This is a genomic window from Ochrobactrum quorumnocens, from assembly GCF_002278035.1.
GTDB classification, from domain to species: Bacteria; Pseudomonadota; Alphaproteobacteria; order Rhizobiales; family Rhizobiaceae; genus Brucella; species Brucella quorumnocens.
Genome location: NZ_CP022605.1, coordinates 403,700 through 459,408 on the forward strand (window position 1 = coordinate 403,700; position 55,709 = coordinate 459,408).

Below are 55,709 nucleotides of genomic sequence, written 5' to 3' on the forward strand. Positions count from 1 at the left end.
CATCGTCATGCATCTCAAGAATTGAGCCGCTATGAACACAACCCGCACAATTAAACAAAACATCAACACTGCCGATCTGGCTTACGAGCGACGAAATATCGACATCGCTCAAAACGTTAAGTTTTCGGGTTAAAATACGCCCGTCATGCTCAACGTGCTTAAGAGCCTCCACGTTGATATCAGTCGCATATACCGTTGCGCCAGCAGCAGCAAATGCGATAGTACTTGCATGTCCTATGCCTTGCGCGGCTGCGGTAATGAGAACGGTTTTTCCGTTAAGGTTGTTTGACACGTCGATATCCCAATCAGTGTTCTATGTGATAACGAATATCTCAATAAGTTGTCCTGCCACCACTGAGATCGAATGTGGCAGCGGTGGTGTATGAGTTTTCTTCCGACAACATCCAGACAACCATGGACGCAACTTCGTTGAGTTCAACAAAGCGGTCCCGTGGAATACGCACTCGCATATATTCAATGAATTCTGGCGTTAATCCGTCGAGTATGGGCGTCTTGGCCGTGGTCGGCGTGATGCAATTCACCGCAATGCCCGTTTTTGCCAGCTCTTTTCCGAGCGATTTTGTCAGGCCAATCACACCTGCTTTTGCGGCACTATAAGCAGCCAGATTGGGGTTTCCCTCTTTGCCCGCAACCGACGCAATATTGACGATGCGCCCATAATTGTTCTCAGACATCAAAGGGACAATCGCGCGACAGCAATTGAATGTACCACTCAGATTAACTGCGACTACTTTGTTCCACTCGTGCAGATCATAATCAACCAGCGGCTTAACTGGTCCTGTAATACCCGCACTGTTGACCAGTCCTTCCACAGTTGAAAACGCTTTATGAGTCCGCGCTGTCGCCTTCGCAACGCTCTCCGCGTCCGCCACGTCAACACCAAAGGCGATGCATTCAGGGGAAAGTTTGCTGGCGGCCTTTTCAGCCTCAGCAACATTCAAATCCCAAATCGCGACAGCAGCCCCCGACTGCACCAATCGATCCGCAATCGCATAGCCAATCCCTTGCGCGCCACCCGTTATGATGACGCGCTTCCCGTTCATATCAATCTGGTTCATTGCTATTCCCTAAACCTGAATCACACATTCAGGCCGCAGCGGTGACTTGGTTCTGGACACCCAATCCCTCGATCTCCACGCGCATCGTGTCACCGGCCTTCAAGTAACGTGGAGGCTTCATGCCCATTCCAACGCCGGGAGGTGTCCCGGTCGTGATGACATCGCCCGGCTCCAGCTTCATGAATTGGGAAATGTAGGAAACAATGAAAGGCACTTTGAAAACCATGGTGCTGGTCGAGCCATTTTGAACACGCTCACCATTGATGTCGAGCGTCATCGCGAGTGCATCAACATCAGCAATCTCGTCCGGTGTCACCAGCCATGGCCCCAAGGGACCGAATGTCGGGCAGCCCTTGCCTTTCATCCAGTTGCCTCCGCGCTCAAGCTGATACGACCGCTCCGAGACATCGTTGCAGATACAATAACCAGCAATGTAATCGGCAGCTTCATCTTCAGTTACATAGGATGCGGCTTTACCAATCACGATTGCAAGTTCCACTTCCCAATCTGTCTTCTGCGATCCACGCGGGACAAGCACAGTATCATTTGGGCCAACAATGCAGGAGGGTGCCTTATTAAACAAAACCGGCTCTTCCGGCACAGCCATTCCACTCTCCGCCGCATGGTCTGCGTAGTTGAGACCAACAGCGATGAAATTGCCAACGCCAGTAACGCATGAGCCCAGTCGCGCCCCCTCTGGGACCAGAGGCAAATTCTGAACGTCAATGCCCGCGAGCTTCGTTCCGATTGTCGGAAGTTCCTTGCCGGAAATATCGCTTAGAACAGACGAAAGATCGCGAATGGAGCCTTTCTCATCAACTATACCTGGCTTTTCAGAACCAGCTTCTCCAAACCTCACAAGTTTCATTTCTCTCTCCCTATCGTATCAAAAGATTTGTTATTCTGCTTGGCAGCCTACCCACCCACCAGGTAGAATGCGATTTCAGTTGCTCGTCAAAGCAGCCCCCGCCCCGCCAGATTTCGCATCAAGTGTGACGCGCCAAAAACCCACGGCGAGCATTGCGTTGAGAGCCTTACTCTATTGCGCAACGTGCCCAGTTTACTGTTGGAAATCGATACCACATCACCAACATGATGGGTGAACCCCTGCCCTTGCTCACCCCGATCTTCCATTGGAGCAAACAGTGTTCCCATGAACAAAATCAAACCGTCAGGATATTGATGATGCGCGCCGATAGTCTGTTCGACGAGTTCGAGCGGGTCGCGGCTGATCTCTTTCATTGAGCTATGCCCACGAAGCATAAAACCGTCATCGCCCTCAACGCTCAGTGTCAATTCGGCCGAGCGAACATCATCAAGATCATACGTCTCATCAAACAAACGCAGCAACGGGCCAACTGCACATGAGGCATTGTTGTCTTTCGCCTTACCCAATAACAGCGCTGACCGCCCTTCTATGTCGCGAAGGTTCACGTCATTCCCCAGGGTTGCTCCTACAATCCGCCCCTGACTGTTGACCGCAAGAACCACTTCGGGTTCTGGGTTGTTCCACTTGGACGCTGGATGCAGGCCTACGTCAGCGCAGTGCCCTACGGAGGATAAAACCTGCGCTTTCGAGAATACCTCGGCATCTGGTCCAATACCTACTTCGAGATATTGAGACCATACGCCCTCATCAATCAGAGCCGTCTTGACCTGCTCTGCCGCAACCGAACCCGCTTTAAGGTCACGCAAGCTTTCCCCAATAACGGAAGCAATGCGGCCGCGAATGCGCGATGCCAATTCCGGATTGCCAGCGGCACGTTCCTCAATCACACGCTCCACCATCGAACGAGCAAATGTAACCCCGCAAGCCTTCACAGCTTGAAGATCAATGGGTGCAAGCAGATGGACACGCCCATCAAACCCATCAGTGAGAAGGTTTGAAATATCGGAAATTGGTTCGCCCATGGATTGAGCGACATAGGCTGCCGGATCTCCCATTTCTAAAAGATCGCGCATTGTTGGTACAACAGTGCTTGTGATGTCGAGCACCTGACCGTTGCGTATAGCCACAACGGATGGCCCCTGAACATCCTCACGCCAAACACGCCCGACAAATGTTCCGCTGTCTAAAAAGTCCTGAGCAGACATAGATTTCTTTCAGAGCTAAGTCAGTCTAAGAGATGGAAAACGTGCCAAATGGCTGCCTTCAACGCTTAACGCTGGACAAATTTTGCAAGTCGACTGACCCCGTCCATAAGGCGGGTGTCATCAGAAACTGCATGGCACCAACGCAACCATCCATTGCCCTCTGGCCCAAAGGCTGACCCCGGTGCGAGGCCAAGCCCGGCTTCCGAAACAAGCCGCTTTGCTATTTCAACAGAGTCTGACTGTCCTGCAATGCGGAAGAACACATACATGGCTCCGCCAGCTTCAGGGACATCGACGCCGGGGATATCAAGCAAACCGGACACGAGGAGATTACGCGTTCGTGCCAATCGAGAGCGAAGATTGGCAATCTCCGTTTCGCCCTGCTGAAGTGCGACCGTGGCCGCGCGCTGGATCGGCTCGAAAACACAAGAGAAGTTATATTCGATCAACTTCGCCAGATCGTCAGCCATCGTAACCGGTGCCGTTATCCAACCAGCACGCCAACCAGTCATCGACCAGGCTTTGGAGAAACTATTTACCGATATAAACCGTTCATCAGCATTCATATGCCGCAGAAAACTTGGAGCAGAGCGAACAGCCGGATCGTAGATCAAGCGCTCGTAAACCTCATCAGCAACCACCCAAATTCCCATCCTTCTGCAATGCGCCGTGATTGCCTCGATTTGCTCTTCCGTAATCGTCCATCCTGTCGGATTGTTGGGCGAATTCACGATTAGCATTTTCGTGTCTGGCGTTAGTGCAGACAACAAACGATCAAGATCAAGCGACCATTTTCCGCCGCTTACATTCAATGATACGCGCTCGACATAAGCACCCGCAATACGCGGAATTTCCGTAATATTGGGCCAAAGCGGTGTGATGGCCACGACCCGATCACCCGGAGACAGCATCAATTGCGATACGACACCAAGACCCGTGACGCCAGAGCCAACCACACTAATGCGATCCGTCTCAATTTTGCGTCCATGAAGGTCAGTTATATATTCGGCAATCGCCTTGCGCAAATAAGGGCGACCGAGATTTTGAGCATAAAAAGTCTCGCCTGCTGAAAGCGACTTCATCGCCGCATCTCGTATAAACGCTGCTGTCGGTTGGTCGGTTTCGCCAAACCAGAATGGAAGAACATCTTCCCGACCCATGGCACTATTGGCCACTTCTCTGATTTGTGAGCTGGAAAGCGAGCGGACTGCGTCACGCGCTTGCGTTGGGAACATTTGTTTCTGCAACATTAGTTGTCCTTTCTTGTATCAGGACAGAAAACACTCAGGCATGGACGATCGAGTTCAGGAAGAACCGGGCACGCTCGGTCTGCGGGTTATCGAAGAAGGCATCGGGTGCATTCTGTTCAATGATCTCGCCTTTTTCCATGAAGATGATGCGGTCCGAGATACGGCGCGCAAATGACATTTCATGGGTCACAACCAGCATTGTCACGCCAGTGCGCGCAAGGCTCTGGATCACGTCAAGAACTTCCCCAACCATTTCAGGATCAAGTGCCGATGTTGGTTCATCAAACAGCAACACTTCCGGTTCCATAGCCAATGCGCGTGCGATTGCGACACGTTGCTGCTGTCCGCCGGACAACTGATCTGGGTATTTGTTAACATGCTCGCTCAAGCCAACGCGTTGCAGGAGCTGGTGCGCTTTTTCTTCGGCCTCCGCCCAACTGCGGCCACGCACCCGAACAGGCGCAATAGCGACATTGCGCAAGGCGGTCATATGCGGAAACAGATTGAACTGCTGAAAGACCATTCCGACTTCAGCGCGAACTTTTTCGAGCTCTTTGCCTTCACGAACTGGAACACCATCAACGACAATCGAGCCAGATGTAAACGTCTCAAGAAGATTGATACACCTGATGAGCGTTGATTTACCCGAGCCGGATGAACCAATGACTCCAATAACCTCCCCTCGGCGTACCGAGAGGTTCACATTCTTCAATGCATGGAATTTTCCGTAGTATTTTTCCAGAGTCGAGATTTCGATCAGCGTCTCAGACCTCTGCGCGTTCGGATTTTCGTTACTCATTATGTTCTTCCTCCCACGCAACCGCTATCGGCGCTTTTTTTGCCGCTGCTCAAGCATACTGACAACGCGAACCATCGGGATCAGCATCAATAGGTAGAGAATGGCAGCACCAACAAGCGGTGAGGGATTTGCATAGTAAGCCTGTGCCTGTGTTGCCTGTTTAAGCAAATCGGGCAGCGCTACAACCGAGGCGAGTGCGGTGTCTTTTATCAGACCAACCGCGACACCCGTTACCGGCGGAATAACAAGGCGCATCGCCTGTGGCAAAACGATATCCACCATCAACCGTGCCCAGGAAAACCCCAGCGCATGTGCTGCTTCAAACTGCCCACGAGGAACTGCTTCAATACCAGCTCGGAAGGTTTCAGCCATATATGCTGACGCAACCAGCGAAATTGCTGTTGTCGCAGCCCAGAAAGCAGACAGCCGAAGTCCGACAAAAGGAAGCGCATAATAGACGAGGACGAGCAACACCAACAACGGAATCGCACGAAAAACATCGATGTAAGCGATCGCAAAAATCCGCATGGGTTTCGGTGCATACATCCGGATTAGCACCAGCACGAGCCCAAGAATCACTGATGCAATCAAGCTCGTTATACCCAGCAACGCTGTTAATCCGAAGCCCTGCAACATCAGCGGGGCGGCGTTCTTGAGAACCTCAAAGTTCAGAAACGTTGAGTAAAAATCCATAGGCGAGACCAACTATCCCAATAGTGGAAGACGAGTTATCCGTCGGGCAAAATTGCCGGAGATTTCTCCGGCAACTTACTGATCAAAAGGCGATCATTTACCGGGGATTGGACGCACTTCAACAGTGCTCGAATCTTTGGCGGGTGCGGTGCCGAACCATTTTTCATGAATGCGGGCAATTTCACCGTCTTTCTTGAGCTTGCTGATCACTGCATCGAGTTCTGGAAGCAGCGGGCTGTCTTTCGCCAACATAATCGCGAACTGTTCGTTCGTTGGGATCGTGTCAACAATCGCATATTGCGGCTTGTCTTTGATGTAATATGCGTCGATTGGGCAATCATGGACAAAGGCTGCCACGCGTCCGGTCGCGATATCGAGCATAGGCTCGCTCACACCATCATAGCGATTGATTTCGGTAATGCGGTATTTGTCTTTGTTTTCTGTCGCCCACATCTCGCCGGTCGTTCCGGTGACAACAGCCAGCACTTTGCCATTCAAATCTTTGAGGCTTTTTACATCGCCGTTTGAACTCGTTGTGAGGCAGGCGTCCGCGTCGTAATGAGGTTGGGTGAAAGCCACTGACTCCAGACGTTTATCTGTAATCGTAACCGTACCAATCGCAATATCAGCGCGGCCGGATTGCACCGTCGCGAAAATGCTGTTGAATGGCATCTGAGTATAATTGATCTTCTTTCCGGTTCGCTCACCAATGAGGTTAACCAGATCAACCTCAAAACCAACGAGATTACCGGAGCCATCTTCAAACTCAAATGGCACATTGGCCGCGACCGAAGCCACGTTCAGGTCGCTTGCATGTGCTGCACCCGCGAACATCGAAATGACACTGGCAAATAGAATTGCACGCTTAATCATGTTTGGAACCTCCCGTTTCCTACAACAGCCTTGAGTACTGCTGGCAAACGGGTACACTGACGTAATTCGCGCTGGTATCACCCCTAGGGGGGACAGAACATCGGCGGGCAGTGAGCATAAATATAATGATGAAAATGCAGCACAGTGGCACGAACAAAACCCAAGATTCTGTAGTCGCTGAAATGATCTCTGCGATCGACAATCCAGAATATCCACGCATTGCAATGAGAGCACTCAACCGCCTGGTTCAGGCGGATGCGTCAGCGATGTACGTCTATTCAGGTGATGAGTTAGTTTACATTCTCGACGACGACATCGGGCATCTGGTGGATAGCCGATTCCTCGATAGCTACCGCAAGACAACCTATCGTCTCAACCCATTCTATCAACACCATCGGATTGGCATCGAGAGTGGTGCTTACACGATGGGGCAACTGGCACGCAGCCAGTCCTTCAGAAAGCCGATCGCTGAATTCACCGGTATTGAAATCGATGATGCTGAGGAAATCGGCTATCGTACGCATGGTTTTCCCAAGCGCTGTTCAGAACTTGCTATTGCTGTAAAATTATCACCGCTGCAAACAGTGCAGATCGCTCTTTACCGCTCTGGCTATAATGCGTTTCAGACGCATGAACTCTCAACGCTTAAAGGGCTGAACCAGACATTCAGCGCACTTTACAGCCGATTTTGGCAGTATCACCAACTGAGCCATGTCAGCGATGACAATATATTGCAAAGTGCGCTTCATGGATTGTCTCGCGGCGAGCTTTCGAACCGTGAACAGGAAGTGCTTCTACTTGATTTGAATGGCAGTGATGCGCGCCAAATCGCTAGAAAGCTTAATATCTCAGAAGAGACAGTAAAAACCCATCGCAAACGGGCTTTCATTAAACTCGGCTTGAACACCAAGTCACAGTTATTTCAAACCATCTTGCGTAGAATTATAAGCAGGCGACATATAGACTGAATAACTTCCATGAAATATTATTCTATCACGATTTTAGAATGAAATTTATAGAAGCTATAAACTTTCTTTACAAAGACTGAACGTTAGGTCGGCTTTGATATTCAGCGTAATGCGCTGAAAGGTCCCACAAACCATACAGTCAAATTATTGATTGAATGAGAATTTATGAACAAAACTCCTCGTTCTCAGCAGATGCATTGCTGTTGCGAGCGAATTGGCAACCCGCTGATCCCAGGCACAAAGTTCGAAGCCTAGCTGGCAGGAATAATGTCTGGTTTCTGTGCGCCATGAAGTACGCGGAGGATACAAACCGCCGATTGCGTTACGTCATAAGCCGCTACGTATGGGGTACCGTTTATCACCAGTTCCCGCGTCTCGGCAATTCTGCCAACACGGCCACTCGCCGGAAAATCAACCAAGCGACGAGCAGCCGCGGCGATTCGTTCTTCGACCATTGATTGCAGACGAGGGATTATCCGCCTCGATAATGGTGAGGATGGCGTCTCGATCTGATAACGCAAACGCCGACCAGGTGAGGTTCACGATTTGCGCGCCGCTGCTTTAAGGCGCGCTGCCGTTCGCCGTTTCTCGAAATGAGCCATGACTTCATCATCCGGGACGGATGGTCGCGTGTCGTTCAGCGCTTCAAGAATCTTGCTGCGGAACCAAGCATCATGCGTTTCGCAACCTGATATAAGTTCGAGCGGTAATGCCTCCTCGTTCGCCGTCCGGATGAGTGAGATACGAACTCCGTTCGATACCGTAAGTCCCATACTTTCAAGCACCGCAGCGGCACGACCTCGAACTTGAGTATCAATGCGAGTTTGAACGAGTGCGTTCGAAGCCATAGGCATCTCCAACTGAAAGAACAATCGTAATGCATATGAATTACACAGTCAGTAAAAGATTTCCGTGCGCGCCAGGCTGCTGCGTTCTTCGCGTTTGAAGGATATGAACCATTCCCCTGTCATTGGGCGATGTGTTGATTACCAATCAACACGATGATGATCGCCACTAAGCCAGACGCGCACCGATGGCCTTGAACCTGCTCACACAATTTGAAAGGTGTCGCAGCTTGGACACAGCTTAAAAACTGGAGTTATTCCGAACGTGTTATGGACCTGAATATGTCAATGGCAAATTGATGAGATGAGCCGAAACGCACGGAATTGACTTGAGCCACATCCAGGCCGGAAAGCCGCAACAGAATGCCTATGTCGAGCGCTACAACCGCACCGTCCTGAATGGCTCGACCAATACATCTTTGAAGGCTGTGTCGCAAATTTTCCGCTGGCTAAAGGCGGCCTTATCTCCGGATGCAATTATGCTGCGAGTTCAGCAAAGACTTGGAATGGGGAGCGGTTGCCATTTGCGAATTGCTTCTTGCGGATCATGTGCGCGACTTCAATATCCGCAATGGTGGCTGAGGCTGAATGAAATGCTTTGAAGCCTAACATGGGTTTGGTGATCCGCTCAATGAACCGATGATCCTGCTCAAGTATATTGTTTAGATATTTGAGCAGGATTTCAATCACTTTACCGATCTCGGTGATTTTCAGGATGTTGTTTGCAGCTTGCGCTCCGGCCAGATTGGCCCCGCTTTTATCAATGACAGTCTTCTTCGGAACACCATTGCTTGCTATGGTTTTTTGAAGAAACGCCGTGCAGCGCCGATATTTCGGCGTTCGGAGAGCATGAAGTCAAGAGTTTGGCCATCACGATCAACAGCCCGGTATAGATAAGTCCATTTTCCTTTGACCTTTAAGTAGGTTTTATCAACACGCCACGAGGCAAGTGTTGGACGTTTACGTTTTTGTGCGTGCTCTGCTATCTACGGCGCATAACGAACCACCCACGGTTCAATGTTGCATGGTCAACGTCTACACTAGGTTCAGCCATAACTTCCTGCAGATCGCGATAGGAACCGGGATAGCGGACATAGAAGAAAACGGCATAGAGGATGGCGCCTTTAGGAAAGTGGATCCCTTTGAAATCAACAGCCATCCGCGTTGTCTTCATTCAATTATGCTCAATGTCCATGAGTAGGAGAACATAAGTAAATTTTTTGCGACAAAACCCGCGAGATGAAGTGCCGCAAATACCCAGAACCTGATTGCCGCCTTCACGCAACCCGACGCAACCAAGCGCCAGTCTTGAACGGACACTTAATGCAACGGGTAACGGTGCCGAGATGGGTTTAGCCTCGTTCTGACTTGAGATTGGGACGAAGGTTTAGCTGTCGGCTTGTCCCAGGCGTGTGTCCGGTGACGCGCTTGAAGGCGCGGCTGAAAGCAGCCTGAGACGTATAGCCGAGCCTGCGCGCGACAGTATCGATCGCCAGCCTGTCTCGGGTCAGCCATTGACTGGCAAGCCGCATCCGAAGTTCCGCAGCGTAACGCAGGGGCGGGATGCCGATCGTGGATTGAAAACGCCCCGCAAAGACCGACCGGGAAATATTGCATTCCGCCGCCAGATTTTCCACTGTCCACTCACGGCCGGGGTGTCGATGCAACGCCAGTATGGCGCGCGCCAGACGGGGATCGCGCAAGGCAGCCACAAGGCCGGAAGTGTTGTCGCAGCCGCATTCGACCCAGCCCCGAACGATCATGGCAGCCATCACCTCGGCCAGTCGAGAGAGTATGCCTGCAAACCCGATCCGGCCCGAGCAGATTTCATTCTTCATGCTGGTAAAAATCGGCGCTAGCCCGGGATAACGGCCATTATGGGCATCGGCGAACATGAAGAGCGGCATCAGCGGACCAAGAGCCTGCATCCCGCCAAGATCGAATTCCATGCAACCGTAAAACAGTATGGCGCTTGGTATCGTGCTGGCGCTAGGACAAGTGTCCACCCCACTGACAGTGTCGCCAAGGGCTGCTGTGGCAAAGCTGTCGATAGGCTGCACAGAGACGCCATTGTCCGACAGAAACGCATGCTCCTCGCCTTGAGGGACGAGAACTGCGCTGCCTGCCGATAGCGTGTGCACAGTGCCGTCCGCGCTCCGCAAGAGCGCTTTTCCAACGGCGAGGTAGTGGAAATAGGCATGGCCGGGTCTTGCATGAAAACTCATACCGAATTCCGGCCCGGTCTGGATGCGACGATATTGAACGCCGCGCAGGCGCATCCCGGAGAGCAACTCACTTACGAGGTCGGAGGATAGCGCGAACGAATCTTGCAAGGCCATGTCAGGAGTTTCTATCAATAATTCAGGTCTATAGATCATAGATCGTCCTGAGTTTGATGTCTAGGTTACGGGTCAAACTGATTGATACCGAAAGGAACCAGGATGACTGATATCGCTTGCTGCTCCGCATTAAGCACAGAGCCTGATGACGTAACGCATGAAGCACCTGTATCCGCCGCATGGCTTGCAGTGTTTTCGCTGACAACGGGGGTATTCGGCCTGCTGACAGCAGAGTATCTTCCTGCGAGCCTACTGACACCGATGGCCGCTGAACTTGGCGTGTCCGAGGCTTTGGCCGGACAGGCTGTCACCGTGACTGCGGTGGTGGCGCTGGTTTCCGGTCTGTTCGTGCCGGTCTTGACGAGAGGGCTCGACCGTCGTGTGGTGCTTCTGGCCTTTTCCACATTGATGATCGCCTCCAACTTGCTGGTGGCTGTCTCCTCCAGCATGACAATACTTCTGGTGATGCGTGTCTTGCTGGGCATCGCGCTTGGCGGCTTCTGGGCCATGGCCGCGGCTGTCACGATGCGCCTTGTGCCTCCTGCCCTCCTTCCACGCGCGTTATCGATCGTCTTCAGCGGCATCGCAGTCGGGACCGTTGTTTCCGTGCCGCTGGGTAGCTATCTGGGAGAGTTGTTCGGTTGGCGCAGCGCCTTTTATGCGGCGGCGGCTATTGGGCTGGTGACACTGGTATTTCAGCTTTTCACCTTGCCAAGGCTTGCGCCTCGCCAAACGACAGCCCGCCTGAGGACGGTGCTGGACGTGGTGCTACGTCCGGGTATCGCCATAGGGATGCTGGGATGCATTCTCGCCCATACTGGACATTATGCGCTGTTCACGTATATCAGACCCTTTCTTGAAAGCACCGCTAGCATTGGCGCCGATACACTCGCACTGATGTTGCTGGGCTTCGGTATCGCCAATTTCGCCGGTACTCTCCTTGGTGGCTGGTTGATGGAGCGCAGTTTGCGAGGAACGCTCGTGCTCATGCCAACGCTGGTGGGTATCGCCGGACTGGCATTGGTCTTGCTGCCGGTATCAGGGTTCGGCCTAGCGCTTCTGGTGGCGTTCTGGGGCTTGGCATTTGGCGGCGTACCCGTCGCATGGTCAACCTGGGTTGCGCATTCCGTTCCCGATCAGGCAGAAAGCGCCGGTGGGATGGTGGTTGCATCCGTTCAAGGCGCGATTGCCGCCGGTGCTGCAACCGGAGGCCTCATGTTCAGCCTTAGCGGCGTTGTTGGTGTGTTCGTTGGCGGCGGCTTGGTGATGCTACTTGCCGCATTGCTCATAGCGCTATGTGTCAAGGTAAATGCTTTGGCTGGAGATGAAATTGGTGCGCTGAAAGTTCATCTCTGAATTTCCGTTGGGTGTCTTCCGATATGTCGAAACCATTTAGCTCGCGCATCGGGCGGGCGCAACCGTGCTTGCCACGGTCTCCGGGAGCAAGAGGGCCGAACGGCTTGTCAGGCTTGGCCTCGATCATGCGATCGATCATCGTTCAGTCGACGTCGTCGATAGGGTCACGCGTCTGACGAAAGAGCACGGCGTCGATCTGGTCGTGGACCCGGTGGGAAGCACCTTGCAGGATTCTCTGGCCGCACTTCGCTCCGAGGGGCGTTTGGTATTCGTCGGCAACGCCGGCGGTTCGCAGCCTAGTATCGATCTTTGGCCCGCGCTGCAGGCGAACCAATCGCTTTTCGGTATCTTCATGGGAACTCAATTCGAAAAGCCGGATGTTTATGCCACAGCCTCCCACATGCTGGAACTGGCGGCGATGGGGGATATTGAGGTGGTCGTGGACCGGGTGTTTCCGCTCGCAGACGTCGCTGAGGCCCACACCTATGCCGAAAGCAATTCCATCCTTGGACGCGTCGTACTCGTGCCGGCAGATCGTTGAAAAGTCCCTTCACTTCCTGTGACCTACCTGCTGTGGAGGCGATTCCCGAAACGGAATTGTAAGCAGACAGGCAGGTTTCAGGAGTGCACAAAAACTCATTACAACGATCGAGAATGCGCGCTTAACAGACGCGCAGCTATCGGCCTTTAAAATTGGCCGTCAAGGCAGCGATCGAAAATGCAAAAAGCAGTCGCAGCCATGTTCTGTTAGACTGAAGCGGCCTTCTGAGGCTTTGAGCTCGGTTTGGGAATTGAGTTTACTACTCCGCTTGGTCGTAAGCGAGTCGGCGCGCTTTGATGACATCCAGATTATTTTGAACCCATAAGTTAAACTCTTCAAGGGCGTGCAGGGCTCCGTGGCCGATATCCGTCAGCTCATACTCGACACGTGGCGGCACTTCAGGGAAATAGTGGCGTATAACGAAGCCGTCACGCTCGAGATTGCGCAGCGTAAGCGTCAGCATACGCTGGGTGATTTCACCGACCGCTTTTCTCAGTGCTGAAAATCGGAGCCGATGATCCTCAGCCATAGAAAGACGCCAAAGAACCGGCACGGTCCATTTGTCACTCAGTAGGCTGCAAACCCCATTTGACGGAATGGGCCTGAATTGCTTGTCGTTCTCTGATCCGCGCGCTGTTCCGGCATCGATCTCTTCGCCCAAAGGTATCATCCTTGTTCCTGACGCTGAAAAATGTGCCGTCTTCCGGCTGAACTTTATTCGTATATATGGATGACTCTTGTTTAACGCGAGGGTTTCAAGTGACCAATAGCAAGCACCCCATTCTGGTTTTCGGCGCTACCGGAAGACAGGGAGGATCTGTCGCCAAAGCCTTGTTGAAGGCGGGATGGCCCGTTCGCGCGCTCGTTAAGGATTCCAGCAAAGCTGCATCTTTGCAATTGCGAAATGCAGGCGTCGAGCTTGTGCAGGGTTCACTTGAAGAGTTCAATGTGATCCGTTCGGCGATGAAAGACGCCTACGGCGTCTTTTGCGCGCTACCAGGAAACCTGGCCGCCAAAGACGAAATTCGTTATGGCATTTCGATCGCGGATATCGCCGCAGAAACCGGCATCAGTCATTTTGTTTACTCGTCGGGCGCCAGCGTCGGTACTGAACTGACAGGCGTTCCGCGCTTCGACGCCAAACCTCGTATTGAAGCCCATATTCGACAACTCGACATGACTACGACCATCATCCGGCCAATGATTTTCATGGAAATGCTGGTGCGCCCCGGCTTCGGTCTGGACAAAGGCCGTTTGATTTCCCTCATCAGGCCGGATCACTCTATTCAGCTCACTGCCGTGGAAGACATCGGTAGATTTGTGGCTGCGGTGCTTGCCGACAAGTCCCGCTTTGGCGGCGCAACGCTTAAGATCGCAAGCGACCGCTTGACCGGGCGTGAGCTTGAGGCAGTCTTCAGCGAAGCAGCCGGTCGTCCGATAACCTATGAACGGTTTTCCGACGACCTTCTCGCAGCAAACGATGATCTCGCGCATATGGCAAAGAGCCTGGAAAACGGGCCGCTTGCCGAGCAGATCGATCTGAAACTCATGCGAGAGCTCAACCCTGAACTTGTTACATTCGCATCCTGGCTTGTTGGCAATGGGCGCAGGTCGCTTGATGCAGCTTTGCGTGCATCAGTCTCGTGACACCACGCAAGCTTCAATAATAATAAGCGATCCGCAACGGGGCAGGCTTTCAGGCAGCTTTCGACCTTAATTGCCGTCTTTGCCACCCTATATCGTTCTTAGCTATTGAGCAGACGCTGGCGAGTCATCAGTCACGTGCCAAGGCTTCGATCGGGTCTAATTTAGCCGCATTGCGGGCGGGAAGGAAGCCGAAGATGATACCGATCAGGGTCGAGCAAGTGAAGGCCATCATGATGGAATAGGAGGAAAAGATCATTTTGAAGTCGGGGCTCAGCAAATTGAAAAAAGCGCTGATCCCGAGGGCGAGCACGATTCCCATTAAGCCTCCGACAAGGCAAACCAGAATGGCCTCGATCAGGAACTGGGAGAGGATGTCGCTGCGGCGCGCGCCGACGGCCACACGAACCCCGATCTCCTTTGTGCGCTCGGTTACAGACACCAGCATGATGTTCATCACGCCGATGCCGCCGACAATCAGCGATATCACCGCAACTGACGAAATCAGCAGCGTCAGGGTTTGCGTAGTGGTCTCGATAGTCTCGCGAATGGTCGCCGAGTTGGTGAGAAAGAAGTCTTTCGCGCCGTGCCGACGCTCGATAAGGCGCGAAACCGCGGCCTCGACATTTCCTGGAACAACATCGTCTTTGATGCGAACGGTGATGCCATCAACATTCGGGCGACCCAGCATGCGCCCCATGACGGTCGTGTAGGGCGCATAGACAGTCAGTGTATCCACCGCCGGTCCGAAGGAGTTCTCCTGCTTCGTCACACCCACGACCCTTGCCGGCATTGTGCCGAGAAGGATCACCTGCCCCACGGGATTGATAAGGTCGAGGAACAAGTCGCGCGAGGCGTTCGCGTCGATCACAACGTTCTGGCTGTAGCTTGTGACATCCTGGGCATCAAACACCTGTCCATGCGCCAACTCAAGGCCCCGTACACGAAAGAAGTCCGCGCCGACCCCCGTGACCGCCGCATTGACGGCCACGGCGGCGCGCTTGACAGTCACGCTGGTCGATACGGTTGGCGTCACGCTGTCGACATAGGGCTGGTTCGCCAGCGCTTCGGCGTCGGCGGGAACCAGGGTCCGTATCTTGCCCGCTTCCAGATCACCGAAGCCTTTCCCGGCCCGCACCTCGATCGTATTGGTGCCGAGCGAGCTGATACTGTTCAGGATTTGCTGCTGCGAGCCAGCGCCCAGAGCCGAGATTGCTGCCACCGCGGCGATGCCGATGATGATGCCGAGCATGGTCAGCAGCGAGCGCATCTTATGCGCCCAGATCGCAACCACGGCCATACGGAAGGCTTCGGTCAGCCGATCGATGACGCCGCGCCAGCCCGCGTCCGGCGCTCGTTCGCGGATAGGACGAGCCGTCGCGGAAGACTGGGGTCTATTGCGCGCGTCGGAAATGATAACGCCATCGCTGATCTTTACAACCCGATCCGCTTGGTCGGCGATCTTCTTATCGTGCGTGACCAGAATGATGGTGTGCCCCTCGGCGTGAAGCTCGCGCAGGATCTTCATAACCTCTGCGCCGCTGTGTGTGTCCAGGGCCCCGGTCGGTTCATCGGCCAGAATTATCTCGCCGCCATTCATCAGGGCGCGGGCGATCGATACCCGCTGCTGCTGGCCGCCCGACAGCTTGCCAGGGATATTGCCCGTCCGCTCGGCCAGGCCCAGTCGGCTCAACAAGGAGATGGCTCGCTTGTGCCGGTCGGATCGGCTGCGTCCGGCATAGATGGCCGGCACCTCGACATTACTCGCTGCGCTGAGGTCGCCAAGCAGATGATAACGCTGGAAGATGAACCCGAACCGCTCACGGCGTAGCGCAGCCAGTTCGTCCACAGCCATCTTCGACGTCTCGCGCCCTTCGATCCAGTAACTGCCAGTCGTTGGACGATCGAGGCAGCCAAGGATGTTCATCAGTGTCGACTTGCCAGAACCCGAGGCACCGATAATGGCCATCATCTCGCCGGCCTCGATGTCGAGATCGACGTCTTTGAGCACCTGCACCATCTCGTCGCCCGCAGGGAAAGCGCGGGATACACCACGTATGCGGATCAGCGGTTCCGTCATGACGCACGCTACCGCTTCGCCGCGGCCAATTGAGCCTGACCATCTGCGCGTTCATCTGTGGATGCTCCCAGGACAATGATCTCTCCCGCTTGAAGACCGCTGAGGATTTGGATCTCCGCGCCATTGTCGATGCCGACTTTAACTTGCCGGCTCTGGACCTCGCCCGTGGCGTCGAGCACCCGGATGCGCGCCGTGTCGCCGGCCCTCGGCGCACCTTCCACAGCGCTGAGGGGGACTAGCACGGCGCCGCTGACGCGGTTGAGAACAATAGACACCTGTGCCGTCATGGACGGCCGCAGAACCCCGTCGGCATTCGCGACGTCGATTAGCCCGGTGTAATAGACCGCACCGTTGGTTGAGCTAGCCGCGCTTGCGGCAGTGCTGCTCTCGTTGGCGATTGAGACAGGGGCCGGTTCCATCTGGCGCAACTCCCCATCGAAACGCCGCTTCGGGTCGCCAAGAATGCTGAACCAGACCGGCAGGCCGCGTCGTACACGCACGACGTCAGCCTCGGATATATCCGCGCGCACCGTCATTGTGTCCAGTCGCGCGATCATGACGATGGTCGGAGCGGTCTGCAGGGCATTCACGGTCTGACCTTCGTCGGTGACGATCGCCACCACAGTGCCGGCGATTGGAGCGGTAATGCGTGTATAGCCCAGTTCTATACCCGCCAACTCCAGAGCGACCTGGGCCTGACTAACCTGAGCGTCCAGCGCCTTAACCTCCGCCCGTGCAATGTCTAATGTGGCGACAGCCGCATCATACTGGGTGCGTGGCGCCGAACCACCTGCCAGCAGCTCACGCTGGCGCTCGAAATCCCTCTCAGCTTTCACCAGACTGGCCATACGCGCAGCGTGGACGGCGCGTATGTTGGCCAGGGCGGCCTCCCGGTCCCGCAAAGTGTTGCGCCGGGTCTGTGAATCGATCTCGGCCACCAATTGGCCAGCCTCGACGACGTCACCGATCTCGACAGCCAGACGCTCAATACGACCCGTCGCCTGGGCGCCGACGCGCACCAGCTCGAGCGGTTCGAGAACTCCGGTTGCCAGCACGACCTCTTCAATGTCGCCCTTTTGCACTTGCACGGTCACAAGTTCAGGCTTCGCCGGTGGCCGTAGAAACAAGTGCCAGACGGCCAGCAGGCCGACCAGGGTCGCCGCTGCGAGGATCAGACTCTTGCGGGTAACGTATCGTGTCATTGAGCCATGGTCCGTGCTATTGAAAATTGCGGGCTTTCTCTGTCACGAAAATTACCCCAGCATTACGGGGAGCTGTCGTCGCAACCAGTCCGTTTGGCATGGTCTGTAAAATCAACCGATCACGAGTGCTTGCAATGTGAATGGCATGCAGGGGATTGCCCGCCCGAGATCGAGCAGTCCTGGCTGTGTTCAGCCAGCACCGACGGATGAAGATGCCTTGACATGTTAGCGCAAGCGTGGGGGCCTACGGCTGCTGGAAAACGCTCCTCGCGCGCCAGCGCACGGCAAATGTGCTGCCCTTGCCTGGAGCGGAAGAAAGCTCAATATAGCCGCGGTGGCGGGTCACAATCTCATTGACCATGCTGAGCCCCAGGCCCGCACCGGAGCCGTGTGGGCTGACGCGGTAGAATGGTTCGAATATGCGCGAGTGCTTATCGCCAGCAATTCCGCAGCCCTGATCGGCTACCGTCACGCTGCCGTCAGCCTCAATACCGACCGATATCTGTCCCCTTCCACCTCCGTACTGAACCGCATTACGTACCAGATTGACGAATGCACGCTCCAAAGCTTCGGCATCACCGGGAACGAACATGCCTTCCGCGTAGCTGTCGAACGAGATTTCGTAGCCTTCGGCGATGGCCAAGGGAGCAAGTTCGGCGACCACCTTCGACACAACGTTGTTGAGATCGACAGGTACATTTTGCTGAGGTTTCTGCCGGTACTTCTCAGTGTCGAGAAGCTGGTTCGCGATCGCTGTAAGTCGTTTGATGGCCGTCTGTAGGTGTGTCTTGTCCGAACCTGGTGAAAGGGTGTCGATTCTCACCTGCAGGATAGCGATCGGCGTTCGAAGTTCATGCGCCGCGTTGACGAAGAAGCGCTCCGTCGCCTCGAAGCCACTATCGAGACGACGTAACGCCCTGTTGATGTCACGCACAACGCGAAGAACTTCGTTGGGCAAGCCACGCTCTTCGACCAGGGCACCGCGAGTGTCGAGATCGATCCTGTCGAGACGCCCGGTCAGGTCGCTGAAGGACCGCAGCGCCCAGCGTGTGACGAACGGAACGCCAATGAGGGAGATGGCGACGAGGATCAGCGCCGGCACGCCGATGGCAAGGTTACCCAACAGCACGGTCACACCATATTGGGACATCGAAACACCGCCAGCGAAAATCGTTGCCTCACCCGCCTGGGTATCAAAACGCTCCATTCGGGCGACACTCAAAGGATCATCCAGATAACCATGGAGCTCGACGCTTCTGAACGTCTGCAAGAATGGTATGTTGTTGGCGATTTTCTCGGGAGGCGCGCCGTAAGCAAGGAAAATATCTTTGCCCAGGTCTGCCACAAACCAGAGGTCAGGCGCGTCCTCCATCATCTCTTTAAGTTTGGTCGTCGGCTCCAGTTTAGCCCGGCCATTCGGCTCGAGACGGACCGAGTCTGCGATTTCCTGAGACAGCCAGATGGACGTGATCGCCACATCGGACTTGATGCCGGAAAGGAGATAAAAAACCAAGCCCAGTGAGACGATGACCGCGCATACCTGCAGGACTATAAAGCCAAGCGTGAATCGCCAGCGAAGGGATGAACTGGCCTTCCTATTTCTGCTCATGAAGGTAATAGCCTATGCCACGAATGTTCTTGACGACAATGTTGGCCTCTGCTTCGCCAAGCTTCCGGCGTAGGCGAGACACATTAGACTCCAGTGAGTTCGACTGGATCTCGTCATCAAAGGAATAGACGTGACCCTCAAGGGACGAGCGCAACACAGTGCGACCGCGGTTTCTTAGAAGCGTTTCCATGATAAGCAACTCCCGGCGGGTGAGCGCAACCCGGATGCCGTTCACATGCACATCGCTTGAAACACGATCGTAGGTGACGTTTCCTGCCGACAAGACGGACGGGCCGGTTGTCGGAGCCCGCCTCAGCACAGCGCTCATTCTGGCAATCAGCTCGGGGATTTCGAACGGCTTCGGCAAATAGTCGTCAGCCCCTTCGTTGAGGCCGGAAATGCGTTCGTCGGTCGACCTCAGAGCCGAGATGATGATCGATCGGGTATTTGACCCCGCGCGACGCAAATCGGCAAGAAACGTACTGCCGTCACCATCAGGCAATTGCCGATCGATAAGCACGATATCGTAAACCGTCATAGCGATTGCTTCGCGCGCCGTTGCCAGATCTTCAACGGCGTCAAGAACGATGCCATGCTGCGAGAGGGCCACCCTCAACGCATCCGTCATTTCCGGATCGTCTTCGATAAGTAGAAGTTTCATAATCGCCTAATGGTTTAAGTCTCGAGCTATCATTCCTGATAGTCTTTACAGCAAAACTAGGGCTCTGGTTCAGATAAGCTCGACGGTCGCAATGTCCAGACCGTCAGGTTGTTGGACATCATGAGACTGCTGCAGACATGAAGACCGGAAAAACTGAAGTTTGTCCTGTATCCATCTCGCCTTTGACGTGCGCCGCCCAGGCAGCAATCTTTATCGACAGCGACCGTAATGATCCCGGTATCTGCAGCCGTAATTATGTCGGTCCCGATGTTCCCAGCGGTCACGGCGGTTCCTGTCGTTACGTTCGCTGATGTTGCCTACCACGGCCCCTCCCGCCCCACCTGCGGCGGCTCCCACTGCAGCGCCTTCCCAGGTGCCGCTTGCCAGTCCGCCAATGATTGCGCCACCGGCCGCACCAATGCCGGCACCTTTTTCCGTCTGGCTGCACGCTGTCAGCGTCAAACAAACGAGTACGCTTGAGATTATCTTTTTCATGCCCGTCCTTTCGTTCCATCACCACTACGGCCGTCCGTCGACCATTGAGAGGCAACAAGGCCAAAGACCTATGATCGCCGAAAATTACGTGGAAGTTACGGAGAACAGGCCGCATCGACGCCGGTCGAAAGCGCAAATTCGTTTAGGATGCGTGTCTTCACGACCAGCAATTCTCAAGTAATTCCGGCGCCTAATCGATAGGCTCCGACGTAGCCCCATTCGTCACTGCGTTTCAGGATAGTGAGTCGAAATGACTATGAGGGGCTCATTCCCGACGTTCTCAACAAAGGGGAGCCCAAGGAGATAGATTCGTGCCGAGGCTGAGCGCGATGCGGCGAACCGACAATTGGAATCAGCCGTCACCCAGTTCGCGAAGGAGTTGGAGAGGCTTACTAAAGGAGACATCTCGGGCCAGATCAAAACAGTGTTCACGGGCCCGCCAGTGAACACACGAGGTTCGAGAACTTGAGCAACGCTGGGGATCGGCCGTGCGTCAGCCGGGGTACGGACCGGGTCTCGGATGGTCTGCGCCCTGAATGATGTCTTAAACTCGATCGGCAACGAGATCATCGGCAAGCCCGGCAGGACCGAAAAGGCATGTTAGTCGCGAGTATTCGAAGTGATGCCGCGCCAGAGCGCGGGACTTAGGATATGTATGGACTGTCGTCGACAGTCTACCGCGACGGTTACTGGCATCCCATCAGAACTCATCTCACTGCTATCGGGGACGAGGTTCGTTATTGTTGATCACTTCCTGGTAGGCGACAAGATCGAGAAACGCTTCTGCTTCAACAACCAATCCGTCCTCCAACCGGAATATCCATACGAACTGATTGCGATAAGGTGCACCCGATGTCGTGATGGCCGAAGCATCGAACCGGACGATGACCCTGTCCCTGACCGCCCAGACATGATGGACAGTCGGTGATAATGGCGATGCCAGGCGACTGACCAGAGGAACTGAACCACGCTGCATGAAATCCTCGACGCCGTTGTACGTATCGGCAACTGGTCCCGTACCGTGGATCGTCCAGCGGACATCCGGTGCGAGCAGGTCGAAGACATTGCCGCTCCCGGCTGCCCATTGTTCAAAAGCCTCGCGCACAACTGCTTCGTTGTTCGCCGCGGCATTGGTCACCGTTCCGGCAGCGGTACTGGCCAGCGCAGGCACGGCAACAGCGCTGAAAGCCAGCGCAATCAGAAGATTTCTTGCGGTAGCGAACCTATTTCCGCTTCGTGTGATAAAGATCATGAGTTCTATCCATTGTAAGGTGCGTGAATTGAACGGATCATCAATTATGCGCCCTCCTGCCAACAGGTCGCCAAATGATGCTCTTTAACTTCTCATCGCTCGTCAGTTTGCTGAGGCAGTAGGGCGGATGGTAATCTCAGTCGTATCAACACCCGCCGGTGCTTCAATCACATGCCTCACCGCATGAGCTATATCAGAAGGCTGAAGCGCGATTGCGCGATATGTATCCATCGCGGCCACGGTTTCCGGATGTGTAATCGTCGATGCAAGTTCGCTTTCGACGACGCCAGGATTAACGCAGGTAACGCGAATGTTCGTACTTTCCTGCCGTAGTCCGTCAGAAATTGCCCGGACTGCGAATTTTGTTGCGCAATAAACAGCAGCTGTCGGCACCACCTGTAGCGCACCGATGGAACCGAGATTGATGATGTGGCCGCTTCCCTGAGCTTCCATAATCGGCAAAACCGCGCCGATGCCCCAGAGCACGCCCTTCACGTTGACATCCACCATGCGCTCCCATTCGTCCTGCTTGCCAGCAGCGAGCGGCGAGAGCGGCATCACACCGGCGTTGTTGATCAGAACGTCAATGCAACCCCATTTCTCCATGGCCGTTTGTACGAACTCGGCCATTGACGTGCGATCAGTAACGTCCAGTGAACGAGCTTCCGCAAAACCATCCGTATCGCGGATGTCTGCTGCGATTGCTTCGATCCGCTCGAGGCGACGTGCACCCAGTAATAGCCTTGCTCCGGCTCCACCAAGCTCCCGGGCTATGCCTTCACCGATGCCGCTAGACGCACCGGTAATCAGAATGACCTTGTCCATGTGGTTCTCCTTCTATGTACTAAAAGAAAAGATGGACGATCGTGACTGGTGATGGTATCCGTCATCCGCTGGACTAAATGGTTAGCTACGCTGGACAATGAAAATCGACCTTAATCTCGTTCCGCTCTTTCTCGCAGTCGCGCAGGAGCATAATTTCCGAGCTGCCGCTGATCGGCTGGGTATTACGCGGTCAGCAGTCAGCCAGGGGATCCGACGACTGGAAGACGTACTTGGTACAGCGCTTGTCATGCGCACAACGCGTTCCGTTCGACTGACCGAAGCGGGGGAGCGCCTGCACAATGAGTTGTCCCAACCCATATCGGATATCGAAACCTCCTTTGAAAATGTGTCGAGCGATAATATGCCGCGCGGGCTCCTCAGGATCGCTGCCACTTCAATCGCCGAGCAGTTCCTTTCCGGCCCGCTGATAGCTTCCTTTGCAGCTGCTAATCCTTACGTGACAATTGATGTCACGGTCACGGATGATGAGTTCGACATCGTAGCCGCTGGCTATGACGCGGGAGTTAGATTGGGAGAGGTTATAGAACAAGATATGATCGCCATTCCGATAACCGGTGATCAACGGGAGATGGTCGTGGCTAGCCCGTCTTATCTTCAGCTCCATGGAGCACCCAAACATCCACGCGAGCTGGTTCATCATCGCTGCATCGGTTGGCGTCCCGCCCCAAATGTCGCTCCATATCGCTGGGAATTTGAGGAGAACGGAATTCCGTTTGATGTGGCTGTTGAACCGCAGATCACCACCAACGATCTCCGCCTGATGCTACGCACTGCTCTTGCCGGAGGCGGCATCACCTTTGCGCCGGAAGAGACGTTCCGACCGTTTATGGAAACAGGCCAACTGGTGCCGCTGCTCAAAGAATTTCTGCCGCTCTTCCCTGGATTTTTTTTGTATTTCCCGCAGCGCCGCAACATGGCTCCAAAGTTGCGAGCGCTGATCGACCATATTCGGCGGGCGGACTCACGGTTGCCAATTGCTCCCGCTCCGTGATTGCCAGTCAGAGTTTCGCGTATCTCGCTCCCGACCGGATCGCGTCAGTTGTTCCTATATCGAGTAACCCCACCTCTTCATTGGAACGCGGGGCGATACAACGTGAGACAGTGACCATGCACATAAATGCGACCAGTCCGGAGCCATTATCTGCCTACGAGTTACATACAGATTGCGGTTGAATGCACATAAATATGCGCATATAATTATCGACTAAAGGAGCATGTGTTATGCCACAACTGGAATCTGCCCGGACATTCAAGCGCGCAACCAATCTTTCAATCGATAATGAGCTTCTTTCTGAAGCGCGCCGACATAAGATAAATATTTCGCGTGCAGCCGAGATTGGAATTGCGCAGGCGCTAGCTGCTGCCAAGTCAGCACTTTGGAAAGAAGATAATCGTCCAGCGATGCAAAGTTCTAACGCTTACGTCGAAGAAAATGGCTTACCTCTTGAACGTTATCGTCAATTCTAATGGCGAGATATGACGTTTACTCCAATCCGGGTGGCGGCTATGTGCTCGACGTACAGGCTGATCTACTGGATGAGCTAAAAACACGTATTGTCATCCCACTAATTATTAAAGCGCTGGCCCCCATCCCCGCGAAGAGGCTCAATCCGAGCTTCGAGATTGAAGGAGAGGAGCATGTGTTGGTTACACAGTTTATATCGGCAATTCCGGTGTCCGGATTAAAGAACCCGGTCGCAAACCTTTCTCCTTCACATGACGAGATCGTATCCGCGCTCGATATGGCGTTTCACGGATTTTGAACTCTACCGCTCAGTTATTCAACTGGGTGACAACATTCATAATCAGTTAAGAAGCCGCGCTCTTGGAGAGCCGACCACCGAAATGAGGCCCGAACAAGGACATGTCGACGTTTCAGATTTTCATTGACGACAAGGCCGTTGAAAAGCTCAGAGGCAAGTTACAATCGCCTTGATCCTTCATGACACGCTTTCGCTCAAGCAGCAATTTGCCTCCCTCACGGCATAGTTGCGTCCAAATTTAAGGTGTACTCGGTGCGCAAGGGATTTTTGCAACGGAACCCCATTGTGGCAGGAGAATTATTCCCGCGGCATGAACATACTTTGTTCTCAAAAGTCAGACAGTTCCACCACTTTGGTCGCGTGACGCCACGATAAGGATGGTGTAAACGAAGGTTATTACCGGCATTCTGACGGCGTTTGTTGTATTTTCTATCTGCATGCTTTTGTGGTCTTCACCGAAGGCCGGGTCCCAGTATATCTGAAGGAGGTATGAATGCGAGTGTGTCTGATTACAGGTCTGCTGACTCTTATGGCAACTAGTGTGGGCGTCGCTGCGTCGTGTGAACAAAGTTTTAAATCGGAGGGCGTCCCCCTCTTAACTCCGACAGTCTACCGCGCAACACAAAGCTTTGCAGGTGTGAAATCGTCGGATGCCTTGCAGCGTATGGCACAAGCTATCGCAGCCGACGGTTTTTCTGGCATCACGATCAACAAGCAGCTCTCCTCTATTGACGCCTTTCAGGATGGGTCCGGATCAGGTCGTATGCAGACCTTGCGCGTGACCGCTCGGAAGCAAGGCAAGGGTATACGCGTTGACGCTATCTTCACACTCAAGGTGGGGCAGACGATGAGCACGTCGGTGGCGCGCAAAGGACTTTGCGGTTTCATAGCTGCTGCAGCAAATTAAACTGACAGGCCCGATTTTCAGTAGGGCGCGTTGGTAAGCGCGTTCAAATCGGGCCTAATCGTCTCCAAAGTCTTCCGGCGCTATCTGGCACCCCTTCGAAAGATCGAGTGGGTGGTCTACGCCAAGCCGCCCTTCACAGGGCCCGAACAGGTTCTCGACTACGTCGGCCGCTACACGCACCGTGTTGCCATCTCCAACAACCGGCTCGTCGATATCGAGGATGGCGCTGTGCACTTCCGCTGGAAGGATTATAGACACGGTGATCGGCAAAAGGTCATGAGCGTCACGGCTGACGAATTCATCCGCCGCTTCCTGTTACATGTGCTGCCTCAGGGCTTTCATCGGATCCGCTATTACGGTTTCCTTGGCAATCGGTATCGCGAACAAAAGCTTGCCCATTGCCGCGACCTGCTCGGCATGCCGGTTTCAGCACCATCGGAGAGCCGGGCGCCGAAGGTGTACCGCGACCGTTACGAGCAACTCACCCGGCGTTCGCTCAAACAATGCCCGACCTGTCTTCAAGGGCAGATGATCACGATCGAAACTTTCGACGGCGTCACCGGACCACCGCCATACCGGGATAAGTCATAAAGAAGCGCAGCACGTTCATCGTCACCATCGCCCCGTTCGTCCGGCAAACCGCGCCGGTCCTGCGAAAGTATGCGCCTGTGCTTGCCACCAGTGCCTTCTCAGAGCTCACGCAGGCACTCGCCACCTCTTTCGAAACTGGAATCCGCACTGATTTAGTAACCCACGCCCCGCAGCTGCCACGTCAACACCATCGCGTGATGCCTTTTCCTGCGATGGTCACCAATTCAATACCCATAGGACCTGAACCGCACCAGCGGCTTAGCCCAACACATTTTTAGTGCACGGTCGCAAGCGGCCTCGGCGCGCTCATCAACGTCGACACCCGCGACGCCACGCTAAAAACGCTCTGCATTATGCTAAGATTTGCATAGCCGGAAGAACGCACTTTTTGCGGCGACGACGAAGGTGGCATCGCTTGGGACGGATCGCTTCACCGATCGAAACCTGCAAATTAACGATGTCGAACCCTTCGCCTATCTCAAGGTAACACTCACCGCTAAGCACTTGGACATCCCCAAAGCCGCCTCGATGACCTGCTACCGTGGAACTTCAAAGCGTCAAGCTAAGACAGATGTGCTCCACAGCGAACGCTTACTCTCCAACGGCACGCGATACCTCCTTTCGGCGGAGGCCCACCCCGGGAGCGAGCCTAGTCCTGAAAAGCAAGGCCATCGCTGAAATTGCCGCTGAAATTGCGCCCGGCTTCACGGGCGATATTGGCCACAAGCGTAATCAGGCGCGTCGCTGCGCTTTCGAGATAAATAGCGCTGTAGCTCGTCGCCGGGAAAACGGCATTGGTATTCAGCACTTGCAGCTCGCCCGTCCGAAGCTCTTTCTGGATCACCACAGGCGGAATGACGGAAATCCCGACCCCTGCCGAAATCATGTTAATCGTCGTGGTGAGCGAGTTGGAATAGTGAACGGTCGCGTCTTTCAGGCGCTCTTCCGTGAAATAATTGATGATCTGCTGATAATTGTAGGAACCACTCTCATAGGAAATGAGATTGCAGCCGAGCAGATCATCGCGTGACAGCATGTCTTCAGCCCCGCCCGGAAACTGATTGCTGCGCGATATCCAGAACATGCCGAAAGTGCATATGTCGACGATGCGCAGATTGGGCGAAGGCTCGGGCTTGATAGCGAAAACGATATCGAGTTCGCGCTGCTCCAGTTTCTGCACGATCCCTTTCGATGATGAGGTCGTGATCGAGATGCGTATCTGCGGGTAGCGTTGGCGGACAATATCGAGAATACCCGGCAATATGGTCATGGCGAGGCTCGGAACGATGCCAATCTTCAGCGTGCCTTCAAGCCCATTTTGCGGGCTCAGGCTTTCCACCAGATCATGATAACGGCGCACGACATCGCGCGCGCCCTCGACAAAGGCTTCGCCTTCTCCCGTCAGATTGACGTCGCGGGCATCGCGGTCGAAGAGCCGGAACCCCAGTTCCTGCTCCATCGCGCCGATACGATTGGATATTGCCGCCGGCGTCATGTTGAGGCGAGCCGCCGTCGCCCGGAAATTACGCAGTTCCGACAACCAGATCACCGTTTCCAGAAAACGGATATTCATGGACGGGCATGTCCCTTCCCATTTCAATCACCCGCGCGCCTGCGTTTCTTGAAGTCCCTTATAGCGCCCGGACAATCAGATTCGTCCTTTCCTTCTAAGACACTTGCGGGATGAAAATAAGCAAATAGTCATATTCCACCCCACAAATGATCAGGGCCGGCCGAAACCGGCCCGTATCGGATCAGCCTCCCGCGTGGGTGAGAATTTTCTTGGTGGCGCCAGACACGTCACCGAGCTTGAGGCCGGTCTTTACCGAGGCTTCGCGCACCTTACCCTTGTCCTGCATGTCGAGCGCACGCGAGGCGACCGCGTTCACTTCGTCCCGCGGCAAGACCAGAACCCCGCTCTCATCGGCCAGAATGGCATCACCGGGGTTGACGACGACACCGCCGCAGGAAACCGGAATGTTGATACCGCCCCCCAGGTCATAGAGCCGGGTGGTGATGGGCGAGATACCCCTCGCCCACATCGGAAAATCGGAATCCTCGATTTCCGTCAGGTCAGTGCACGGGCCATCCACGATGCCAGCGACCGCACCCGAGACCTTCGCAGCGATGGTTACACCGCCGCCCCAGCACGCATAGCGGTCGTCGCCCATCCGGTCCACCACCAGAATATCGCCGGGGCGAAGCATTCCGGTTACGTAGTGAAGCAGGGTGGAATCCGGACCCGGTATGGCGATGGTGACGGCAGTGCCGACCACACGGCGCTTCGGGAGGAGCGGCTGGATTGAGCGATGCATGAAACCGAAGAAGCGCCAGTGCCCGACGGTGGCTGTCTCGACCCCCGACAGAAGCTGGAGGTCACCGGCAGCAACCTGCTCCGGCATGGGATTGACCGTATACATATGACGCCTCCTATGCGCAGGCTTGCAACTGCTTGCCGATGCGGCGATGGCTGACCATAGGAATGAGCGAACGCACACGCTCGATCTGCGCACGCTCGATGCGCGCCGTCACGAAGCCGACGCCATCAGACGCGCGCGCCACGACATGGCCCCATGGATCGCAGACGAGCGAGTGACCATAGGTATGACGCCGCTCGCCATTCGAAACCGTGCTGCCGGTCTGACCGCAGGCGGCAAAATAGGTCTGGGTTTCGATCGCACGGGCGCGCGCCAGCACCTCCCAGTGGTCCTTGCCAGTTTGCAGCGTGAATGCGGCGGGAAGCACGATGACATCGGCACCGGCCTTTTCGAGCTCCAGATAAAGTTCGGCAAAGCGGATGTCGTAGCAGATCGCGCAGCCGATCTTGAACCCGTCAAGATCATAGACGACGACATTCTCGCCCGGCTTGACAGTTGCGGATTCCTTATAGGCCGTTCCATCCGGTCCAACGATGTCGAACATATGGATCTTGCGATAATGCGCGATCTCCTTGCCTTCACGATTGAAGACGAAGGTGGAATTGTAGATGCGCTTTTCGTTTGGAACCTTTTCCATCAAGGTTCCGGCATGGACGAAGACCTTGTGCTCGCGAGCAAAGTCCTGCGCCATCTTGTAGGCAGCACCACCGGGAGCGCTCTCGGCTGCCGCAAGTTTCTCTTCCGGAGTACCACCGTAATATTCGAAATATTCGGGCAGCACGATCAGGTCCGGAGAATCCGTGCGCACGGCGTCTTCCATCAATCCCCGCGTAATACGCAGGTTTTCTGCCTTGTCGGTCTGCGGGCTTGTTTGGATCAGGCTAATCTTCATTTCTTCCTCCAGCGAATGAGTGGGTATTCAGTTCCGAAATAATCAGGCAACCAGGGCTTCGCTTTTCAGCATGTTCACAGTCGAAACCATGCCCTGGCGAAGCGTCATGTTCTGGGTGGCGACGACCAGCATCGCGGCACCCTCTTCCTGTGCGAAGCGCCGTTCGGCTTTGGTCCAGGCGGGCATGATCCATGGCTTGCCGGCAGCGTGTGCAGCGGCTGCGCAACGGCGCAGATCGGCCTTGTCGTCATCATTGAAAGCATATGCTCCCCGACCGCGCGCAAGCGCCAGATCCGAAGGGCCGGGAAACAAGCCGTCGACCGTATCAAGCGCGATAATCTTCTCGACGTCGGCAAGACTTTCCGCCGTCTCGACCATGGCGAAGCATTTGGTACGCTTGTTCTCTTTTTCGAAGGCATCGGTCTCCGGACGGGCGTAGCCGAAAACGCGACCACCGGTATAAGAGCGAGTGCCGACCAGCGGATATTTCGCAGCCTTCGTAACCTGATGCGCATGTTCCACGCCGAGAATATGCGGAACGATGACGCCATTCGATCCAAAATCGAGTGCCTGCTGGATGGCCTCCGGCGTCGGCGCCAGCACCTTCGTCAGGGTGGAGAGCCCCTGCGCCTTGGTGAAAGCCAGAAACTGATCCAGTGTCGACAGGTCGAAAGTTCCGTGTTCGAGTTCCAGAACGAAGGATGAGAAGCCGCAGGTCCGGGCAATTTCCAAATAGCTGAAATGCGGTTGCGACATCCAGAGTGCGATATTTTCCATGCTTGCAGTCACTTTCAGTTGGGAGGTTATTTGCCGATTGTGCGTGACAATCCGAGTGTGCGTTCGATGACGAAGATGATGAGCAGCGTGGCCGCGATCAGCACGACCGAGATGGAAGCGGTCATCGGATCGGTGCGGCTTTCGACATAGTTGAAGATTTCAACCGGCAGCGTCGTCATGCGTGGTCCGGTGATGAAGAGCGAGATCACCACCTCATCGAAGGACAGGAGGAAGGACAGTGCCGAACTCGCCACCAGACCCGGCATCATCAGCGGCAGGGTGATGCGACGAAACACAGTGAACGGTGACGCACCCAGCATCGTGGCCGCCTCTTCAACCGACGGTGGCAAAGTCGAGAACGCCGTTATCATGATGCGGATGACGTAAGGGGTCGTCACGATCAGATGGGCGATCACAAGGCCCGTAAATGTGCCGAGCAGTTCCAGCCGCACGAAGACCAGCAGAATGGCAAGGCCAAGCACGATGGACGGTAGAAGCAGCGGCGCGGTAAAGAGGTTCAGCACCGCTTCGCGTCCACGGAACTGATACCGGCGGATCGCATAGGCCGCCGGGATTCCTGCCAGAAGCGACAGGACGGTAACGACCGATGCAATGCCGAGGCTGGTCCAGAACGCCAGAATGAGCGTTTCATGATGCAGCATTTCCGCATACCAGCGCACACCCCAGCTCTGCGGCGGAAAAGTGAGATAGTTGTCATTGCTGAACGATATCGGCACGACGACCAGAATGGGGGCCAGCAGGAACAGATAGAGCAGGCCGACCAGAAGGCGGAATGGCAATGAAGTTGAACCAATCATCTCGTTTCTCCTTTGCCAGTCAGTCGATACGACGTGCGATGCGGGAATAGACTATCAAGGCGAGACCGAAGATGATCAGGACAATGACGGAGGTGGCGGCGGCTCGCGGCCATTCAAGCTGGATCACAGCCTGATCGTAGATTTCCGTCGCCAGCAGGAACACGCGCCCGCCGCCGAGCAATTTGGGCGTGATGAAGGAGCTGATTGCCAGCACGAAGCAGAGCAGGCAGCCAAGTGCGATACCCGGCAACGTGAGTGGGAGGATGATCCGGCGAAATCGCGTGAAGGCATTGGCGCCGAGCGACGCCGCGGCCTCCTCAAGCGAGGCGTTCAGGCGCCCGAAACCGGCGATCAGCGAGAGCGCCATGTAAGGGATCAGAATTTCCACCATGCCGATGAATACGCCGAGCGTATTGTTAACGAGCCTGACGGGGGAGGAAATGATGCCGAGATTCATCAAAGCTCCATTGACGAGCCCCTGATCGCCGAGAAGCACCATCCAGCCATAGGTGCGCACCACACTGCTGACGAGCAGCGGCGAGACTGTCACCACGAAAAGGAAGTTGCGCCAGACCGGCGAAACACGGTGCAGGAAAAGCGCAATCGGATAGGCACAGATAAGCGTCGCCAGCGTGATGAACGCACTCAACCAGAGCGAGTTGAACACCAGACCCCAATTGAAACTGTCGGTGAAGAAGTTGATGTAGTTTTCGAACGTATAGCGGTCTGTCAGGACACCGCCACTCTCGCTCTGCAGGAAGGATATCTGCGCCAGATGCGCGACCGGCGCAATGAAGGCGATAAGATTGATCAAGGCCATTGGCAGAAGGAGCGCAACGGCGGTGAGACTGTAACGCCTGCGTCTCGATGGCTTTGCCGGGATGATGTCGGTAGATGTGATCGCTGTCATGACATCAGCTCCCGAAAACCAGCATGTCTTCCGGTTTCCATTCGCACAGCAGCCGGTCACCGGTATGGAATGCATGCCCCGCACTGGCGGTCGGTACTTCCACTTTCAGGCAGGCGCCCTCAATCTCGATGTCGTATTGAACGATGTCACCGATATAGGTCGTGCGCCCGACCACGCCGTGGGCGCTGTTGGTTACGACACTGACAAGATTGCGATCGCGGTTGGGCGTGAGATTGATGCGATGCGGACGAATGGCGATCTGCCCTGACCCGCGCGACTTTGCATGCGTGTTGCAGCGATAGGTGCCGCTGCCCAGACGGCAGACATTTTCGTCGACGATCTCGCAATTGTGGACGTTGGCACGTCCGACGAATTTGGCCACGAACAGGGAGGATGGCTTCTCATAGATTTCTTCCGGCGAACCAAGCTGTGCCAGCTTGCCGCTATCCATCACGCCGACGACATCGCACATTGTCAGTGCTTCAACCTGATCATGCGTGACGAAAACCGTCGTGATGTCGAGGCGCTGCTGAATCTCGCGGATTTCGATCCGCATGTCATCGCGCAGCTTCGCATCCAGATTGGACAGGGGCTCGTCCAGCAGAAGAATGCGCGGGCGGATGACCAGCGCACGCGCCAGTGCCACACGCTGCTGCTGGCCACCGGACATTTCCTTAGGCTTGCGCGAACCATAGCCAGGAAGCCGCACCATTTCGAGCGCTTCCTCAACGCGCTTCTTCGCCTCAGCCTTGCCGACCTTGCGCATATCGAGACCGAAAGCGACATTTTCGGCCACGGTCATATGTGGGAACAAGGCGTAGTTCTGAAAAACCAGACCAATATCACGCTGATGCGGCGGCCTGTGCGATATATCGTTGCCATCGATCAGGATGTTGCCATCGGAGATCGATGCGAGACCGGCAATCATGCGCAAAGTCGTAGTCTTTCCGCAACCGGATGGGCCGAGGAGACCGAGCAATTTTCCGCGCGGCAGATCGAGATGAAGATCGTCCACTGCCCGGTAATTGCTACCGTAAAGCTTGGTGAGGGCCTTCAACTGTAGAAATGAGCTTTCTGCTACCATATCGAAACCTGTGAGTAGTCGTTGCCGCCCCAGCGAAACGGGGCAGTGCAATCAATTTCAAGATGAGATGCGAGGGGCGACTAGCGACCAGCCGGGATGATCTGGCGACGCCAAGGATTGAGCAGCTTGTCGCGCATGTCGCCGATTGTCATCCAGTTGACCGGAATAAGCTTTTCGCGTTGGACCGTATCCATGTACGGGATGCGCTTTTTCGTTTCGTCGTTCACATCCGCTTTCGTGTTCGATGGCGCATAGAACATAATCTCGGCGAAACGGGCCTGCGCCTCGGGGCTTATCGCGTAATCGATGAATGTCTTGGTCGCATCCATATTTTTGCCGTTGGCAATCGCACTGATGACGTTCACTTGCGCAGCCGTGCCTTCCCTCGGTCCAACCGACTGAAGCTTTCCACCGGTCTGATCGAAGTAGAACTGGGCGCGTGCATTATAGCCGATCGACAGAGTGGCCGTGCCATTTGCAACCAGCGTATAGGCATCGGGCTTCGGTTCCCATGTCTGCACGGCAGGTGCGAGCTCCACCAGCTTGTCGACGCCCGGTTTCACGGTTTTCGTATAGTCGTCTTCACCGGCGAGACGGTTCGCGATGATCGTAAGCAGGATAGCCTGAATATCACCGCCGCCCTGTGCCGGTATGATGACCTTGCCGCTTTGCTGCTTGTCCCAGAGCCCTTCCCAGCTATCCGGCGGGCTTTCCGCAAATGCAGCGTTATTATAAAGAAGCGAAAGCGTGTCATATGTGATGGGAATTGCGGCGGCGGCCAGTTCCTTTCCGAGATCGGCGATGTCTGCATAATTCTGGAGCGATGCCGGATCGAGCTTTTCGACCAGCCCTTCCTCCTCGGCAATCTTGGCGACCGAAAGGTCATAGATTACGGCATCCGTCTGCGGTGAAGATTTCTGGGCGCGCATATTGCCGAGCGATGTCGCTGCATTCTGCACGCCGTAATAAGTGACCTTGATGTCGGGATGTTCCTTCTGGAACGGTTCGATGACGGCCTTGACGTAATTGTCCTGGAATGCGCCGCGATAACCCATCACGGTGATTTCCGCCGCATTGGTCGCGAAAACTGTCATTGCCGAAACACTGAACGCTAAACTTGCCAGAAAAGCCGATTTTCTGTTGATCGAACGTGCCATCAGTCACTCCCCTTTTGTTTGAGGACAAAGTGAAGAATGGTATCCGGTGCGTCCAACGACTTATTCTGTCCGCCTGTTCGATTTTTGTTTATTAAACCGTATTCGACCTTTCTCAACCAAAGACAACCACGGCCGATTTGATGATGCCCCATCTGGGCTTTGACGCATCTGACAGTTGGCGACCTCACAACCAGATGGATCTGTTGCAAAAATTTCGGTGGGACAAAGCGTGGCTGACCGATGGACGCTATTATGCTGCAAGCGCTGTGAATTGTTGTTTGAGTGAAAGCGCTACGGTTGACCCGAAATTGCCTTGCAACTTTCGCATCATGTGAACGAGCTCGATACCAGCCAGAGTGATGCTGGCGGCCGCTTCGGACTTGAAGCCGAGCATGGATCGTATCCATCGTTTGACACGGCGATGATCCCGTTTGGCACCGTTACGTTAACCTGCCTACGGACATATCCCGGACTTTGATGCTGTTTCAAGCGGATTACAGGCCAGCGATATCGCGCCAGATAGTATTGGCGGTTTGGCGTAATTCTCGGTGAATGGCAGAGGTGAAGCGGTGGCGGGGAAAATGATGAAGGTTATAAATCGGGTCGTGAATGGATGCGAAACGTTGCAAGTGCCGAGCTGACTTGAAGCGCTTCATGCCGCGCTCTCGCCGTCTTATCGGTTGATGTGAATTTTCGGCCCGATTATTCAAACCCTTGTGCTGGCGATGATCACAGACCGTGAGACCGATCTCACGAATGGCGGCGCCATAAGAGCCAAGCTTGTCCGTGACCATGACACGGGGAACTGCGCCCTGACGTGACAAGAGTTTGCGGATAAAGCGTCTGGCGGCTCTGGTATCGCGGCGTTTCTGGACCAGCACTTCAAGTACAAAGCCATCTTGATCAACAGCGCGCCACAGAAAGTGCCGTTCTCCGTTGATTGTCACGACAGCCTCATCAAGGTGCCATTTGTCGCCAAGGCGCGGTGTGCGGCGACGGATTGTATTGGCATAGTCTCGTCCGAACTTCTCAGCCCACTCGCGCACTGTCTTGTGGGTAACGATGATCCCTCGGTATGCCAACATGTCTTCGACCATGCGAAAGCTCAGTGGAAACCGGAAATACAGCCACACTGCTTCGGCAATAATCTCAGGTGGAAAGCGAGGAGCGATTGTGGTGCATGCCATCTTATCAACCGCTGAGACTTACATCAAAGTTAAGGTTACGGTGCCCTATGACGGACATTAATGCTTGATCCGCGCACGATCGCTTTAATTCCAAGTTAATAATGTAAAGCAGCACTGCCCCGTTCGCACATCCTGAATAGATCCTGAGTTGCAGCGTTGCCGCCTAAAAAATCATAATCAATCTTGCAAAGTGCGACCTCACGAGATCGCTGTATTATCAAGGATGGATTAGACTAATTTGCAGTTTTGACCCTGTGGCTTCTGCGTATCGACGTAATGTAGAAATGGACGGAGAAACCTTACCGCCTTCAAGCCGAGCAATGGCTGATTGGGTCGTGCCGATACGTTTTGCTACATCAGCTTGCGACATCTTTGCGTCGGCTCTTGCCTTCACAAGAGCTTCGACAAGAGCAAACTCTGCATCCGCCTTTTCATATTCCTTCTGGAATTCCGGATCGTTCATAAGGCGCTTTTTTAGGTCTGAAATCCTAGTCATGGCTTTACCTGTTTCATTCGCTGCTTCGCTAAATCTAAGGCGCTCTTAGGTGTTTTCTGCGATTTCTTGACAAAAACATGAAGAATGACAACGCGGCGTCCGGTAACAGTAACGTACAGACCCCGCGCAATTCCTTCCATTGCTTTAGCACGAAGCTCCCAGAGCTTTCCCTCCAAATGCTTGACATGAGGCTCATGCAATTGGTCTAAACCAACGCTCTCGACCATCTCCATTAAACGGACGAGACGGGCCTGCAATCCAGCAGGAAGCCCCTCGATTTCAGCATCCACAGTGTCGTCAAGCGTTTCAACTAGCCATCGCATATTTGCTATATAGCGCAAAAGAGATGATAGCACAAGTTGGAATCAAGTGAATGCGCCCTGAGCTGCAACCAGTGACCGGGGTTCCAATCAACCTGAGTAGCAAATTCTGGAATACTAGATTGCCAGTCAAGAATCTAGGGCGCTCGGCCTGAACGGATTTGAGCCGGAAACCCGTTACCAGCATGGATTAAGTGTTTGATAGAACGGATCTCGGATCATATTTCCTTCTACAGAGCCTAGTTCTGGCAAATGTGCGTTCTCAAAGCCATGCCTACACAAGAGCCCGTACGATCCCATAGTCAGAATTTCCCGCGCCCCCCAAATTCGCCTCGTCTCGTCAGCCAGGCGCACGATCAGCGCCGCAGTTGTCGCCTAGTGGCCCGTAATGGCCCTCTCAACTTTGAAAATTTTTTCCACGCGGAGCTTTGCCGCGGCACGCGACCCTTCGAGCTGTTCTGGCGTGGAAACGTAAACAGACAGAGCACCTGCCCAAGGTTCCAGCCCCTTAATGTCGAATTCTACCTCAATGGAGAGCCGTTAATCGACCAACTCGAATGCCGGCACTTCAACGCGATTCACCCGATTCACGCAGGCGAGCGGTGTGGCGGTTTCCTTGGCATTCTTGCGAAAGCTAGGGAGGCACGAAAGTCGGATCATTTCCATCATGGCCAAACGGGCAAACCATGGAGAATTTTCGTATCGCCAATAGAGGTCCGACAGATCGCTTCCTCCTTCGAGGTTGGCGAACCACGTTCCCCGCGCCATCCCAACGTGCGCTCGATATTCTGGACCAGCACTTCTATTCAAGAAAATCATCGTGCCTGTTTCGGCACATACGCCCCAAACATCTGATGTGGCGCTGATCCGGGTGAGATGCTCGCGGAATAGGAATTCGACTTCATAGAATCCATTCACTCGCTCGACCAAGGGTGCGTCCAAAAGCCGGTTGCCGTAACCGAGTTCACTGAGAAGGATTAGCGACCCCTCTCTGCCAGGCACCTGAAGCCTTCGGCGAAAGAAAACAAATCCCGGCCATTCCCTTCGACGAAATGCGCCAATTGAACGCGCGTACCAGCGGGTCCGGTTCGCAGGATGCTGCACAGATGTGTACCGCTTTTCCGATAATGGTGGTGGCCGTTGGCTTTTCGTCGCCTGGCCCCACCATAGAGATTTTACAGAGCGAACAGTGATGACTTGCCCGCAAAGCCAAATCGCGTTTTGTTGCTGCCGTGAAATTGTCGCGGGACATACAGACTGACTTTCGTGAACACACATTTGATACAAAATACTGGCGCCCGCGATGATGTCATTCCCGCCGAACCGGAAGCACGGTTCTTCTTTGAAGCCGCTCTATAGCATCTGCTTCGGACAAAAATTCACGGGTTTGATGCATCGGACACAGGATGAGAGGCTGATAGCATCTGGGCGACAGGAACAACGATTTCGTGCCGCATGGCGCGGTGAATCTTCAAGGCCTCATTCCCCGGTATACCGGCCTGATCCGCATAAGTCAGCCAGTCCCCCAAATGGCTGCGCAGATCACGGATGATCGCCTCGGCCCTCTTCGACTTCAGTCCGCAAAACTCGCCAAAGGCGATGAGATCCGTTAACTCGAAGTGATCTCGCTTGCCGTTGAGGCTCATCTGATGTTGGTTGGTCCAGGCTCCGCTTGGATTATACGCATAAACGACGTCGTAGGCGGGTGACAGTCGCCACTCGCCCGTACGGTTCATCAGGAAGGCGATGTTCTTGACGTGATCGTCCTGATTGCGGATCAGCACGTTGAAGATTGCCCGACGGAACTGCTGCTCGATGTCATGAACCGGCAAGTCCAGCAAGCGGATCGTCTCTATCGCCTGTTCATAGGAATAAGCGCCGGCCATATTGAAATCATAGTGACGGAGTGCGGCGAGGGACTGCATATGCAGCTTCTGTCCGCTGGCGCTGCGATCGAATCGTCGCGTCATGAAATGCGACCGGCCGCCTTCCTTATGGATGCGGCATTCGCTCATATCGATGCCGGCGGCAGTCGCCATTAAGTAGAAGGCATATTCGATTACCCCGAAGCCTTGTGGATCGGCTAGTTCTTTGTCGCCGTTGTTCGATATGCCGTCAAATTTCATCAGCCAGTAGGTGAAGCCCTCTCCAGCTTTCACCTGACCCGAGCGGAACTCGCCAGTTTCCTCGTTCCAGGCCAAGATCGCCTTAGCGCGCGCACCGCCCGCTGAGGTACCGACGCGCAGAATTTCTTCAAGCATCTCCCGGTCGTCATCACCCCTGAGAATGCCGGCCAGAGCCTCCCGGTTATTGAGAGCCTGATTGGCAAGCGCTGTCAGGGCGTCGATGTCGACTCGTTTCGACTTGCGCGCGGCTTTGAGCGTGGTCGGGTGAAACTCCAGCGCGCCCATGCCGCGTGTACCGATATAGCAGAGGCGCTCGACCGGATTGAAGCTGCTTGCCGCGCGTCCCTGCGCAGCAAGCCACGTATCGATAAGGGCGTTACCGAACTTGTCCGGCAGGGAATCGGCGAGCATTCCCGGCAATCCCTTGAACGCCTCTTTGGGAAGGGCAGGAAACTCGTACGGATTGGGGGTGAGCGGCATCATTATCGGTGCCAGCCCTATTGCGCTGCCCACGAAGTCCGGCATGTACTGAAAGACGCCGATCCCTCGATCGGCAATCCAGCTCACCGCTCCAATATCCCTGCCCCACAATCGAACCGTCGCGTCTGTCATTCCTCGTTATCCTCTCCCCATGCCCATTCTGTGGCTTTCGCCGCACGCTTGCGGCCGGAAGCCCGTTGGCGCTCATGACCTTCGCGCTTAACGCGCTCGATCGGCCGGACTTCGGGATTAGGCAGAAAGCCCGCCAGATCGTCGGCCAGGCCGAGTGCCGTCAGTACACGGATGAAGGTGTCGAGCGACGTGTTTTCGCCAGCTTCAAGACGCTTTATGCTGCTGACCGATGTGCTGGTTTCTCTCGCTATGTTCGCCTGCGTCAGATTTCGGCTGAGGCGGATTTTTGCTATCCGGTCCCCGATATCACGCAGGATTCCTTCCACTGTTTTGGTGGTCGTGTCACTATGGGTCATATTAGAGACCTTACATCCAATAAACACCAATAGATGATCATATATGATCTCTTATGATCATAATCATTAGAATTCTTGACAAGGGTTCATATTTGGACCTATATAATCATATATCGTTGCAAAGATCCATATATGGTCTATCGCATATAAGCAACTGAACATCGCTCAAAGTGCTGTTCAGCTGTCATCTCCGAGCCCAACTTGTCGGCGGCGCAGACGACTAACGAGCGGGAGGTGTGACGCAGGCGCGGCGACCCGCAACACACAGGAGAGCTTCCTTCACGGTTTCCTGCGGACCCATGAACTCAATGTCGTTACCGTCTTCGGATGACGGCATCGGAATTCCGTACCCAATCGTCTTGAGCGCATAGTTGCGCACCGTCGATGGTGTCGCCTTGGGGGATATGGACGCGTGGCCCTGTTGCCTTGAGGAAACGTTCGGCCTTCGTGAAAGATGCTACGACAGAATGCTTCAGGTCGTCGTCCAGGCGGAGGATCGTGACCTGGATCAAGTTCCCAAGCTCTGGCTCACGCCCCCCTTTATGGATGGCCCACCCCTCCCGCCGGCACCAGTGTATGATGCCAGTGTTCAAGAGAGGAAGGAGCGAACCATGCAAATAATGATCGTTGGTATTGATCTGGGCAAGAATAGCTGCAGCCTTGTTGGGCTGGACGAAAGCGGAATGGTTGTTGTTCGAAAGCGGCTGCGGCGTGATGGAGTTATCGGTTTTGCTGCCAAACTGTCGCCATGTGTTATTGCGATGGAAGCTTGCTGTGGTGCCCATCATATGGGACGGTCACTGGCGGCTCTGGGGCACGAGGTTAGACTCATGTCGCCGGAATATGTGCGGCCTTACGTTAAGTAATGCTCACCTGACCATTACTTCACTAATCATCAGGTCACGATAATGCGGAGAGCCGTTGAAAGAGTGCACGGAACCCATTTAATTTCAGTTACTTAGCTGAAGATTTGCTTGGCATTATTTTGGTCTGAACTCATGCATTGGTTTGCCAACAGAAGCGCTATTACGCAAAAAAATATTGTAAAACTGGAAACTCAGCCTGTTCGTCTCGCTCGAAACCCAGTGAAATAATGCCAAGGACTTATGGGTGGAGGCTCCTGCAATCAAGGCGATCTGCGCGCCCTCCTTCGCATTATCGTGACCTGATGATTAGTCAAGGCTCAGAAAAACGATGACCGTGATGCAGAGGCGATCGCCGAAGCCGCAACTCGCCCCACCATGCGTTTTGTCGAACTCAAAAGTGAGGAACAACTCGACGTTCAGACGCTCCACCGCGTGCGCGACCGCCTGGTCGGTGAACGCACTTCGCTGACCAACCAGATCAGCAGCTTACTTTTGGAGCGCGGGCATGTCGTCGCACAAGGGCATGCTCGACTACGGTTCTTGCTCGGCGAGTTGCTGGATACCGATGCGGTCGCACTGAGCCCGCGCATGGTGTTTCTGCTGGGTGACATGCGCACAAGCTGGGAGGAGCTTGATCGGCGTATCGCAGCCTTTGATGCCGAGTTCGCAGCGATGGCCCGAGCCGATGTGCGGGCTCGGCGTTTAACAGAAATTCCCGGGATTGGGGCGCTGAGGACAGGGCCGCTTTCGCGAATATGATCTGGGCTACATCCATATCGACGTCAAACATTTACCGAAGCTGCGGACCGCAGATGGAGAGATACGCAAGCGTTATCTCTACGTAGCAATTGATCGCTGTTCCCGCTTCGTGCATCTGACTGTTTACGATGCTGAAAATGCAGCCAACGCGGTTGCCTTCCTGAGCCAGACACGAAAAGCATTTCCCTTCCGGATAACGCATGTGCTGACTGATCGCGGATCATGCTTTACAGCTGACAGCTTTGAAGAAGCCTGCGCAAAACTCAAAGTCATCCGCCGCACGACAAAGCCATATACGCCGCAGACTAACGGCATGGTGGAACGCTTTAACGGTCGGGTCGCGAGCGAGGTTCTCGGTATCAATGTCGCCGGCCATGCAGACCTCGAAACACTACTCATCGGCTTCAACCATGCCTATAATCAACGAAGACAGCGGGTTCTTTCAGGAAAGTCGCCCGTCAACAAAGTAAAGCAACATCTTGAGCTGAATGCTCGCCTCGCCAACCCTCTTTACAAACCCGCAATTGACGGCGAACTCATGGCCAAAGTAGATGACGTGCTTTATTATGCCAATGAGGTCTCACAACCAGACAGCTAGGCAAGAGCAGACAGAAGCATGTTGATATTAACATCATTTGGTGCTATTTTTGGCGCCTCAACACGGAGTCAGATTATGCGCTCAACCATCAACCTTGATGACAGTCTTTTAGAAAAAGCCAAATTGTTGACCGGCACGAAAGAGACAGCCGCTTTAGTCCGACAAGCGTTAGAAACACTTGTGCGACTGGAGACCGGTAAACGCCTTATCGCCCTTGGAGGCACGATGCCTGACGTTGAAGCAGCCCCTCGCCGCCGGAGCTCAGTGGATAAGTGATACTGGCAGACACTTCAATTTGGATTGACCATTTCCGCGGCGGCGATAATGAGCTTATTAAGATTATCGGTGATGATCTTTTGCTTTGCCATCCAGCGATTGTTGGCGAACTTGCGTTGGGCAGTCTCCGGGACAGGACGAGTGTCTTGGCTTTTTTGAATGTGCAGCGTGAAGCTGTAGTCGCAACCCATGATGACGTCATGACTATGATTGAAAAGCACTGCATTTTTAGCATGGGCATTGGCTATACTGATGCCCACCTGCTGGCGTCAGTTCTACTCGACCGGCGAACATCCTTATGGACCCGAGACAAGCGCTTAAAGGTTGCGGCTGAAAAAGCCGACGCACGCCTTTACGAGCCGTTTCACAATTGATTATGACACGATGCTATCCATTTCACAGTTCGCTTTGATAAAGATGGTGCGATCAACGAAATGATCAATCCAATCATTTGATTGCCAGTCTAGCACATTTGAGTTGAGCCAATTTTGCGAGCGGTTGCTTGCAATAGCGTGAAAGCCTCAAAACGCCTGTCGTGCCATTTGGCCCGCCCGGCATCTGGCCTGTTCACCTCCCCAAGTTCCGACATGGAAAGCATTGCGGAAGCAAGATCAGAATAAGTACCCGACGCCAGCGCACCCAGCATGGCAGAGCCTAGCAGAACAGGTTCCGGCGACGTTGAGGCCGCGATGACAAGGCCTGTCGTGTCGGCAAGCACCTGTCGCACCAGATGCGATCGCGCTGCTCCGCCCGATACGACGATAGTGTCTGTCACAATGCCCTTTGTCTTCTGGGCCTCGACGATCTGTCGCGCACCATAGCCAAGGCCGCACAGCCCAGCGAGATAAAGCGCCGTCAAGCTATCGATGCCGGCATCAAGGTCCAGCCCGGCAATGATCGCGCGCGCATCGGGATCCGCGAACGGTGCACGATTGCCGAGGAACTCCGGCACGACATGAATGTCACCGATGATCACAGCCGCATTTTCAACACCACCTCTAGCCTCGACTTCGGCTGCAAGACCGTCAGCCAAACCCATGCCTTGAGCTGCCGCCAGCTTTTCGGCTTCCACAGCGAAGGGATGCATGTGGATCAGATGATCAATAGCGGCACCTGCAGCCGACTGACCACCTTCATTGAGCCACAGCCCCGGTACCATCGCGGAATAATACGGACCCCAGACACCATCCACAAAGACCGGCTGTTCGGTGGTGGTCATGGTGCAGGCCGAGGTGCCGAACACATAGGCCATGCGTGACAATATCCGGCCTTCCGAACCACGCGCTCCGACAGTGCCGATACCACCTGCATGAGCGTCGATCAATCCGGCGGCAATTGCTGTGCCCGGTATCAGGCCAAGTTCTGTCGCAGCCTGTTCGCTCAAACCGCCAAGTTTCTCGCCACCCGCGCGAACGTCGGTGCCGATGCGAACGAAACTTTCATCCGCCAATTCGCCAAGGCCAACTTCACGGAAATAAGCCTCGTCCCAGCGCTTTTCATGGCTGAGATAAGTCCATTTGCAGGTAACGGTGCAGGCCGAGCGGGCAAGACTGCCGCAGGATTTCCATGTGAGAAAATCGGTGAGGTCGAAAAACTGCCAGGCAGCGGCGAACGTTTCCGGCTTGTTTTCCTTCAGCCACAACAACTTCGGCGTTTCCATCTCGGGAGAAATGGTGCCGCCAACAAAGTCAAGTACCTTGGCGTTGGTCGCGTTGATCCGCTCTGCCTGTTCGACAGCGCGATGATCCATCCAGACAATGATGTCGCGCGCCGGATCGTTTGACTGGCCAACGGCCAACGGCTTGCCGCCCTCGCCCAGCACGACCAGCGAGCATGTCGCGTCATAGCCAATACCGGCAATGTCGGCCGAATTGACACCGGCAATCCTGACTGCTTCGCGCACGCTTTCGCAAACGGCCTGCCAGATATTGGCGCTCGACTGCTCGACAACGCTGCCGGCTTCGCGCCAGATGGTGATATCGCGCTTGGCCGAAGCAAGCATGGTACCGCTGGCGTCAAACAGACCGGCACGGGCGCTGCCGGTGCCGACATCGACGCCCAGATAATAACAGGTCATGGTCGCGCCCATTTACAGATCAAGGCTCTGCGGAAGGATGACCAGATCGCGAATGGTGATGTTGCGCGGGCGCGTCAGCATGAACATCACGGATTCCGCAACTTCCTTCGGCTCCATCAGACTGCCATTGGCAAGCGCTTCATCGAGCTTGGCCTTCGGCCAATCGCTGATGAGTGCGGTCACGACTGGGCCGGGCAGAACGCCGCCAACGCGGATTCCATGCGGGGCAACTTGACGGCGAACCGTGTGCACGAAAGCCTGAACGGCATGTTTGGATGCCGTATAGATCGGCTCCCAGATCACCGGCACGACGCCTGCAACGGAGCTGGTCATGATAATATCGCCAGTCTTGCGTTCCATCATATGCGGCAGAACCGCATGAATAGTGCGGAAGGCCGCATTGATATTGAGGTTCAACATGCGGTCCCAGGCGTCTGGATCACCTTCCCACAGAGGGCCGCCAATATAAGCGCCGGCATTGGCGTGAAACACGTCCAGTTGGCCAGCCTGTTCGAGAATCTGCGGCATCATGGTGGCGACGGACGCCGGGTTGAGCAGATCGATGACCAGAGGCCTGGCCTTGTCACCAACCTCTGCGCATTTTTCCTTCAGCGCCTTCTCATCACGGTCGACGAGAAACACCGTCATGCCCGCTTCGATCATATGCTTTGCACATTCGAAGCCAATGCCTGAGGCCGCACCAGTTACAGCGCCAAATTTTCCGTTGAGATCCTGAGCCATTTTTCAGTCCTTAAAGTTTTAAGCGCGACCGTGCGACTGGCGCGAGCGGCGGGCAAGAGAATCGACGATCACCGCGATTGCGAGCACTGCGCCTGTTATCATGTAGCGAAGCGAAGACGACAGATCGAGCAGGGTTAGACCGCTGGCAATCGACTGGATGACAATAATACCGAGCAGAGCCGACCAGGCGCTGCCGCGACCACCGAAAAGGCTAGTGCCACCAATGACAGCTGCCGCAATGGCATTAAGGTTGACGTCACCAGTGCCGGCCTGCTGACTGGACGATGCCAGACGAGATGCTGCCAAGATGCCACCGGCTGCAGCAAGAACAGAACAGGTCATGAAAGCCGACATATAGATGAACTTCACATTGATACCGGCACGGCGCGCTGCTTCACGATTGCCGCCGACCGCCTGCATGGCGCGCCCCCATTTTGTGCGGGTAAGCGCATAGTTCATCGCGATGACTAGCGCCACGAAGAGGCCGAACATCCACGGCACGCCGCGCGACTGGTTAAGGTAGGACACCGCACCACCGACAATGATTGTGATGATGATGGCTTTGAACGCGATCCCAACTGACGACGGTGTCGACAGACCGGCTTCGCGGCGACGCTGCGCCGAACGAAAACCAGTGAAGAAAATGGCAAGCCCGGCAATCAGCACCAGTGCATAGGAAAGTGGACGCGGCATCACCAGAAGTTGACCGAAGCTCACGAGCCACGAGCCGTAAGGCAGATTGATTGAGCCTGTATTACCAAGGAGATAAAGCTGAAGGCCAAGCGCTGCCAGCAGACCGGCCAGAGTTGAAACAAAGCTTGGCATGCTGAAGCGGTTATAGAGAAAGGCATAAAGCAGGCCGATCAGCGCGCCAGCACACAGCGCCGCCAGCATCGCGATCCCGACAGGCCAGCCGTGATTAACCCAGAGCACGCCGACGATAGCCGAAGCCAGACCGCTGACCGAACCGACAGAAAGATCTATTTCGCCCAGCATCAGGATGCAGACGATACCGAGTGAAATCACACCGATGGTCGAGCAGTCGAACAATAGGTTGACCAGGTTGTTGCTCGATAAGAAGACCGGGTTCAACGTCTGGAAAACGGTCCAGATGATGATGAGACCGACTATAACCGGCAGTGATCCAAGATCGCCCGAACGAACACGATCAAAGAAACTGCGCAACGCGCCTGAAACGCCTTCATCATGGCGTACCCGCGTATCCTGGCGATCAAGAGGGGTATTTCCGGTTGCCTGGTTCATTATGCTTCTCCCCGATCATGGGTCTCACCGGCATCATGCTGCGCCTGACGGCGTTCGGCGCGGCGGGAAACGGAATTGCTGCTCGCGCCAGTAATGGCTGCGACCAGTTCCTCATTCGAGGAATCCGGATAAAAAACACCATTATTACGGCCAAGCCGCAGAACAACGATGCGGTCTGCCACCGCGCGCACGTCTTCCATATTGTGGCTAATCATCAAGACGCCGAGCCCGCGGTCACGGACACGCTCAATAAGATCGAGAACTTCAGCCGTCTGTGCGACACCCAGCGCTGCCGTCGGCTCGTCGAGCATGATTAGCTTCGGATCGAGCAGCAGCGAACGCGAGATCGCAACCGTCTGGCGCTGGCCGCCTGAAAGAGAGGCGACGGGCTCACGCACGCTCGGAATACGTGCGGAAAGCTCGTTGAGAAGCTTCCAAGCCCTGATTTCCATCGACACTTCGTCAAGGCGGTAAGGGCTCAACTCACGGCCAAGGAAGATATTGGCCACGACATCGAGATTTTCGCACAGCGCCAGATCCTGAAACACCGTCGCAATGCCGAGGCCCAGCGCATCACCCGGCGACGATAGCGCAACCTTCTCGCCATTGAATTCGATTGTGCCAGATGTCGGCTGGTGGACGCCTGCCAACGTCTTGATCAGGGTGGACTTGCCCGCGCCGTTGTCGCCGACAAGGGCGACAACTTCGCCCGGAAAGACTTCCAGATCGATATCGGTGAGCGCTGAAACGGCGCCGAAATTCTTGGATATGCCGCTTAGGCGCAGTACTGGTTGCCGCGACGACGCAGCGGCTTTGTGATCTTGGGACATGTTTGCTTTCCCTGGGTGTCGCAATTTTCCCCAACGTCAACCGCACATGATAACACGCACGGGGAAAGAATGCGTCCGGCCTAGGCCGGACGCATGGTTGGGTTACTTCGTGATACCGAGCTTCTTGCAGCCATCGGCATAACGGTCGACGCACAGCGTTTCGGCTGAAACGATGTTCTTGTCGATGATCTCCGCCTTGAGGTTTTCAGCCGTCACAACCACCGGAACGAAAAGCTTCGATGGCGTGTTGTAGAGCGTGGCTTCAGCCTTCGGGGTTTCGCTGTCGAGAAGCTGGCCAGCCACGCGTGCGGCTTCTGCAGCAACTATTTCAGATGGTTTATTTATTGTGTTGTACTGATCACCCGAAATGATGAGCTGTAGTGCGGCAATCGTCGCATCATTGCCCGTGATCGGCGGAAGCGGATCAATACCAGCTGCCTTCATGGCTGCAATCGCGCCACCTGCAGTGCCGTCATTGGCAGCCACGACCCCGATGATCTGGTCATTGAAGCGAGTGATCTGGCCGCTCGCCCACTGCTGAGCCTTGCTTGGTGCCCATTCTGGCGTGTCGTATTCGGCAAGTGTCTTGTAACCGCTATCCTTCAGTCCGGCATGGATACCCTTTTTGATGAGACCGGCTGCGGCATCGGTCGGTGAGCCGTTGATCTGCAGAACGCCGCCCTTGTCACCCGCGACGCCCTTGTCCTTCAGACGCTTAACCAGCGATTCAGCAATCGACTTGCCGATGGCTTCATTGTCGAATGACACGTAAAAATCGGAGGTCGCATCCGGAATCGGGCGGTCATAGGCGATAACCTTGATGTCCTGTGACTGAGCGAGCTTGACCAACGAAGCTGCCGCTGCTGTGTCGACCGCATCAAGTACGATGACCTTCGCGCCTTGCGAAATGACCGAGTTGAACTGCTGCTGCTGTTTGCTCGCATCGCCATCGGCGTTGAGATAAAGCACCTTGCAGCTTTCGCATATTTTTTTCATCTCGGCTGCGAAGCCTGGATAGTCGCGTTCCTCATAACGTGTGGATGCTTGATCCGGCATCAAAAAGCCGACCACTGCATCCTTCACTTCCGCCTGCGCGCCACTGCTTGCGAAAGATGATAGCACCAACGCAGCAAAAGCGGCCTTACCAAGTATATTCTTCATGTCTCACTCCCACTGTTTTCAGTTTATGGTTTGCACAACCTTGCAGGCGAATTTGATCCCCCGCTCCACCCATATTTGTCCCTGTAGCGGCCTCCCACTCCATGAATGCCGCTCCTAAGGCGCTGCTTCGCATTGCTGCTTATCGCATCACCTGGGGTATAAACACGTTGCACCATCGATAGTGCAGCATTACCATCGCTCAACCCCCGACATCTGGTCAAGAGGAAAATGGCGGAGGAATCGATTGGATTACGCTCCGCTCCTACTTGCAGCGAACAGTATCAGCCCGCTAAGATCGGGGCCCAGTTCATACGGATAAGCGCACTTAATGAATAATCCTCGGAAAGTAACCATCTATGATATATCGGAGAGAGCTGGTGTATCAGCCTCGACCGTTGCTTCCGTTATGAATGGATCTTGGAAGAATCGAAGGATTACTAAGGCAACAGCCGATAAAGTCCAGGGTATAGCGGGTGAACTTGGATATACAATCAATCTTCAGGCACGCGGACTGCGCATATCAAATTCCGGCCTGATCGGCATGATCTTGCCGATGCTGGACAATCGCTATTTCAGTTCTATGGCAGCTTCGTTTGAAACGGTGGCGCGCTCACGCAATCTTGTCCCCGTCGTGGCCAGCACATTGCGCGACCCACAACAGGAACGCAGTACCGTGGAAACATTGATCGCCCATAATATCGACGCATTGTTGATCGCTGGCGCAACTGACCCGGACAGTGTCGCCAAGCTTTGTGAAACGGCTCACCTGAAACACATCAATGTAGATCTCCCGGGCAAACACGGCGCATCCGTCATCAGCGACAATTATGATGGCGCCCGTCAGCTCACGCAACAAATGGCCAGACGTAGGTCACGTGGGAAAGAAAACCGTTTCTACTTCATCGGCGGGGTGGACAGCGACCACAACACACGTGCGCGGGTACGGGGCTACCAAGATGAGCTGGCTGCACTGAACCTTCCGGTTCACGCTGACGCCATCATGACGAATGGGTACAGTCCCGATATCGCTGCAAGAACGATCCGTGATATTTACAACAAATTGAACGGACTACCTGAGGCACTATTCGTTAATTCGACAAGCCCTTTTGAGGGCGTCGTCAGCTTTCTCAAAACGCTTCCGGTTGATGAGGTTCGAGAGTGTTCCATCGGGTGTTTCGATTGGGATCCCTTCATTGAAGTTCTCCACTTCCCGGTTGTGATGATCCGTCAGAATGTCCAGACAATGATCGAGCGTGCATTTGAGCTTCTAGACGAACCCGTTCAAACAACCGACCTACCCGAAATGATTTCGACGGAGCTGATCGTTCCCCGCGATCTTTGAATTTCACACAGTGAACAAAATAAAATATTACTTCTATACATTCACCTTGTGTTCTGCTCCATCAGGCAGATGAGTTGAGGGGCACTGTTACTTTTACCTAAGCGTACGCATCAGTGGCGATAACTGGTGATGACCGAACCTCGTTCTTCGCTTTATCGTGGCCATCGTTATCCATCTGAGATTAATGCAGAGGCGGTGTGGTTATATTTCCGCTTTCCACTGAGCTTTCGCATGATCGAAGATATGTTAGCTTATCGCGGGATCTTCGTCACACATAAGACAGTTTACGAATGGGCTGAGAAATTCGGACAGGCCTATGCCAGTAATATCCGTCGTCGCACGCCGCGCCATGGCGATAAATGTTGGGATGGACGGTCCTCGAACGGCATTGAAATGTGCCAGAGTGAGTTGTTAACGATCTCAAGCGAAGGAGCCGTCCGTGGATCAGATTATCCGTATTGGCATGGATACGTCAAAGCATGTCTTTCAATTGCATGGTGTGAACGCCGCCGAGCAACCGATCCTGCGCAAGAAGATGCGCCGTAAGGAGATGGTGGATTTCTTCGCGAAATGCCCACCGACCGTGATTGTGATCGAAGCCTGCGCCGCTTCGCATCACTGGGCGCGGGTGCTGACAGGGTTCGGACATGATGTAAAGTTGATCGCACCACAATTGATGAAGCCCTACGTGAACTGATGGTCAGGTGACCATTACTTGAAGAACGGCTTCACATAGACAGGTGGGATCAGCCGCACTTCATGCCCCAGCTTCTCAAACTCGCGACCTCAGCCATGGGCGGTCGCACAGGCTTCCATCGCAACAATGCACTTTGGCTGCCCGGCAACAAAAGGCAAAATCTGACCCATTTGAGCCTGCGCCGTGGCATTGGAAGACGCGCTTTGCCAAGTCAATTCCAATGATGGTAACTTCTGACATGGATGCTCTCTCTTTTTGTGATGTCTTCAACGCCCATCACATTGGCACATTACGATGCCGAAGGGGGGAGGCATCCATGCCATCAACAGAGCCATTTGAAGATGCCATCACCGATATTCCCGAAGTCCGTGATACATTGAATGAGCTGACCTCGGACGGCCAACGACAGCGCCAAATTCTACAGCTTTTTTATACCGACCTGCCCAAGTGGGTAAAATGCAGGGAAACATTGGAAGCCAAATTTAGGGTCAAGATCGTCGAACTCGAGTTGATGGTCTCGAAGGGTTACACCGTGGAGACATGGAATTCGTCTCACGGCAAATTTAACGATCTTCACTCAACGGATTCCGACAAACCACATCCAGCGGGAGAAAATGCTTCAAGTTCACCGTCAACAGCTTCAGATCGTGAGCTTTCGCCGTGGTAGCAATAAGGACCTCAGCAAGTCCAGAATTGCGCCCAATGGAAGTCGCCTCGGCTTCCATGACACCTGCAACGTGAGCAACATGAGGATCTATAGGAAGCACTTTATCGCCGAAATCGGTAAGCAGCTTTTCCAGCCACTCAAGCAGATCCGACGCCCGCCTGGACTCACCCCGGCTCACAAGTACTAGCTTGGACGCTCCCTTTTGGATTTCCTGCACCGTCATCGAAGACAGATAAAGGTCATCTGCGTTGTCTTTGAACCACGAAGCCAGTTCCAGTGACAACGACGGCCGACCAGGCGCAAATGCTGATATTACTGACGTATCCAGCAGATACCCATTCAACTTGATTTCTGGCATGCTCAAAACTTGAAGTCTCTACCTGCTGACGTATTCCTCTCGAATTCAACGCCTTCGCCTGGGAAAGACATCAGGAAATCGGCAAAATTTTGCTTCTTCGACATCCATTTTTCGGCCAAAGCAAGCGGCACGATGACGGCTGCAGGCTTCCCATGTTTAGTGATAGTCACACTTTCACCGTGCTGAGCAGCATCAACCTGTGATCATCGCCTGCATAAAGGCTTGAACAATCGGGCCGAGAATTCACATCAACCGATAAGACGGCGAGAGCGCGGCATGAAGCGCTTCAAGTCAGCACAACACTTGCAGCGTTTCGCATCCATTCACGACCCGATCTACAACCTTCACCATTTTCCCCGCGACCGCTTCACCTCTGCCATTCACCGAGAATTACGCCAAACCGCCAATACTATCTGGCGCGATATCGCTGGCCTGTAATCTGCGCAATCACTACGTCATACTTCAGCACGCATCTGCGCACAGGTTAAGGTTACGGTGCCTGTCTATGCAGCCGGTTGCAATCTCTGCACTACTGGCCGGTCGCGCTCCTGAGCCTTCGACAACTCGTAATTGGCCTGCAAGTTCATCCAAAAGCGAGCAGTGCTTACACCTGCCTGCTCTAGCCTGATCGCCAGATCAGGGCTAATCCCGGCATGGCCATTGATAATTCGCGACAGCGTAGTTCGTGCTATTCCGAGCCGATGAGCGGCTTCAGTGACTTCTAGACCCAACGGCATCAACACGTCTTCGCGCAGTAGTTCACCGGGATGGGGATGGTTTTTCATCATGTTCATTATCCTTCAATGATAGTCTTTGTAATCGACTAGTTCCGCGTCGGCCCCAATGAAACGAAACGTGACCCGCCAGTTACCGTTGACCCACACTGACCAATGTCCTTCTAGATCGCCATGAAGTGGATGAAGCCGGTAGCCCGGATGGTCTAGCTCTCCCGGCTTGATCGCGGCATCCAGCACCGCCAAAATGCGCTTCAGTTTCGGCGCGTGTGCCGCCTGCACGCCACGGGTCGAACCTGTTTCATATAGGCGCTTAAGGCCTTTGTGACGGAAGCTGATTATCATTACTTATATGTAGCGCGTATCGCATCACGAAACAAGCCTCTTGTCTTCCGTGTTAGATTGGTGCCACCCGGCGGCAGTTGCCGTTTTACCTCCTTTCGGGCGGTGTGGCTGATCTCCTGTCCGACAGCAATCCTGCCGTCTGTCGTCTCAGGACCTCGATTTCGCGCCTTAGTTGGAACTCTGTCGGAGTAATACATGCCCCGCCTCAGACGGCTAGAACTTCTGGTGAATACGTAAGGTCATGTTCGCTCCTTATATGCCTAGCGCTGTTGATTGACGCTGAGAACTGATGGAGTGGGGGTGCGGATAAAAACTTGGACTGGTTTTACGTCACAATGCCAAGACTGTTTCGATATTCGATTGGGCTTCGAGCGCCAAGTGATATCTTGATCCGCTTCTCATTGTACCACCGAATGTAGCCATCAACTTCTTTGATAAACTGCTCGAGCGTGGTGTTCTTCCAATCGCTGGGATAAAAGAGCTCTGTTTTCAATCTTCCAAAAAAAACCTTCGCATGCTGCGTTATCTGGGGAGCACGCCTTGCGGGACATTGAGCACACCAGCTTCGCATCACTGATCCTCAATAGCCAACCCGGCCAGCGATAGTGTGCACCCCGATCAGAATGCACTATTGACCGCTCATTTTTACCTGTGACAGTTTCTATTGCGGCATCGAGCATCGTGTTAACCAATTCCGCATCTGGTTTCGTTCCGATAGACCAGCTGACAGCCCAACCCACAACGCGCCGTGAATGAAGATCGATTATGGCAGCCAGATATAGCCATCCTTCGCGTATCCATAAGTAACTGATATCACCCGCCCATTTCTGATTAGGTTTGTCAGCTGAGAAATCCTGATCCAGCAAGTTCGGTGCTATATTAAAAGTATGGTTGCTGTCAGTTGTCACCTTATGCTTGCGGGTTCTAACCGCATAAATGTTGTTTTGGCGCATCAAACGCCCAACGCGGCGGTGCCCGACAGATAATCCAATATCCTGTAGTTCTTGCGTCATGCGGGGACGACCATAAGATTTAAGGCTAAGATGATATTGCTCTCGAATATGCGCGAGAAGCACCATATCCTGTCTTTGCCGCTTGCTTAATGGCCGTCTGCGCCAGGCACGATAACCGCGTGATGTAACGTCCATAATTTGGCACAGCCGGTGGACTGAAAACTGAGTATGGTGTTCTTCCACGAAAGCAAACCTCACTTGCTTTGGTTCGCAAAGAACACGGTTGCCTTTTTTAATACCTCCCTCTCCTCCAAAAGTAGGCGGTTCTCTTTACGCAAGCGTTCATTTTCTTTCGCCAAATCGATATCGTTAGCTGGAGGCATATCCGCGGGGCGAGAGCGCTGTATCCATTTGGATAGAGTAGAAAGACCAACGCCTAAATCGGTTGCTACCTGGCGGCGAGTAAGCCCGCTTGTGAGGGCAATGCGAACTGCTTCACGTCTGAAATCGTCAGTATGTAAGGCTGCCATAAATCTTCTCCTTAATGACCAATAGTCTATTTAAGGAGGCGGAATCAAACAGCGACAAGTCCAGTTCAGCCGGGAGTTGTCTTCATCTAGATTGATCTAATAATGATACCGTACAGTAACATAGTGTAGCGGCATTTAAGTTTGATACGCAGTTGTATCATCTTGCCTCCTCAGGCAGAATATGATACAATACGGTATCATTTGGAGACAACTATGAAGCTTTCCACCGCTGAAGAACGCTTGTCTAAAGAGTTCGGTGCTGCAATACGGAACCGTAGAAAAACCTTGGGTTACACTCAGGAAGAACTCGCAGACATGATAGGAAGCAATCGGCGTTTTATCAGTGAGCTTGAGCGAGGAAAGGGGACAAGTTATCTTGGGCCTGCTCTAGCCGCCGCAGAGACACTTGGTTTGCAGATTAGCAGGATGTTGTCCGAGAAGAAAATAGGGTCTGGGTTAAATCTCCCTCCATTCAATGGGGTAAGATGATGCAACTATACTACGAGAATTACTTAGTAGGCGAAATCATAGAGCAGAATGATATCCCGCCCCGATTTTTATATCAGGATAGTTGGTTGAATCTTGAAGGTGCATTTCCACTCTCAACAACTATGCCCCTTAGAGCGGAGCCATGGGATTGGTCTCATCTCGCGCCATGGTTAATCAACCTGTTGCCCGAAGATCATGAAGCAATCCGTATGATTGCACGAATATTGGATGTACCACATACCGATATACTGGCGCTGTTAGGACGATTAGGAAGAGACACCTCGGGAGCAATATCGTTTGCAGAACGGGGATCAACAGAACTTGAAGCAAGGGAAATAGAATCCGAAGAGGCTTTGGAGCGGATTATCAATGAACTGCCTCGCAAGCCATTTCTGGCGGGTGAGGATGGTGTTTCCATGTCTCTAGCTGGCGTGCAAACAAAACTTGCTGTTCGCATTACGGATGCAGGAAGTATAGCTGTTCCCCTAAACGGAACAGCTTCAAGCCATATTTTAAAGCCCGACAGTGAACGGTTATGGGGCGGCGTACATAATGAAGCTCTGTGTTTAACGTTGGCTGGTTTGGTCGGTTTGAACGCGCCCGCCGTGACTACAGGTAAGGCGGGTAAGCGGCATTATCTATTGGTAGAACGCTACGACCGTTTGGCAACTAGTGGTCACCTGCGGAGATTGCACCAGGAGGATTTTTGTCAGGCCCTTGGCCTCCCCCCTTCCGCAAAGTACCAACATAATCAATCGAACGGTCCAAAAGGTAGTTTTGCAAAGATAGTTGATAGACTGAGAGCAGTTGGCGGCGGAGCCGATGTATATCAGCTTTGGGATGCCATGGTATTTAACGTGCTATGTTGTAACACGGACGCCCATTTAAAAAACTATTCACTTTTGATTGAAGGCGATCGTGTCAAACTTGCACCCATCTACGATGTTATGTGTGCAAAAGTTTGGGATGGCATCACCGAGAATCTAGCGCTTGATGTGGCAGATAAACGACGTGGCGATGATCTTGCAGGGCGACACTGGAAGCGAGAAGCGGAAAAATGTGGGTTATCACAACGTTCAGCGTTACAACGTGTGGTACGGCTAGCATCAACGGTGGTTGATCAGCTTAAGACCGCAGTTGAACGTGTTGAAGCAATGCCAGCAGGAGGTCACGTAATGCTCGCCGAAATTCGGAACGAAGTAACTGCGCGGTGTAGTCGTATTCTCAATAATATTGGCAATTGATCAAGCCTATCGGCCTCCCAAGTGCCATTGTTTCAACCTACCTGAAGAAAAGCAAAAATTGCCCTGCGAACTGTTACGATAGGCCAGAGGCGGAGGACGACAGCAAACTTGCAACGTAGATACCATCCGCAGCCTTCGGTAACCGGGGCAGCTTTGTTGGTATGTCATTGATTTTGAGTAAGAGTCAAGAACACGCCCACTACCTCACAAAAATCAGGTGGCGATGCCACTAATTAACAAAACCGGCAAATTGTTGGTGTCAGTCGGGCCAATTGAGTACGCTAGTAGTCCGCTTAGACACCTGCATCATTGCGAAATCGGGGCGCGCTTTATTCTCCAGAAGACGACTGATTGATTCAGCAACAATCTCCGCCTCACCGGGGTGCAGATTGCAAGGATCAAGATAGAAATGCCCCCTTTCTACTTCATGTCCGCGAACGACAATTGGCGGGTCCAGCTCCGCTAGCGCCCTAGCCAATCCAGCGGCGGTGAAGCCAGACTCTGGTTTTATGGAGATTTCCAAACGATCCAGTGGGTTGTCGGTTGGGTCGGGCACAATAACTGAATTTACGCCGTTGATGTGGTTGAGTTTAGAGCGCCACAATTCAAGCGCTTCACGTTCAGTGTTGCGAATAGTACGATGATCCCGCTGTTCCCAGGCCTCCAAAGCGGCCATCACTCCCGCTATGCTCTCCTTGCCCACTTTCATCAACCGACCGATACCCCGATTTTGAAGATAAGCGCTGCGCACGAGGTCTTTACGGCCGGTCACAATTCCA

The 55,709-nt window shown here is 54.1% G+C and carries 54 protein-coding genes and 15 pseudogenes (2 of these 69 running past the window's edge); 21 read left to right on the top strand and 48 right to left on the bottom strand.

Features of this window, described 5'->3' with window-relative positions:
• From CES85_RS23955 to CES85_RS23990, 8 genes are all read right to left on the bottom strand, one after another.
• Positions 1–292: the start of an SDR family oxidoreductase gene (locus CES85_RS23955; protein ID WP_095448328.1), read on the bottom strand. Its footprint begins 443 nt before the window's first position; 292 of the gene's 735 nt are visible here — the first part of the coding sequence; it begins with the start codon at positions 290–292; its stop codon lies off the left edge, out of view.
• A gap of 40 nt (positions 293–332) precedes the next feature.
• Positions 333–1,079 carry an SDR family NAD(P)-dependent oxidoreductase gene (locus CES85_RS23960; RefSeq protein ID WP_095448329.1) on the bottom strand — a complete coding sequence of 249 codons (747 nt, stop codon included), beginning with the start codon at positions 1,077–1,079 and terminating at the stop codon, positions 333–335.
• 28 nt (positions 1,080–1,107) lie between these two features.
• Positions 1,108–1,947, bottom strand: a complete 840-nt coding sequence (locus tag CES85_RS23965) for a fumarylacetoacetate hydrolase family protein (RefSeq protein ID WP_095448330.1) — start codon at positions 1,945–1,947, stop codon at positions 1,108–1,110.
• A gap of 86 nt (positions 1,948–2,033) precedes the next feature.
• A complete protein-coding gene (locus tag CES85_RS23970; RefSeq protein WP_095448331.1) occupies positions 2,034–3,173 on the bottom strand; it encodes a fumarylacetoacetate hydrolase family protein in 1,140 nt (379 codons plus the stop codon).
• Between the two features lie 65 nt (positions 3,174–3,238).
• Complete coding sequence (locus tag CES85_RS23975) at positions 3,239–4,423, bottom strand: pyridoxal phosphate-dependent aminotransferase (protein ID WP_095448332.1); 1,185 nt, start codon at positions 4,421–4,423, stop codon at positions 3,239–3,241.
• Between the two features lie 34 nt (positions 4,424–4,457).
• Entirely contained in the window at positions 4,458–5,222 is a 765-nt protein-coding gene (locus tag CES85_RS23980) for an amino acid ABC transporter ATP-binding protein (protein WP_095448333.1), read from the bottom strand.
• A gap of 24 nt (positions 5,223–5,246) precedes the next feature.
• Positions 5,247–5,915, bottom strand: a complete 669-nt coding sequence (locus CES85_RS23985) for an amino acid ABC transporter permease (RefSeq protein WP_095448334.1) — start codon at positions 5,913–5,915, stop codon at positions 5,247–5,249.
• Between the two features lie 93 nt (positions 5,916–6,008).
• Positions 6,009–6,788, bottom strand: coding sequence for an ABC transporter substrate-binding protein (locus CES85_RS23990; protein WP_095448335.1), 780 nt, complete (start codon positions 6,786–6,788; stop codon positions 6,009–6,011).
• Positions 6,789–6,913: 125 nt separating this feature from the next.
• Here CES85_RS23990 and CES85_RS23995 point away from each other — a divergent pair, with 125 nt between their 5' ends.
• Positions 6,914–7,756 carry a helix-turn-helix transcriptional regulator gene (locus CES85_RS23995; protein ID WP_095448336.1) on the top strand — a complete coding sequence of 281 codons (843 nt, stop codon included), beginning with the start codon at positions 6,914–6,916 and terminating at the stop codon, positions 7,754–7,756.
• Between the two features lie 251 nt (positions 7,757–8,007).
• Here the strand turns inward: CES85_RS23995 and CES85_RS24000 are convergent.
• Together CES85_RS24000 and CES85_RS24005 are read right to left on the bottom strand one after the other, a co-directional pair.
• Positions 8,008–8,299, bottom strand: a pseudogene (locus CES85_RS24000) (type II toxin-antitoxin system RelE/ParE family toxin).
• Positions 8,296–8,604 (bottom strand): type II toxin-antitoxin system RelB/DinJ family antitoxin, encoded by a 309-nt coding sequence (locus tag CES85_RS24005; RefSeq protein ID WP_095448337.1) that lies wholly within the window; start codon positions 8,602–8,604, stop codon positions 8,296–8,298. The pseudogene CES85_RS24000 and the gene CES85_RS24005 overlap by 4 nt, the downstream one beginning before the upstream one ends.
• A 269-nt stretch (positions 8,605–8,873) precedes the next feature.
• On the opposite strand from CES85_RS24005, the pseudogene CES85_RS24010 reads away from it, so the two are divergent.
• Positions 8,874–9,025 (top strand): annotated as a pseudogene (locus CES85_RS24010) (integrase core domain-containing protein); the annotation flags it as partial.
• Positions 9,026–9,078: 53 nt separating this feature from the next.
• Here the strand turns inward: CES85_RS24010 and CES85_RS24015 are convergent.
• Both CES85_RS24015 and CES85_RS24020 read right to left on the bottom strand, forming a co-directional pair.
• Positions 9,079–9,760 (bottom strand): annotated as a pseudogene (locus CES85_RS24015) (IS6 family transposase).
• 193 nt (positions 9,761–9,953) lie between these two features.
• Entirely contained in the window at positions 9,954–10,940 is a 987-nt protein-coding gene (locus CES85_RS24020; RefSeq protein ID WP_404904649.1) for a cupin domain-containing protein, read from the bottom strand.
• A 102-nt stretch (positions 10,941–11,042) separates the two neighbouring features.
• Here CES85_RS24020 and CES85_RS24025 point away from each other — a divergent pair, with 102 nt between their 5' ends.
• Positions 11,043–12,296, top strand: coding sequence for an MFS transporter (locus CES85_RS24025; protein ID WP_095448339.1), 1,254 nt, complete (start codon positions 11,043–11,045; stop codon positions 12,294–12,296).
• 52 nt (positions 12,297–12,348) lie between these two features.
• Positions 12,349–12,837: pseudogene (locus CES85_RS24030) on the top strand (quinone oxidoreductase family protein); the annotation flags it as partial.
• A 259-nt stretch (positions 12,838–13,096) separates the two neighbouring features.
• Here the strand turns inward: CES85_RS24030 and CES85_RS24035 are convergent.
• Positions 13,097–13,507, bottom strand: coding sequence for a winged helix-turn-helix transcriptional regulator (locus tag CES85_RS24035; protein WP_095448340.1), 411 nt, complete (start codon positions 13,505–13,507; stop codon positions 13,097–13,099).
• Positions 13,508–13,596: 89 nt separating this feature from the next.
• On the opposite strand from CES85_RS24035, the gene CES85_RS24040 reads away from it, so the two are divergent.
• A complete protein-coding gene (locus CES85_RS24040) occupies positions 13,597–14,484 on the top strand; it encodes an NmrA/HSCARG family protein (protein WP_095448341.1) in 888 nt (295 codons plus the stop codon).
• A 127-nt stretch (positions 14,485–14,611) separates the two neighbouring features.
• On the opposite strand, the gene CES85_RS24045 is transcribed toward CES85_RS24040, so the two are convergent.
• The 7 genes from CES85_RS24045 to CES85_RS24075 all read right to left on the bottom strand — a co-directional run bounded on the left by CES85_RS24045 (position 14,612) and on the right by CES85_RS24075 (position 22,605).
• Positions 14,612–16,561, bottom strand: coding sequence for a MacB family efflux pump subunit (locus CES85_RS24045; RefSeq protein WP_095448342.1), 1,950 nt, complete (start codon positions 16,559–16,561; stop codon positions 14,612–14,614).
• Positions 16,562–16,569: 8 nt separating this feature from the next.
• Positions 16,570–17,763, bottom strand: coding sequence for an efflux RND transporter periplasmic adaptor subunit (locus CES85_RS24050; RefSeq protein ID WP_095448343.1), 1,194 nt, complete (start codon positions 17,761–17,763; stop codon positions 16,570–16,572).
• A gap of 244 nt (positions 17,764–18,007) precedes the next feature.
• The gene (locus tag CES85_RS24055; protein ID WP_095448344.1) at positions 18,008–19,372 is read right to left on the bottom strand and encodes a sensor histidine kinase; all 1,365 of its coding nucleotides are present in this window, start codon (positions 19,370–19,372) and stop codon (positions 18,008–18,010) included.
• On the bottom strand, positions 19,359–20,033 hold the full coding sequence (locus CES85_RS24060; protein WP_095448345.1) for a response regulator transcription factor: 675 nt from the start codon (positions 20,031–20,033) through the stop codon (positions 19,359–19,361). Before CES85_RS24060 ends, CES85_RS24055 begins: the two co-directional genes overlap by 14 nt.
• A 210-nt stretch (positions 20,034–20,243) precedes the next feature.
• Positions 20,244–20,528: a YMGG-like glycine zipper-containing protein gene (locus CES85_RS24065; RefSeq protein WP_095448346.1), complete on the bottom strand. Its 285-nt coding sequence runs from the start codon at positions 20,526–20,528 to the stop codon at positions 20,244–20,246.
• A 718-nt stretch (positions 20,529–21,246) separates the two neighbouring features.
• Positions 21,247–21,780: a nuclear transport factor 2 family protein gene (locus CES85_RS24070; protein WP_095448347.1), complete on the bottom strand. Its 534-nt coding sequence runs from the start codon at positions 21,778–21,780 to the stop codon at positions 21,247–21,249.
• Between the two features lie 102 nt (positions 21,781–21,882).
• Positions 21,883–22,605, bottom strand: a complete 723-nt coding sequence (locus CES85_RS24075; protein ID WP_095448348.1) for an SDR family oxidoreductase — start codon at positions 22,603–22,605, stop codon at positions 21,883–21,885.
• A 97-nt stretch (positions 22,606–22,702) separates the two neighbouring features.
• Here CES85_RS24075 and CES85_RS24080 point away from each other — a divergent pair, with 97 nt between their 5' ends.
• The 5 genes and pseudogenes from CES85_RS24080 to CES85_RS24100 all read left to right on the top strand — a co-directional run.
• Positions 22,703–23,617, top strand: a complete 915-nt coding sequence (locus CES85_RS24080; RefSeq protein WP_095448349.1) for a LysR family transcriptional regulator — start codon at positions 22,703–22,705, stop codon at positions 23,615–23,617.
• A gap of 230 nt (positions 23,618–23,847) precedes the next feature.
• Positions 23,848–24,093 carry a type II toxin-antitoxin system CcdA family antitoxin gene (locus CES85_RS24085; protein WP_095448350.1) on the top strand — a complete coding sequence of 82 codons (246 nt, stop codon included), beginning with the start codon at positions 23,848–23,850 and terminating at the stop codon, positions 24,091–24,093.
• Positions 24,093–24,389, top strand: a complete 297-nt coding sequence (locus tag CES85_RS24090) for a CcdB family protein (protein WP_095448351.1) — start codon at positions 24,093–24,095, stop codon at positions 24,387–24,389. The genes CES85_RS24085 and CES85_RS24090 overlap by 1 nt, the downstream gene beginning before the upstream one ends.
• A 664-nt stretch (positions 24,390–25,053) precedes the next feature.
• Positions 25,054–25,296 (top strand): hypothetical protein, encoded by a 243-nt coding sequence (locus tag CES85_RS28190; RefSeq protein WP_342352148.1) that lies wholly within the window; start codon positions 25,054–25,056, stop codon positions 25,294–25,296.
• Between the two features lie 69 nt (positions 25,297–25,365).
• Positions 25,366–25,887, top strand: a pseudogene (locus CES85_RS24100) (IS91 family transposase); the annotation flags it as partial.
• Between the two features lie 649 nt (positions 25,888–26,536).
• On the opposite strand, the gene CES85_RS24105 reads toward CES85_RS24100, so the two are convergent.
• The 15 genes and pseudogenes from CES85_RS24105 to CES85_RS24175 all read right to left on the bottom strand — a co-directional run bounded on the left by CES85_RS24105 (position 26,537) and on the right by CES85_RS24175 (position 39,000).
• Positions 26,537–27,460: a LysR family transcriptional regulator gene (locus tag CES85_RS24105; protein WP_095448353.1), complete on the bottom strand. Its 924-nt coding sequence runs from the start codon at positions 27,458–27,460 to the stop codon at positions 26,537–26,539.
• 181 nt (positions 27,461–27,641) lie between these two features.
• Positions 27,642–28,307: an RraA family protein gene (locus tag CES85_RS24110; RefSeq protein ID WP_095448354.1), complete on the bottom strand. Its 666-nt coding sequence runs from the start codon at positions 28,305–28,307 to the stop codon at positions 27,642–27,644.
• Positions 28,308–28,317: 10 nt separating this feature from the next.
• Positions 28,318–29,157 carry a carbon-nitrogen hydrolase family protein gene (locus tag CES85_RS24115; protein WP_095448355.1) on the bottom strand — a complete coding sequence of 280 codons (840 nt, stop codon included), beginning with the start codon at positions 29,155–29,157 and terminating at the stop codon, positions 28,318–28,320.
• Positions 29,158–29,199: 42 nt separating this feature from the next.
• Positions 29,200–29,934, bottom strand: a complete 735-nt coding sequence (locus CES85_RS24120; RefSeq protein WP_095448356.1) for an HpcH/HpaI aldolase family protein — start codon at positions 29,932–29,934, stop codon at positions 29,200–29,202.
• Positions 29,935–29,960: 26 nt separating this feature from the next.
• Positions 29,961–30,752: an ABC transporter permease gene (locus CES85_RS24125; RefSeq protein ID WP_095448357.1), complete on the bottom strand. Its 792-nt coding sequence runs from the start codon at positions 30,750–30,752 to the stop codon at positions 29,961–29,963.
• Between the two features lie 19 nt (positions 30,753–30,771).
• Positions 30,772–31,662 (bottom strand): ABC transporter permease, encoded by an 891-nt coding sequence (locus CES85_RS24130; RefSeq protein WP_095448358.1) that lies wholly within the window; start codon positions 31,660–31,662, stop codon positions 30,772–30,774.
• A gap of 4 nt (positions 31,663–31,666) precedes the next feature.
• Positions 31,667–32,746: an ABC transporter ATP-binding protein gene (locus tag CES85_RS24135; protein WP_095448359.1), complete on the bottom strand. Its 1,080-nt coding sequence runs from the start codon at positions 32,744–32,746 to the stop codon at positions 31,667–31,669.
• A gap of 80 nt (positions 32,747–32,826) precedes the next feature.
• A complete protein-coding gene (locus CES85_RS24140) occupies positions 32,827–33,903 on the bottom strand; it encodes an extracellular solute-binding protein (RefSeq protein ID WP_095448360.1) in 1,077 nt (358 codons plus the stop codon).
• A gap of 250 nt (positions 33,904–34,153) precedes the next feature.
• Positions 34,154–34,345 (bottom strand): annotated as a pseudogene (locus tag CES85_RS24145) (IS6 family transposase); the annotation flags it as partial.
• Positions 34,346–34,397: 52 nt separating this feature from the next.
• Positions 34,398–35,090 (bottom strand): IS6 family transposase, encoded by a 693-nt coding sequence (locus tag CES85_RS24150; RefSeq protein WP_095448361.1) that lies wholly within the window; start codon positions 35,088–35,090, stop codon positions 34,398–34,400.
• A 217-nt stretch (positions 35,091–35,307) separates the two neighbouring features.
• A complete protein-coding gene (locus tag CES85_RS24155; RefSeq protein WP_244923372.1) occupies positions 35,308–35,553 on the bottom strand; it encodes a helix-turn-helix domain-containing protein in 246 nt (81 codons plus the stop codon).
• A 29-nt stretch (positions 35,554–35,582) separates the two neighbouring features.
• Entirely contained in the window at positions 35,583–35,909 is a 327-nt protein-coding gene (locus tag CES85_RS24160; RefSeq protein WP_095448363.1) for a type II toxin-antitoxin system RelE/ParE family toxin, read from the bottom strand.
• Positions 35,910–36,446: 537 nt separating this feature from the next.
• Positions 36,447–36,836 (bottom strand): hypothetical protein, encoded by a 390-nt coding sequence (locus CES85_RS24165; protein WP_157743502.1) that lies wholly within the window; start codon positions 36,834–36,836, stop codon positions 36,447–36,449.
• A 449-nt stretch (positions 36,837–37,285) separates the two neighbouring features.
• Positions 37,286–38,644, bottom strand: a complete 1,359-nt coding sequence (locus CES85_RS24170; RefSeq protein ID WP_095448365.1) for a type II toxin-antitoxin system HipA family toxin — start codon at positions 38,642–38,644, stop codon at positions 37,286–37,288.
• Positions 38,641–39,000, bottom strand: coding sequence for a helix-turn-helix domain-containing protein (locus tag CES85_RS24175; protein ID WP_095448366.1), 360 nt, complete (start codon positions 38,998–39,000; stop codon positions 38,641–38,643). The genes CES85_RS24170 and CES85_RS24175 overlap by 4 nt, the downstream gene beginning before the upstream one ends.
• Positions 39,001–39,623: 623 nt before the next feature.
• Between CES85_RS24175 and CES85_RS24180 the strand changes: the two are divergent.
• From CES85_RS24180 to CES85_RS27955, 5 genes and pseudogenes are all read left to right on the top strand, one after another.
• Positions 39,624–39,851: pseudogene (locus tag CES85_RS24180) on the top strand (IS110 family transposase); the annotation flags it as partial.
• 324 nt (positions 39,852–40,175) lie between these two features.
• Positions 40,176–40,389, top strand: a pseudogene (locus CES85_RS28370) (IS110 family transposase); the annotation flags it as partial.
• Between the two features lie 210 nt (positions 40,390–40,599).
• Positions 40,600–41,223: pseudogene (locus tag CES85_RS24190) on the top strand (DDE-type integrase/transposase/recombinase); the annotation flags it as partial.
• Positions 41,224–41,298: 75 nt separating this feature from the next.
• Positions 41,299–41,499 (top strand): type II toxin-antitoxin system VapB family antitoxin, encoded by a 201-nt coding sequence (locus CES85_RS24195; RefSeq protein WP_095448367.1) that lies wholly within the window; start codon positions 41,299–41,301, stop codon positions 41,497–41,499.
• Positions 41,496–41,873 carry a type II toxin-antitoxin system VapC family toxin gene (locus CES85_RS27955; protein ID WP_095448368.1) on the top strand — a complete coding sequence of 126 codons (378 nt, stop codon included), beginning with the start codon at positions 41,496–41,498 and terminating at the stop codon, positions 41,871–41,873. The genes CES85_RS24195 and CES85_RS27955 overlap by 4 nt, the downstream gene beginning before the upstream one ends.
• An 89-nt stretch (positions 41,874–41,962) precedes the next feature.
• On the opposite strand, the gene CES85_RS24205 is transcribed toward CES85_RS27955, so the two are convergent.
• The 5 genes from CES85_RS24205 to CES85_RS24225 form a co-directional block, all read right to left on the bottom strand.
• The gene (locus tag CES85_RS24205) at positions 41,963–43,576 is read right to left on the bottom strand and encodes an FGGY-family carbohydrate kinase (protein ID WP_095448841.1); all 1,614 of its coding nucleotides are present in this window, start codon (positions 43,574–43,576) and stop codon (positions 41,963–41,965) included.
• A gap of 12 nt (positions 43,577–43,588) precedes the next feature.
• Complete coding sequence (locus CES85_RS24210) at positions 43,589–44,317, bottom strand: SDR family oxidoreductase (RefSeq protein ID WP_095448369.1); 729 nt, start codon at positions 44,315–44,317, stop codon at positions 43,589–43,591.
• An 18-nt stretch (positions 44,318–44,335) separates the two neighbouring features.
• Positions 44,336–45,580 carry a sugar ABC transporter permease gene (locus CES85_RS24215; RefSeq protein WP_095448370.1) on the bottom strand — a complete coding sequence of 415 codons (1,245 nt, stop codon included), beginning with the start codon at positions 45,578–45,580 and terminating at the stop codon, positions 44,336–44,338.
• Positions 45,580–46,410, bottom strand: a complete 831-nt coding sequence (locus CES85_RS24220; RefSeq protein ID WP_095448371.1) for an ATP-binding cassette domain-containing protein — start codon at positions 46,408–46,410, stop codon at positions 45,580–45,582. Before CES85_RS24220 ends, CES85_RS24215 begins: the two co-directional genes overlap by 1 nt.
• A 102-nt stretch (positions 46,411–46,512) precedes the next feature.
• Positions 46,513–47,571, bottom strand: coding sequence for an ABC transporter substrate-binding protein (locus CES85_RS24225; protein WP_095448372.1), 1,059 nt, complete (start codon positions 47,569–47,571; stop codon positions 46,513–46,515).
• Positions 47,572–47,899: 328 nt separating this feature from the next.
• Between CES85_RS24225 and CES85_RS24230 the strand changes: the two genes are divergently transcribed.
• The 3 genes and pseudogenes from CES85_RS24230 to CES85_RS24240 all read left to right on the top strand — a co-directional run.
• Positions 47,900–48,913, top strand: a complete 1,014-nt coding sequence (locus tag CES85_RS24230) for a LacI family DNA-binding transcriptional regulator (RefSeq protein ID WP_095448373.1) — start codon at positions 47,900–47,902, stop codon at positions 48,911–48,913.
• A 129-nt stretch (positions 48,914–49,042) separates the two neighbouring features.
• Positions 49,043–49,273: pseudogene (locus CES85_RS27960) on the top strand (IS6 family transposase); the annotation flags it as partial.
• Positions 49,274–49,352: 79 nt separating this feature from the next.
• Positions 49,353–49,604, top strand: a pseudogene (locus tag CES85_RS24240) (IS110 family transposase); the annotation flags it as partial.
• A 23-nt stretch (positions 49,605–49,627) separates the two neighbouring features.
• Here the strand turns inward: CES85_RS24240 and CES85_RS27965 are convergent.
• The 3 genes and pseudogenes from CES85_RS27965 to CES85_RS24255 all read right to left on the bottom strand — a co-directional run.
• Positions 49,628–49,850: pseudogene (locus CES85_RS27965) on the bottom strand (IS110 family transposase); the annotation flags it as partial.
• Between the two features lie 323 nt (positions 49,851–50,173).
• Positions 50,174–50,635 (bottom strand): type II toxin-antitoxin system VapC family toxin, encoded by a 462-nt coding sequence (locus CES85_RS24250; protein WP_095448374.1) that lies wholly within the window; start codon positions 50,633–50,635, stop codon positions 50,174–50,176.
• 2 nt (positions 50,636–50,637) lie between these two features.
• Positions 50,638–50,832 (bottom strand): annotated as a pseudogene (locus CES85_RS24255) (type II toxin-antitoxin system prevent-host-death family antitoxin); the annotation flags it as partial.
• A gap of 4 nt (positions 50,833–50,836) precedes the next feature.
• On the opposite strand from CES85_RS24255, the pseudogene CES85_RS24260 reads away from it, so the two are divergent.
• Positions 50,837–51,073 (top strand): annotated as a pseudogene (locus CES85_RS24260) (DDE-type integrase/transposase/recombinase); the annotation flags it as partial.
• Positions 51,074–51,138: 65 nt separating this feature from the next.
• Here CES85_RS24260 and CES85_RS24265 read toward each other — a convergent pair.
• The 4 genes and pseudogenes from CES85_RS24265 to CES85_RS27970 all read right to left on the bottom strand — a co-directional run bounded on the left by CES85_RS24265 (position 51,139) and on the right by CES85_RS27970 (position 53,197).
• The gene (locus tag CES85_RS24265) at positions 51,139–51,423 is read right to left on the bottom strand and encodes a HigA family addiction module antitoxin (protein WP_095448376.1); all 285 of its coding nucleotides are present in this window, start codon (positions 51,421–51,423) and stop codon (positions 51,139–51,141) included.
• 12 nt (positions 51,424–51,435) lie between these two features.
• Positions 51,436–51,714, bottom strand: coding sequence for a type II toxin-antitoxin system RelE/ParE family toxin (locus CES85_RS24270; protein ID WP_095448377.1), 279 nt, complete (start codon positions 51,712–51,714; stop codon positions 51,436–51,438).
• 325 nt (positions 51,715–52,039) lie between these two features.
• Positions 52,040–52,925, bottom strand: a pseudogene (locus CES85_RS24275) (IS3 family transposase).
• Positions 52,922–53,197, bottom strand: coding sequence for a transposase (locus tag CES85_RS27970; protein ID WP_244923373.1), 276 nt, complete (start codon positions 53,195–53,197; stop codon positions 52,922–52,924). Before CES85_RS27970 ends, CES85_RS24275 begins: the two are co-directional and overlap by 4 nt.
• 213 nt (positions 53,198–53,410) lie before the next feature.
• Between CES85_RS27970 and CES85_RS24280 the strand changes: the two genes are divergently transcribed.
• Together CES85_RS24280 and CES85_RS24285 are read left to right on the top strand one after the other, a co-directional pair.
• The gene (locus CES85_RS24280; protein ID WP_095448378.1) at positions 53,411–53,686 is read left to right on the top strand and encodes a helix-turn-helix domain-containing protein; all 276 of its coding nucleotides are present in this window, start codon (positions 53,411–53,413) and stop codon (positions 53,684–53,686) included.
• The gene (locus tag CES85_RS24285) at positions 53,686–54,930 is read left to right on the top strand and encodes a type II toxin-antitoxin system HipA family toxin (protein WP_244923388.1); all 1,245 of its coding nucleotides are present in this window, start codon (positions 53,686–53,688) and stop codon (positions 54,928–54,930) included. The genes CES85_RS24280 and CES85_RS24285 overlap by 1 nt, the downstream gene beginning before the upstream one ends.
• 259 nt (positions 54,931–55,189) lie before the next feature.
• Here CES85_RS24285 and CES85_RS24290 read toward each other — a convergent pair whose 3' ends face one another.
• Positions 55,190–55,709, bottom strand: partial view of an aminotransferase class V-fold PLP-dependent enzyme gene (locus tag CES85_RS24290; RefSeq protein ID WP_244923374.1) — the end only. 692 nt of this gene lie beyond the right edge of the window; 520 of the gene's 1,212 nt are visible here — the last part of the coding sequence; the start codon falls outside the window, past its right edge; its stop codon occupies positions 55,190–55,192.

Bases quoted from the DNA above. Each gene is read 5' to 3' on its own strand.
- CES85_RS24135 (WP_095448359.1), bottom strand. From the start codon at position 32,746: ATGGTAGCAGAAAGCTCATTTCTACAGTTGAAGGCCCTCACCAAGCTT.
- CES85_RS24065 (WP_095448346.1), bottom strand. From the start codon at position 20,528: ATGAAAAAGATAATCTCAAGCGTACTCGTTTGTTTGACGCTGACAGCG.
- CES85_RS24250 (WP_095448374.1), bottom strand. From the start codon at position 50,635: ATGCCAGAAATCAAGTTGAATGGGTATCTGCTGGATACGTCAGTAATA.
- CES85_RS24140 (WP_095448360.1), bottom strand. From the start codon at position 33,903: ATGGCACGTTCGATCAACAGAAAATCGGCTTTTCTGGCAAGTTTAGCG.
- CES85_RS24090 (WP_095448351.1), top strand. From the start codon at position 24,093: ATGGCGAGATATGACGTTTACTCCAATCCGGGTGGCGGCTATGTGCTC.
- CES85_RS24175 (WP_095448366.1), bottom strand. From the start codon at position 39,000: ATGACCCATAGTGACACGACCACCAAAACAGTGGAAGGAATCCTGCGT.
- CES85_RS23990 (WP_095448335.1), bottom strand. From the start codon at position 6,788: ATGATTAAGCGTGCAATTCTATTTGCCAGTGTCATTTCGATGTTCGCG.
- CES85_RS24210 (WP_095448369.1), bottom strand. From the start codon at position 44,317: ATGGCTCAGGATCTCAACGGAAAATTTGGCGCTGTAACTGGTGCGGCC.
- CES85_RS24050 (WP_095448343.1), bottom strand. From the start codon at position 17,763: ATGACACGATACGTTACCCGCAAGAGTCTGATCCTCGCAGCGGCGACC.
- CES85_RS24280 (WP_095448378.1), top strand. From the start codon at position 53,411: ATGAAGCTTTCCACCGCTGAAGAACGCTTGTCTAAAGAGTTCGGTGCT.
- CES85_RS24225 (WP_095448372.1), bottom strand. From the start codon at position 47,571: ATGAAGAATATACTTGGTAAGGCCGCTTTTGCTGCGTTGGTGCTATCA.
- CES85_RS24085 (WP_095448350.1), top strand. From the start codon at position 23,848: ATGCCACAACTGGAATCTGCCCGGACATTCAAGCGCGCAACCAATCTT.
- CES85_RS24060 (WP_095448345.1), bottom strand. From the start codon at position 20,033: ATGAAACTTCTACTTATCGAAGACGATCCGGAAATGACGGATGCGTTG.
- CES85_RS24130 (WP_095448358.1), bottom strand. From the start codon at position 31,662: ATGACAGCGATCACATCTACCGACATCATCCCGGCAAAGCCATCGAGA.
- CES85_RS23985 (WP_095448334.1), bottom strand. From the start codon at position 5,915: ATGGATTTTTACTCAACGTTTCTGAACTTTGAGGTTCTCAAGAACGCC.
- CES85_RS24115 (WP_095448355.1), bottom strand. From the start codon at position 29,157: ATGAAGATTAGCCTGATCCAAACAAGCCCGCAGACCGACAAGGCAGAA.
- CES85_RS23975 (WP_095448332.1), bottom strand. From the start codon at position 4,423: ATGTTGCAGAAACAAATGTTCCCAACGCAAGCGCGTGACGCAGTCCGC.
- CES85_RS24170 (WP_095448365.1), bottom strand. From the start codon at position 38,644: ATGACAGACGCGACGGTTCGATTGTGGGGCAGGGATATTGGAGCGGTG.
- CES85_RS24080 (WP_095448349.1), top strand. From the start codon at position 22,703: ATGAAAATCGACCTTAATCTCGTTCCGCTCTTTCTCGCAGTCGCGCAG.
- CES85_RS23965 (WP_095448330.1), bottom strand. From the start codon at position 1,947: ATGAAACTTGTGAGGTTTGGAGAAGCTGGTTCTGAAAAGCCAGGTATA.
- CES85_RS24125 (WP_095448357.1), bottom strand. From the start codon at position 30,752: ATGATTGGTTCAACTTCATTGCCATTCCGCCTTCTGGTCGGCCTGCTC.
- CES85_RS24120 (WP_095448356.1), bottom strand. From the start codon at position 29,934: ATGGAAAATATCGCACTCTGGATGTCGCAACCGCATTTCAGCTATTTG.
- CES85_RS24020 (WP_404904649.1), bottom strand. From the start codon at position 10,940: ATGGCCTTGCAAGATTCGTTCGCGCTATCCTCCGACCTCGTAAGTGAG.
- CES85_RS24215 (WP_095448370.1), bottom strand. From the start codon at position 45,580: ATGAACCAGGCAACCGGAAATACCCCTCTTGATCGCCAGGATACGCGG.
- CES85_RS24265 (WP_095448376.1), bottom strand. From the start codon at position 51,423: ATGATGAAAAACCATCCCCATCCCGGTGAACTACTGCGCGAAGACGTG.
- CES85_RS24285 (WP_244923388.1), top strand. From the start codon at position 53,686: ATGCAACTATACTACGAGAATTACTTAGTAGGCGAAATCATAGAGCAG.
- CES85_RS24160 (WP_095448363.1), bottom strand. From the start codon at position 35,909: ATGCGATGGCTAGTTGAAACGCTTGACGACACTGTGGATGCTGAAATC.
- CES85_RS28190 (WP_342352148.1), top strand. From the start codon at position 25,054: ATGGCACAAGCTATCGCAGCCGACGGTTTTTCTGGCATCACGATCAAC.
- CES85_RS24150 (WP_095448361.1), bottom strand. From the start codon at position 35,090: ATGGCATGCACCACAATCGCTCCTCGCTTTCCACCTGAGATTATTGCC.
- CES85_RS23970 (WP_095448331.1), bottom strand. From the start codon at position 3,173: ATGTCTGCTCAGGACTTTTTAGACAGCGGAACATTTGTCGGGCGTGTT.
- CES85_RS24220 (WP_095448371.1), bottom strand. From the start codon at position 46,410: ATGTCCCAAGATCACAAAGCCGCTGCGTCGTCGCGGCAACCAGTACTG.
- CES85_RS24025 (WP_095448339.1), top strand. From the start codon at position 11,043: ATGACTGATATCGCTTGCTGCTCCGCATTAAGCACAGAGCCTGATGAC.
- CES85_RS24055 (WP_095448344.1), bottom strand. From the start codon at position 19,372: ATGAGCAGAAATAGGAAGGCCAGTTCATCCCTTCGCTGGCGATTCACG.
- CES85_RS24195 (WP_095448367.1), top strand. From the start codon at position 41,299: ATGCGCTCAACCATCAACCTTGATGACAGTCTTTTAGAAAAAGCCAAA.
- CES85_RS24205 (WP_095448841.1), bottom strand. From the start codon at position 43,576: ATGACCTGTTATTATCTGGGCGTCGATGTCGGCACCGGCAGCGCCCGT.
- CES85_RS24155 (WP_244923372.1), bottom strand. From the start codon at position 35,553: ATGAACGATCCGGAATTCCAGAAGGAATATGAAAAGGCGGATGCAGAG.
- CES85_RS24110 (WP_095448354.1), bottom strand. From the start codon at position 28,307: ATGTATACGGTCAATCCCATGCCGGAGCAGGTTGCTGCCGGTGACCTC.
- CES85_RS24070 (WP_095448347.1), bottom strand. From the start codon at position 21,780: ATGATCTTTATCACACGAAGCGGAAATAGGTTCGCTACCGCAAGAAAT.
- CES85_RS23995 (WP_095448336.1), top strand. From the start codon at position 6,914: ATGATGAAAATGCAGCACAGTGGCACGAACAAAACCCAAGATTCTGTA.
- CES85_RS24075 (WP_095448348.1), bottom strand. From the start codon at position 22,605: ATGGACAAGGTCATTCTGATTACCGGTGCGTCTAGCGGCATCGGTGAA.
- CES85_RS24005 (WP_095448337.1), bottom strand. From the start codon at position 8,604: ATGGCTTCGAACGCACTCGTTCAAACTCGCATTGATACTCAAGTTCGA.
- CES85_RS23960 (WP_095448329.1), bottom strand. From the start codon at position 1,079: ATGAACCAGATTGATATGAACGGGAAGCGCGTCATCATAACGGGTGGC.
- CES85_RS24045 (WP_095448342.1), bottom strand. From the start codon at position 16,561: ATGACGGAACCGCTGATCCGCATACGTGGTGTATCCCGCGCTTTCCCT.
- CES85_RS24230 (WP_095448373.1), top strand. From the start codon at position 47,900: ATGAATAATCCTCGGAAAGTAACCATCTATGATATATCGGAGAGAGCT.
- CES85_RS24270 (WP_095448377.1), bottom strand. From the start codon at position 51,714: ATGATAATCAGCTTCCGTCACAAAGGCCTTAAGCGCCTATATGAAACA.
- CES85_RS27970 (WP_244923373.1), bottom strand. From the start codon at position 53,197: ATGGCAGCCTTACATACTGACGATTTCAGACGTGAAGCAGTTCGCATT.
- CES85_RS24035 (WP_095448340.1), bottom strand. From the start codon at position 13,507: ATGATACCTTTGGGCGAAGAGATCGATGCCGGAACAGCGCGCGGATCA.
- CES85_RS23980 (WP_095448333.1), bottom strand. From the start codon at position 5,222: ATGAGTAACGAAAATCCGAACGCGCAGAGGTCTGAGACGCTGATCGAA.
- CES85_RS24105 (WP_095448353.1), bottom strand. From the start codon at position 27,460: ATGAATATCCGTTTTCTGGAAACGGTGATCTGGTTGTCGGAACTGCGT.